This is a genomic window from Nitrospina sp. P1_D6 (assembly GCF_052156615.1).
Taxonomy (GTDB): Bacteria; Nitrospinota; Nitrospinia; order Nitrospinales; family Nitrospinaceae; genus Nitrospina.
The window spans coordinates 230,687-288,357 of record NZ_JBQKUN010000003.1; the positions used below are offsets into that span (position 1 = coordinate 230,687).

36 protein-coding genes and 1 tRNA gene (2 of these 37 running past the window's edge) are annotated in these 57,671 nt (G+C 55.4%); 13 read left to right on the forward strand and 24 right to left on the reverse strand.

All coding sequences use genetic code 11. The features are described 5' to 3' along the window. Together ACTRXA_RS07290 and ACTRXA_RS07295 are read left to right on the forward strand one after the other, a co-directional pair. Positions 1-902 carry the 3' portion of a tetratricopeptide repeat protein gene (locus tag ACTRXA_RS07290; protein WP_442426546.1) on the forward strand. The gene continues 205 nt to the left of window position 1, outside the view, so 902 of the gene's 1,107 nt are visible here — the last part of the coding sequence; its start codon lies off the left edge, out of view; it ends in the stop codon at positions 900-902. A gap of 23 nt (positions 903-925) precedes the next feature. Continuing rightward, complete coding sequence (locus tag ACTRXA_RS07295; protein ID WP_442426547.1) at positions 926-2,311, forward strand: hypothetical protein; 1,386 nt, start codon at positions 926-928, stop codon at positions 2,309-2,311. Positions 2,312-2,402: 91 nt separating this feature from the next. Here ACTRXA_RS07295 and ACTRXA_RS07300 read toward each other — a convergent pair whose 3' ends face one another. The 7 genes from ACTRXA_RS07300 to ACTRXA_RS07330 all read right to left on the reverse strand — a co-directional run bounded on the left by ACTRXA_RS07300 (position 2,403) and on the right by ACTRXA_RS07330 (position 10,403). Continuing rightward, the gene (locus ACTRXA_RS07300) at positions 2,403-3,944 is read right to left on the reverse strand and encodes a hypothetical protein (protein WP_442426548.1); all 1,542 of its coding nucleotides are present in this window, start codon (positions 3,942-3,944) and stop codon (positions 2,403-2,405) included. A gap of 129 nt (positions 3,945-4,073) precedes the next feature. Beyond that, positions 4,074-5,744, reverse strand: coding sequence for an ethylbenzene dehydrogenase-related protein (locus ACTRXA_RS07305; RefSeq protein ID WP_442426549.1), 1,671 nt, complete (start codon positions 5,742-5,744; stop codon positions 4,074-4,076). Continuing rightward, on the reverse strand, positions 5,698-6,201 hold the full coding sequence (locus ACTRXA_RS07310; RefSeq protein WP_442426550.1) for a hypothetical protein: 504 nt from the start codon (positions 6,199-6,201) through the stop codon (positions 5,698-5,700). The genes ACTRXA_RS07305 and ACTRXA_RS07310 overlap by 47 nt, the downstream gene beginning before the upstream one ends. A gap of 147 nt (positions 6,202-6,348) precedes the next feature. Further along, complete coding sequence (gene glgP / locus ACTRXA_RS07315) at positions 6,349-8,097, reverse strand: alpha-glucan family phosphorylase (protein ID WP_442426551.1); 1,749 nt, start codon at positions 8,095-8,097, stop codon at positions 6,349-6,351. A 102-nt stretch (positions 8,098-8,199) separates the two neighbouring features. Next, positions 8,200-8,946 carry a phosphonate ABC transporter ATP-binding protein gene (gene phnC, locus ACTRXA_RS07320; protein ID WP_442426552.1) on the reverse strand — a complete coding sequence of 249 codons (747 nt, stop codon included), beginning with the start codon at positions 8,944-8,946 and terminating at the stop codon, positions 8,200-8,202. A gap of 9 nt (positions 8,947-8,955) precedes the next feature. After that, entirely contained in the window at positions 8,956-9,840 is an 885-nt protein-coding gene (locus tag ACTRXA_RS07325; RefSeq protein WP_442426553.1) for a phosphate/phosphite/phosphonate ABC transporter substrate-binding protein, read from the reverse strand. Positions 9,841-9,968: 128 nt separating this feature from the next. Next, a complete protein-coding gene (locus ACTRXA_RS07330) occupies positions 9,969-10,403 on the reverse strand; it encodes a c-type cytochrome (protein WP_442426554.1) in 435 nt (144 codons plus the stop codon). Between the two features lie 331 nt (positions 10,404-10,734). Between ACTRXA_RS07330 and ACTRXA_RS07335 the strand changes: the two genes are divergently transcribed. Then, positions 10,735-12,633, forward strand: coding sequence for an ArnT family glycosyltransferase (locus ACTRXA_RS07335; RefSeq protein WP_442426555.1), 1,899 nt, complete (start codon positions 10,735-10,737; stop codon positions 12,631-12,633). Between the two features lie 63 nt (positions 12,634-12,696). Further along, positions 12,697-13,302, forward strand: a complete 606-nt coding sequence (locus ACTRXA_RS07340; protein ID WP_442426556.1) for a DJ-1/PfpI family protein — start codon at positions 12,697-12,699, stop codon at positions 13,300-13,302. A gap of 71 nt (positions 13,303-13,373) precedes the next feature. On the opposite strand, the gene ACTRXA_RS07345 is transcribed toward ACTRXA_RS07340, so the two are convergent. From ACTRXA_RS07345 to ACTRXA_RS07355, 3 genes are read right to left on the reverse strand one after another with little or no spacing between them, the layout of a single operon-like run. Next, on the reverse strand, positions 13,374-13,736 hold the full coding sequence (locus ACTRXA_RS07345) for an STAS-like domain-containing protein (RefSeq protein WP_442426557.1): 363 nt from the start codon (positions 13,734-13,736) through the stop codon (positions 13,374-13,376). Between the two features lie 8 nt (positions 13,737-13,744). Further along, positions 13,745-14,233, reverse strand: coding sequence for a peptidylprolyl isomerase (locus tag ACTRXA_RS07350; protein ID WP_442426558.1), 489 nt, complete (start codon positions 14,231-14,233; stop codon positions 13,745-13,747). Positions 14,234-14,283: 50 nt separating this feature from the next. Continuing rightward, positions 14,284-14,796 carry a peptidylprolyl isomerase gene (locus ACTRXA_RS07355; protein WP_442426692.1) on the reverse strand — a complete coding sequence of 171 codons (513 nt, stop codon included), beginning with the start codon at positions 14,794-14,796 and terminating at the stop codon, positions 14,284-14,286. A gap of 188 nt (positions 14,797-14,984) precedes the next feature. Here ACTRXA_RS07355 and ACTRXA_RS07360 point away from each other — a divergent pair, with 188 nt between their 5' ends. The 5 genes from ACTRXA_RS07360 to ACTRXA_RS07380 all read left to right on the forward strand — a co-directional run bounded on the left by ACTRXA_RS07360 (position 14,985) and on the right by ACTRXA_RS07380 (position 19,706). Beyond that, positions 14,985-17,057 carry a transglutaminase TgpA family protein gene (locus ACTRXA_RS07360; protein WP_442426559.1) on the forward strand — a complete coding sequence of 691 codons (2,073 nt, stop codon included), beginning with the start codon at positions 14,985-14,987 and terminating at the stop codon, positions 17,055-17,057. Between the two features lie 88 nt (positions 17,058-17,145). After that, positions 17,146-17,778 carry an outer membrane protein gene (locus ACTRXA_RS07365; RefSeq protein WP_442426560.1) on the forward strand — a complete coding sequence of 211 codons (633 nt, stop codon included), beginning with the start codon at positions 17,146-17,148 and terminating at the stop codon, positions 17,776-17,778. Between the two features lie 94 nt (positions 17,779-17,872). Continuing rightward, the gene (locus tag ACTRXA_RS07370; protein WP_442426561.1) at positions 17,873-18,502 is read left to right on the forward strand and encodes an outer membrane protein; all 630 of its coding nucleotides are present in this window, start codon (positions 17,873-17,875) and stop codon (positions 18,500-18,502) included. 283 nt (positions 18,503-18,785) lie between these two features. After that, positions 18,786-19,073 carry a hypothetical protein gene (locus tag ACTRXA_RS07375; RefSeq protein ID WP_442426562.1) on the forward strand — a complete coding sequence of 96 codons (288 nt, stop codon included), beginning with the start codon at positions 18,786-18,788 and terminating at the stop codon, positions 19,071-19,073. A gap of 12 nt (positions 19,074-19,085) precedes the next feature. Then, the gene (locus tag ACTRXA_RS07380) at positions 19,086-19,706 is read left to right on the forward strand and encodes an outer membrane protein (RefSeq protein ID WP_442426563.1); all 621 of its coding nucleotides are present in this window, start codon (positions 19,086-19,088) and stop codon (positions 19,704-19,706) included. Positions 19,707-19,778: 72 nt separating this feature from the next. On the opposite strand, the gene ACTRXA_RS07385 is transcribed toward ACTRXA_RS07380, so the two are convergent. The 3 genes from ACTRXA_RS07385 to ACTRXA_RS07395 form a co-directional block, all read right to left on the reverse strand. Further along, positions 19,779-20,471, reverse strand: a complete 693-nt coding sequence (locus ACTRXA_RS07385; RefSeq protein WP_442426564.1) for an MlaC/ttg2D family ABC transporter substrate-binding protein — start codon at positions 20,469-20,471, stop codon at positions 19,779-19,781. A 381-nt stretch (positions 20,472-20,852) separates the two neighbouring features. Beyond that, complete coding sequence (locus tag ACTRXA_RS07390; RefSeq protein ID WP_442426565.1) at positions 20,853-21,743, reverse strand: transglutaminase family protein; 891 nt, start codon at positions 21,741-21,743, stop codon at positions 20,853-20,855. A 79-nt stretch (positions 21,744-21,822) separates the two neighbouring features. Beyond that, positions 21,823-22,458 carry a peroxiredoxin gene (locus ACTRXA_RS07395; protein ID WP_442426566.1) on the reverse strand — a complete coding sequence of 212 codons (636 nt, stop codon included), beginning with the start codon at positions 22,456-22,458 and terminating at the stop codon, positions 21,823-21,825. A gap of 252 nt (positions 22,459-22,710) precedes the next feature. On the opposite strand from ACTRXA_RS07395, the gene ACTRXA_RS07400 reads away from it, so the two are divergent. From ACTRXA_RS07400 to ACTRXA_RS07415, 4 genes are all read left to right on the forward strand, one after another. Beyond that, positions 22,711-23,055: a hypothetical protein gene (locus ACTRXA_RS07400; RefSeq protein ID WP_442426567.1), complete on the forward strand. Its 345-nt coding sequence runs from the start codon at positions 22,711-22,713 to the stop codon at positions 23,053-23,055. A gap of 227 nt (positions 23,056-23,282) precedes the next feature. Further along, positions 23,283-23,358, forward strand: a tRNA-Lys gene (locus ACTRXA_RS07405). A gap of 266 nt (positions 23,359-23,624) precedes the next feature. After that, a complete protein-coding gene (locus ACTRXA_RS07410) occupies positions 23,625-24,932 on the forward strand; it encodes a S1 family peptidase (protein ID WP_442426568.1) in 1,308 nt (435 codons plus the stop codon). Continuing rightward, entirely contained in the window at positions 24,920-25,879 is a 960-nt protein-coding gene (locus tag ACTRXA_RS07415) for an FHA domain-containing protein (protein ID WP_442426569.1), read from the forward strand. The genes ACTRXA_RS07410 and ACTRXA_RS07415 overlap by 13 nt, the downstream gene beginning before the upstream one ends. A 45-nt stretch (positions 25,880-25,924) precedes the next feature. On the opposite strand, the gene ACTRXA_RS07420 is transcribed toward ACTRXA_RS07415, so the two are convergent. The 11 genes from ACTRXA_RS07420 to ACTRXA_RS07470 all read right to left on the reverse strand — a co-directional run. After that, positions 25,925-26,500, reverse strand: a complete 576-nt coding sequence (locus ACTRXA_RS07420; protein ID WP_442426570.1) for a superoxide dismutase family protein — start codon at positions 26,498-26,500, stop codon at positions 25,925-25,927. Positions 26,501-26,537: 37 nt separating this feature from the next. Further along, positions 26,538-27,833: a GAF domain-containing sensor histidine kinase gene (locus tag ACTRXA_RS07425; RefSeq protein ID WP_442426571.1), complete on the reverse strand. Its 1,296-nt coding sequence runs from the start codon at positions 27,831-27,833 to the stop codon at positions 26,538-26,540. 94 nt (positions 27,834-27,927) lie between these two features. Continuing rightward, positions 27,928-29,115 carry an ATP-binding protein gene (locus tag ACTRXA_RS07430; RefSeq protein WP_442426572.1) on the reverse strand — a complete coding sequence of 396 codons (1,188 nt, stop codon included), beginning with the start codon at positions 29,113-29,115 and terminating at the stop codon, positions 27,928-27,930. A gap of 57 nt (positions 29,116-29,172) precedes the next feature. Beyond that, positions 29,173-29,568 (reverse strand): response regulator, encoded by a 396-nt coding sequence (locus ACTRXA_RS07435; RefSeq protein WP_442426573.1) that lies wholly within the window; start codon positions 29,566-29,568, stop codon positions 29,173-29,175. Between the two features lie 276 nt (positions 29,569-29,844). Beyond that, positions 29,845-30,486 carry a response regulator gene (locus ACTRXA_RS07440; protein ID WP_442426574.1) on the reverse strand — a complete coding sequence of 214 codons (642 nt, stop codon included), beginning with the start codon at positions 30,484-30,486 and terminating at the stop codon, positions 29,845-29,847. A gap of 11 nt (positions 30,487-30,497) precedes the next feature. Beyond that, a complete protein-coding gene (locus tag ACTRXA_RS07445; RefSeq protein ID WP_442426575.1) occupies positions 30,498-32,162 on the reverse strand; it encodes a PAS domain-containing protein in 1,665 nt (554 codons plus the stop codon). A gap of 439 nt (positions 32,163-32,601) precedes the next feature. After that, positions 32,602-33,342: an efflux RND transporter periplasmic adaptor subunit gene (locus ACTRXA_RS07450; RefSeq protein ID WP_442426576.1), complete on the reverse strand. Its 741-nt coding sequence runs from the start codon at positions 33,340-33,342 to the stop codon at positions 32,602-32,604. An 84-nt stretch (positions 33,343-33,426) separates the two neighbouring features. Next, a complete protein-coding gene (locus ACTRXA_RS07455) occupies positions 33,427-35,409 on the reverse strand; it encodes a preprotein translocase subunit SecA (protein ID WP_442426577.1) in 1,983 nt (660 codons plus the stop codon). After that, positions 35,410-37,560, reverse strand: coding sequence for a hypothetical protein (locus ACTRXA_RS07460; protein WP_442426578.1), 2,151 nt, complete (start codon positions 37,558-37,560; stop codon positions 35,410-35,412). 27 nt (positions 37,561-37,587) lie between these two features. After that, a complete protein-coding gene (locus ACTRXA_RS07465) occupies positions 37,588-39,459 on the reverse strand; it encodes an efflux RND transporter periplasmic adaptor subunit (RefSeq protein ID WP_442426579.1) in 1,872 nt (623 codons plus the stop codon). A gap of 178 nt (positions 39,460-39,637) precedes the next feature. Continuing rightward, a protein-coding gene (locus ACTRXA_RS07470) for an LEPR-XLL domain-containing protein (RefSeq protein WP_442426580.1) crosses the window boundary here: on the reverse strand, positions 39,638-57,671 show its 3' portion. 38 nt of this gene lie beyond the right edge of the window; 18,034 of the gene's 18,072 nt are visible here — the last part of the coding sequence; its start codon lies beyond the right edge, outside the window — the gene reads right to left on this strand; the stop codon is at positions 39,638-39,640.

Below are 57,671 nucleotides of genomic sequence, written 5' to 3' on the forward strand. Positions count from 1 at the left end.
CGGACAACCTCGAAAAAAAGACGGAGCTGGCCACACTGTTCATCGACGGCGGCAACTACGAAGAAGCGATCAAGGAACTGAGGGCGGTCATCAACAAGGACCCGAAGTTCGGCCGGGCCTACAAGGTACTGGGTACCGCCTATGCCCTGTCCGAGCAGGAAGATGAAGCCATCCGCGAATTGAACCGCGCCGCGGAGCTGGAACCCGACGATCCGGAAGTGTTCTTCAATCTGGGCGGCGCCTACATGTTGAAGGACTATTTCGAAAACGCAGTACGCGCTTTCCAGCGTTGCATCGAGCTGGACCCGACGGATACCACCTCCTACGCCAACCTGGCTGCGGGTTTGAACATGTTGAAGGACCACCTGAACGAAATCCGTACGCTCAAAAAGGTATTGATGTTCGACCCGGAAAACAAGGAACTGCGCGCGGCGCTGGGCAATGCGTACTTTGCCAACGGCGACTTCGACGAATCGCTCACCACCCACCAGTGTGTCGTGGATCTCGATGAAAAAGACCCGCAGGCCTGGTGCAACCTTGGCAGCGCCTTCTCCGCCAAAAACATGGTGGATGAAGCCATCGATGCGTTCAAAACAGCGATGGAGCTGGACCCGGAGTTTTCCCTGCCGCACACCAACCTGGGAAGCCTCTATGCTTCGGTCAACCGTGTCGAAAGCGCCATCAAGGAATTCAAGACAGCCGTCAGCCTGAACGAAGGCGACGCCACCGCATGGCTCAACCTTTACCAGTGCTTCAAGGAAATCGGCCGTCACGAAGAGGCCACGAAAGCTCACGACAAGTACCAGGAACTCATCCGGCCGCAGGGCTCCGGTGGCACCGAAATGTCCGGTATTCCCGGTGGCGTGGCCACCACAGGGAAAACCGCCGCGGAAAAACAATAGCCTTTCACCGGGTCTGACTGAGGATGAATTCCGGCCATTCCGAGCTGGCCTCACTCGGCGATTTCCAGCCCGCCGATGTGTGGCAGGTGCACGTCAACCATATCTTCTACGGGACCAAAGGTCCCGGAATCCACCACCATTTCCAGACCTACGTCAGCCGGGATCATCGTCTGGCCTACGCCCTGGCCGACCATTTCTTTAAACACTGCAAAACCCTTCCCACAGAGGTGCCTCTGCTCGTGCAGGAATGGGGAGTCGGCAACGGCAACCTCGCGGCCCGCCTGCTCGACCGGTTGAAGGACATCGACCCGGAAGGCCGCGTGTACCCGCGACTTTCGTACACACTCTGTGACTATTCACAGGAAATTTTAAACGGGGTCGAGGCCAACCCGGATTTGCAGGCGCATGCAGGGCGCTATGCCACCGCGCTCATCGACGCGCGCGATCCGGAGGGCGCGGAACCGGGCTCGCTCACCTGGGTGCTGTCGAATGAAATCTGGGACGACCTCGCCACGCGCGTCCTGGTCAAAAGCCAGGGCACGCTGTTCGAGGAATACCTGCAACCGTTGATCGACCCCGCTGTCATCGAAGGCGACTTCGACGCGTTCGTCCAGCAATTCCAGAACGCGGACCTCGACGCACTGAAATCCCATCCCCCGTTTCTCGACCAGATCGTCTGGGAACGTGCCTTCCAGCGCACGGACGTCAGCGACTGGCCGTTCGGTGACGTGGTCCACAAACACATGAAAGCCATCGACGACGACATCCCGACTCCCGTCAACGTGGGTGCGTTCGGCACGCTGGAGAAAGCGCGCCGGCTTCTGCATTCCCAGCATTCGGCGGGCTACACCGGGTTCGATTACGGCATGCTGTCCACAGCGCATCTCAACCGGGTGGGGCGGCCGTACTTCAAGCTTTACGGCGGGCAGTACACGTCGATGGTCAACTTCCCCCTGCTCGCCGAGGTCGGCCAGGCCGCGGGCTTTTCACACATCGAACTGGAACCGCAGCATGCATACGTGAGCCGCAGCCTGGAAGAACCGCTGATCAGTCTGCTGGAACTGGTGCAGAACCATCCGAAAGTGGCGGAGATGGCTCCCTGGGACGTGGATGTGCTGATGCTGGAAACCCTTCAGGCGCTCAACACGCACTACCGCAGCCCTTATGCCAGCAAGATGGATTACCCGACGCTTCCCGGTACGCCCAAGAAACAGCGCAAGCTCATCGCCCAACTGGTGAAAAACCTGAGTGCGCGTGGCGTGCCGGATACGGTAGCGTACGTGACGGAAAGCGAGGTGCGCGCCGTGGAAAAACCCCTGCGCAAACTGGGCTACCGGGAAAAAGACATTCAGCGGAGTTTTTCCCTGAACGATGCACCCATTCAGTTCTGCCGCCTGACCCTGCGCTGAGACCGCCGCACCCGTATCCCGCTCAACGAAAAAAACCCCCTCGCCCGGACGGGCAAGGGGGTTTTTGGATTGCGTGTCTGGAAAGATACCGTTATGCCGTCTCTTCTTCCAGTTCTTCCGGCGGCATTTCGTCTTCCTCGAAAAAGTCCTCGTCCTCACCCATGAGCAGTTCCGGGTCCTCGACCTCGGCGTGCAATTGGTCCTCGTCCTCTTCGGGAATTTCCACTTCGGGAATCGGCAACTCTTCCCAGATCACCACCCGCGCATTGCCGCGATCGCAGATGTAAAGGCGGCCCGAATCGTCCTCGTCCTCGGGATCCTCTTCCAGGAACAGGCCGTAGGGGTCGTTCAGGGTACAGTGCGAGGGATCGCTGTTCCGGTTGAACTTGTTTTCGTAAAACGATTTCTGCCCGATAACAAAGTCGGCCGGCTGGCCGTTTTCCGTGGGCAGTTCCTTCCAGCCCAGCACACGGTTATTGCCGGAATCGGAGACGAACAGGCCTTTTCGTCCGTACACCACGTCGGTGGGGAAATACATGCCCACCGCGTCACAGCGGTAACCGCCCTGCCCCGCGTTCACATCGCGGCTGTAAAAATTCGGCTGCCCCAGCACCAGGTCTGCCGGAACGCCATTGTGCGACGGCATTTTGTTCCAGATCAGGACACGGTTGTTGCCCTGGTCCACAACAAAAATCATTCCCGTTTCCGCGTGGTAAAACACGCCGGTGGGAAAGCTCATCGAATCCGGGGTGACGTTATCGAAATCGCCTCGATTGGGTTCGCGTTCGTCCATATCCGACTGGCCGAGGCAGATATCCGCGTTCCAGCCGTTGTTGAAGGGAATCTTTTTCCAGATAAGGACGCGGTGGTTGTCCTTGTCGGCCACGAACACATGCTGATCGTCGCCCGAACGCACCCCGAACGGAAAAAACAACGAACCGGAACCGACCAGACCGCGCCGGTTGGCCTCTCCGCATTCCAGGTTGTCCTGCCCCAGCACCAGGCCCGGCGCCTCGCCATCGTCCGAGGGCAGCCCGTTCCACCGCAGGACGCGATGGTTGCCGCTGTCGGCAACGTACAGCTTGCCGTCGATCACTTCCATGCCCGCAGGCTGGGACAGCGTATCTTCTTCCGGTTTGCTGATGGTGAATCCGTCCAGGCTTTCATCGCCCAGCCCGGAGGTCATTTCGTCCAGGGTGGTGGTGATACCGCGGTTTTCAAGGCAGTCGGAAAAGTCTTCCTGCCCCAGCACGAAGCTGGCAGGCTCGCCGTTTTCTTCCGGAAACGTGTTCCAGCCCAGCACGCGATGATTGCCACGGTCCGCCACGAAAAGCATTTCGCCAAACTTCATGACGAATTGCGGTTCGGACAGGGTGTTGTCGCTGGGGTCGTCCGCGCCCCGGTTGGATTGACCTTCTTCAAACCCGCTCTGGCCCAGGACCATGATCGCGCCGACTTCCTTCTGGCCTGTATCGACCTCCTCGACCTCATCCACCTCGTCCAGTTCGTCTTCGGTCAGGACGTCTTCATCGATTTCCTCTTCTTCAATCTCATCGACATCGGATTCCGCCACATCCAGAGATTCTTCTTTCTCCCGGGCTTCTTCCTCTTTTCTGGTCTGGTCGTCAGACATGGAACCACCTCCCAAAATTCAAACGATCTCCGTAGGATCCCCGGCGCCGGATTGCCCTCCGGCAGCGCATCTCAAACGGTTCAATTATCAGGCTTTTTCTTAAATACATATCCTATACCAACCCATTGTTCAAGGCAAAACCAACCTCTGCCACATGGAAACCGTTTTACGGCCGTTGCGGTCCTTGTGCAGGCCGTCCCACACCGCAAAACCAATGAGAATGGGTTGTTTTTTATTGAACTGGATATCCCATTTGTTGAGGGATTCGATATCCCGAATAAACACCACGGTCCATTTGCCGTCTTTCCACAACCCCTTGCCACGAATATTCTGCTTGGTTTTCGGCTGGGGTGTGAGCGTGCCGAAGCCCTCTGCATTCATCTCCTCTATGGGAACCTCACGAAACGGGTTCAGCGATTCCACGGGGTTGACCTCGCCACCGAAGATCATCACGTCCATATCCATGCCCTGACCTTCTGTGGCCTGTTCGAGTTCTTCCTTGGTCTCGATCTCTTTCTGCCAGTCAGCGCGCCATTGCCAGATATTCACCGGCTTTTCACGGTTGCCCATTCCAAAAAAGGGTTCGTTGTGCCCGTGCGTGTGCAGGAGCACATCGCCCAGCGCAAACTCCAGCGCCACCGCGTCCTTGAAATCCTGGTGGCGGCTGGATGACCGGTTCGGAACGGGGTCTTCCCACTGCACGCGGAAGGCAATCTGCTTGCCGTTGGTCACGGACTGGAACTGCACGCGGGTAATGGGATCGCGGCGTGCATTCAGCACGATCAAATGCACGTTGGTGGCAGGGACCGGGTCCCATAATTCGCTGAACGGGTCGATGCCGATGTCGCCTTCCACCTTTTCGGATTTCAGCGTGACCTCATATTTGGCTTTGCGGTAGCGGTCTTCCTGGATCCGGGAATGCACGAACGACGCCAGGTCCCACCGCTCTTTCGAAGTGAGGTGGTTGTAGGCCTTCATCGGGGTGCCGTCGATCCCCGTGCTGAGAGTCATGAATATGTCTTCTTTATCGAAACCGAACTTGAACGTGTTGGGATTGGTCAGGTCATAAACGAACACACGGTGGTCCCATATGTCATACAGGCTGTCGGCGATGGGCCCGTCTCCCTTGAGATCCGTCCCGTGACAACGCGCACATCGCATTTCCTGAAAAATCTGGTGGCCTGCTTCGATACTCTCCCTGGTGGAGGGCGGTACCGGCCCGGGTGTGACGGGTTTTTGCGGGGTTTCGTTTTTGAACCGGTTTGAAAAGGTTTTGAGGTATTCCACCACCGACCAGGTTTCATCTTCCGTCAACGCGTTTTCCCAGGCCGGCATGGCCGTACCCGGAATGCCCTTGGTGATGGTATCGAAGATGTCCTTGTCGAGAGGCAACGACCCGGTGGGCGTGGAACGGTGTTTGAACACGCCCTTTCGGAAATCGCGCGGCCACGGGTAAAGGTACGCCATCGCTTTGCCGCCGCCGTTGCCGTCTTCACCGTGACAGAAAATGCACATGTGCTTGTATACCGTCGCGCCGACGGTCACACTGCGCCCCGGGCCATGCGAATGGGAATGACCGCTTTCAGCGGAGCCGGAATGGGAATGCCCGGACTGGCCCTGCTTCATCTCCTTGGGCATCGCCTTCGGTTTTTCATTGTGCGTTTCGCCACCGTGGGCGAGGACGGAGGTGGGTTCGCCGTGCCAGCCGAGAAGCGTCACCGCGAGAATCAGACCCAGCGCGAAGATGGATTTACTAGCGGAACAGGGGTTTGGGATCGGATAACGTGTATTTGGTTTCATTGCCGTTCAAACCGTCCTCGGCGATATCGACCCAGATGTTGAGACAATTTTTGCGGAAGTCCACGCCCAGGCAGTAAAACAGGGGATACTTCGAGGTGAAGTAAATGACCGGGTAGGAAACATAAACGCTCAAATTATCGATCCGGGCGTTCTGGATGGCTTCTTTAATGGTTAATTCTTCACTCGCCGCTTTGCGAATGATTTTCCGGATGACCTGGTAGTCCAGCGTGCCATCCAGGTCCAGGTCGTAATAAGTGGCGATGAGACCGGGCACGCTGAGCAGTTCCCAACCACGGTACGTTGGGTCCTTCCACCCCGGTTCAACCGGGATGGGATTGTCCACCGTGGGGCGGAATCCCGGATTCTCAAACGTTTGCGCCCGTGCCGACGAGGTGACCACCAGCAATACAGGGATCAGGGCCGCTCCCGCCATCCAGATTTTGGCTCGATGCCACATGCACACTCCTTTGCAGGAGCCCCCTTGCCTGTCTTGCACCCTGCACCTTTGGAAATTTTATTCCAAATTAAGGTATCACAATTCCCTAACCAATGAAACTCAAGGATAGACGGGTCAGGAACCGCCTGATTGGGCGCGAATGGGGACTCAGCGGCAGGAAAAATAGGCCTTCGTGACGTACTGCTCCATCTGCCGGTGGGTGTTGAACAAAGACCCGTTGATGGCGATGGCCTGGCACTGCATATTGGCCCAGCCTGTGCGGTCTTCATAGTATTTCGGGATCACCTTCGACTCCAGCGTGTCGTGAAGGTTTTTGCAGTCGAGGTCGTCGCGGTCGTCGGGAGACAGGTCGAGACGGGGGTCGAGGTCGCCGATCGCCCAGCCGGTGACGCCTTCGATGCAACCCTCCACCCACCAGCCGTCAAGGATGCTCAGGTTGAGCACTCCGTTGAGTGCCGCCTTCATGCCGCTGGTGCCGGAGGCCTCGTGGGGGCGGATCGGGGTGTTCACCCACACGTCCACCCCGCCGGTGATGTAGTATCCCAGATCCATGTTGTAGTTGGGTATGTACACCAGCTTGAGTCTTTTGGTGCGTTGTTCGATTTTCTTCTGAAACTCGTGAATTTCCCGGATCAGGCGTTTGCCCGCTTCGTCTTTCGGGTGCGACTTGCCGGCATAGACGATCTGCAAACCGGGGCTGTTCTCGGCGATTTCGATCAGCCGGTCGAGGTGGCGAAACATCAGCGACGCCCGTTTGTAGGCCGCCGCGCGGCGGGCGAATCCCAGGGTCAGGATATTCGGGTCGAAGGTTTCGCCCATCATTTTGGAGACGCGGTCGAACAGTTCGTTCTTGCATTCCAGATGCGCCTGCCACACTTCGTCGCGTGGAATGGACATCGCTTCCCGCAGGTACTTGGGATCGTTCTTCCACAAACGGGCGTGACGGTTGAACAGTTTGCGAAACGATTCGTGCACCCAGGTGTAGGTGTGAATGCCGTTTGTGATGAAATCAATCTGGTGATGGGGGAACATGCCGCTGGACACGTCGCCGTGCTGATACGCAACGCCGTTGGCGAAGCGGCTCAGGTTGAGTCCAAGCGTCGTCATGTTGAGGCAGTCTTCTCCACTGAGCCTGCGGATCACGTTCATCGAAATACCGGTCTTAAGCACGCGCTCGACCAGGTCGAAGCCGAAACGGTCGTGCCCCGCCGACACGGGGGTGTGCGTGGTGAACACGCACAGACTCTTCACCTTTTCCACGTCCCACACGGTTTCCTCGTCCCACGTTTCGAACACGGTGCGCTGGTGCTCACGCAATAGTTCCAGGGTGAGCAGAGACGAGTGCCCCTCGTTCATGTGGTAGGTGTGGATGCGGTTGAACCCGAGTTCCCGCAGGTACTTGACGCCGCCGATGCCGAGCAGGATCTCCTGCTTGAGGCGAAACTCCGAGTCACCGGCATAAAGGGAATCGGTCAGGCGGCGGTCGGGTTCCTCATTCTCCTCCAGGTCCGTGTCGAGAAACAAAATGGGAACCGGTTTGCCGGTGGTGCCGGTGTAAATATACAGCCACGCCTGCGCCAGGATCGACCGGCCTTCAATCTCATCCAGTATGATCTTGCCGGGCAATTTTTGCAGGTGGTCTTCCGGCCGCCAGTCGACGGGGTGCTCCTTCTGCTCACCCTGTCCGGTGATTTCCTGCCGAAAGTAGCCCTTGCGGTACAGGAGGGTGATGCCGACCACCGGCAGACCCAGGTCGGCGCACGACTTCAGCGTGTCGCCCGCCAGAACACCCAGTCCTCCACTGTAGGTCGGGATGTCCGAGGCGATGCCGATTTCCATGCTGAAGTAAGCGATGGTGGGTTCGGTGTCGATGCCGCCGCGCAGGTAACTGTTCATGAATTCCTTGAGTGAAAATACATCGGAGAGATTCGCTTCAACTCGAAAAGGTTGGCCGACTCCTATTATGTATTACTGAACCGGGGTAGAAACAAGAAAATTCTACGAGGAAACAGACATGTCGTAAAGCACGTCGATCTGGGCCGCTTCGAGGGCGTCCGGAGGTGTGTCGAACACCAGGTCGCCGGCCTTCATCCCGAGAATCCGTCTGCCGAAACGTCGCGCCAGTTCCGGGACGTGCAGATTGCACAAAATGGTGACGCCGTCTTTCCGGTTGATATCCAGCAGGGTTTCCAGGATGGATTCCACGGTGGCGGGGTCGAGGCTGGCCACCGGCTCATCGGCCAGAATGACTCTGGGCCGCTGCATGAGGGCCCGGGCGATGCCGACGCGCTGCTGTTGACCGCCGCTCAGGCTGTCGGCCCGGCGATGCGCCTTGTCAGCAATGCCCAGCCGCGAAAGTGTGGCGTGCGCCTCCTCCACATCCTGCGGGGAAAAGTGATTGAGAAGGGCGTAGGACGGCGGTGTGTAACCCAGTCGTCCCGCCAGGACGTTGGTCAGCACACTGTTTCTTCCCACCAGGTTGTAATTCTGGAAAATCATGCCAATCCGGCGGCGAAGGGTCCGCAACCGGTCCGGCGGCGCGCCGGTGATGTCCTCGCCGTCCAGTGCGATGTGTCCCGCCGTCGGCTCCACCAGCCGGTTGATGCAACGGAGAAGCGTCGATTTGCCCGCCCCGCTCTGTCCCAGCACCACCGCAAACTCTCCGGCCTGAAGCTCGAACGAAACCTCCCTCACCGCCTCGGTGCCGTCTGCATAGGTTTTGGATACGCGGTCGAGGACCAGCATGGCGACGCCTCACTTCCCTTCCAGCCGGGTGGGGTCGATATTGAGCAGGCGCCCGGCTTCGCGTACCGGATCGTACAATCCGTCGAAATCCAGGAAACCGCTCACGCCATAAGTGCGCTTCAGAACCTTCGAGCCTTCCGGCGTTTTGGTGAGGTGGGTCAACCCTTCCTTGATGCGCTCCCTGATTTCAGCTGGGAGTTCCCTGCGCACGGAGACGGTGTCATTGGGAATATCCTTGGTGTGGGCGATGACGCGGATTTTCTCGAATATGTCGGGGAACGATTTGACCAGTTCGGCGCGGGCGTCGTCGTACGTGGCCCCGGCGTCCACCTCGCCCTTGAGTACGGACAGGACCACGGCATTGTGCGACCCGGCAAACACCGTTTTTCCCAAATGGTTTTCCGGGGAAAGACCGTGGGATTTGAGCAACGTCTTGATGAAGAGGTGACCCGAGGTGCTGGCGGGATCGACGAAGGCGAAGCGTTTCCCTTTCAGGTCTTCGAGCGCTCGGATGCCGCTGTCGGTGCGGGTGACGATCTGGCCCCGGTAAAAGGGACTGCCGAAACGCTGGACGATGAGCAGAAGCTCCACCCCGTAACGCTCTTTCGCAAGCACATAGGCGAAGGGAGTGAGCCAGCCGATGTCCACCTTGCCCGCGCCCATGGCCTCGACCACGGCGGCGTAGCTGGTGGCGATGGACGCTTTGAAGTGAAGGCCGGTGACGGCCGTGAGGCGGCGTGCGATCTCCTCACCGCCTTTCAGGATCACCTGCGCTTCACCGGAGGGCACGAACATCATGGTGAGGGGCCGGTCGGCGCTTCCCAACTGCCCTGCCTGGGCGACACCGGCCCCAAAAAAAGAACTGAGGATCAAAATGGAAACCGCTCGGAACATGGTCGGGCCCTTCCTCGAAAGTCAAGTCAACATACCATACCGGGGCGAAAAGGCGGTTTGGGAAATAAAAAAAGGGCAGGACGCCGGTGGCGCCCTGCCCTCTTAAAGCTGTAACCGAAAGAACCGGTTTACTTCATCAGTTCTTCGCGGATGTACTTGACGACGTTCCAGATGTCCTTGTCGCTCAGCGTTTTTCCAAACGGAGCCATACCGGTTCCCGGAGAACCGTTCTTGATGATATGGAACATCTGACCGGGGGTCACGTCTTTCATGGTCTTGGCACAGGTGAAGTTGCGCGGAGCGGGTTTCAACGCTTTACCCAGCTGACCGTCACCAGCGCCCTTGGCGCCATGGCACATCTGGCAGGCCATCGGCTTGGCTTTCTTGGTGTAAAGGTCTTTGCCTTTTTTTGCATCCGCTTTTGCGGTCTTATCTTTGGAATAAACCGAACCCGGCGCTTTTTTGGTTTTGCGTTTCTGCGGGCAGTCACCACCTGCGAAAGCCGCGTTTGCCACAAACATGGTCAATACGGCTACGACCAATGCAATCAGTGATTTTTTCATTGAAATGATCCTTTCTGAAGGGAATTTAACAGGCATCCAAATGAATAATAAGACGGCAAACAAGTTACCGGGAAAAATCTGTTATAGTACCAATGCTTGGCGGCCCCACGGGTATCTTGATCATTGGCAAAAATGAGGACCAAATTATATTCCATCTTGGTTCAGTGTCAATAAAAAATTACCCTTTCGGGGAGCGCCCTGCGTGGCCACCGTTTTCCCGCCCGGGGCTCGGTAAACCCAGTAAACCGTTTTACAATCAAAAACTTAAAATAGCAGGCTTTAAAGTGAACCGGGGGCGTTCTACGGCCTCCGGTTCTGCACTGGTGGTTGCATGGCCCTCATTCTCACCATCCTGACGGTAATTGCATGGGGCCTGGCCGGCACCCGGATCGCTACCATTTTTGGCGTTCGATGGGCGTCCCCGCAAGAAGCGGCGGCCGTCTCCGTTACGGTCGGGATGACCCTCACCGCCTGGTTGATGATGGCCCTTGCCTTTCTCGGGGCTCTCCATCCGGTCACCGGCTGGGCGATGCTGGTTTTCCTTCTTGTCCTGGCACGGAGCCAGGTTCTTCCTTTACTCGCCGTCTTGTGGAAAATTTTGCGGAACCCTTCCATGTGGCCGTTCTGGAGAAACCGGCCCTGGATGGAAACCTTTGCCATTTTGGTGCTGGGAGGACTGGCCGCATTTGCTGTCACCCTGGCCTGGGCCCCGCCCGTCCGCACCGACGCGCTGGTCTACCACCTCGCCATTCCCCAGGCCTACCTGGAACACCACGGGGTGGTGAACCTGCCCAACAACATGTATTCCTTCTTTCCTCTGCTGTTCGAGATGGTGTACCTGTTCGGGCTGACGTTCGGGGTGGAAGGACTGCCCGCGCTTCTGGGTGTGGGGCAGGCGGCGGCGCTGGCGGTGGGACTGGTGGCTTACTACCGCCGCTACCTGGGGAACCGCTACGGCTGGCTCGTGCCCGCCGTCTTCTTTTCGGTGCCGACCTTCACGGAAATCGCCGGTTCCGCCTATGTGGATCTGCCTCTGGCGGGCTTTGTTTTCTTCGCGTTTTATTCCTGGGAACGCTGGCGAGAGACGGGGCACGGATTCTGGTTCGCGCTCCTGTGCCTGTTTGCCGGCTCCGCCTTCGCCACCAAGCTGACAGGATTCATCGTCCTGCCGCTGGCGGCGTTGGGGATTGTGTGGGCCCGGCGCAATAATGCCTCCGGCGTGCGAGTCCTGGGGAAACTGTTCGTCTTTGCGGGGGTGGTCTTTCTTTGCATGGCCCCCTGGTGGGGCCGCAATTTTATTTATTCGGGCAATCCGTTTGTGCCGCTGTTCATGCAGGTTCTGGGTGGACAGGACCGGATCAACTGGGACCCCACCCGCGCGCTCATGATGGACCAGTACGTCCGGATGTTCGGCATGGGGCGGGGATTTGTTGATTTTTTGATGCTGCCCTACAACCTCACGTTCCACAGCGAACCCCACTCGCTGCGGTTCGACGGCCGAATGGGTATCGCTTACCTGATCATTCTGCCGGCGGTGATCGGGATGTGGTGGTATCGACGGCCACGGCTGGGCCCGCTGGTCGTGGCCTTCGCAGTCCTCATTCTGTTCTGGTTTGTTTACTTTCAGTACATCCGCTTTCTTGCCCCCGCCCTGGTTTTCCTGTCGCTTCTTTTGGTGTACGGACTGGAGGCGTGGCAAGCACAAACACCGCGGGAAGATTTTGGATTTTGGCTTCACCGCGCGTGGACGGGACTGATCGCGCTTGGGCTGGTTTTCAACGTCCTGCTTGCGCTTGAGGCATGGAACAAGAAGGATCCGCTCGCGTACCTTGCGGGTGAAGAGTCAAGGGAAGCGTACCTGTCGCGAAACGTAAGCGTGTTTCCCATATACCAGGCGATGAACACACGGGTGCCGCCGGACGGGCGCGTGTTGTTCGTTTACATGCGCAACCTGGGGTACCTGGCGCACCGCGATTTCATCAGTGACAGCGTGTTCGAGGCGCACACTCTGCAAAAAATTCTTCAGTCCACAGAAAGCGAAAAAGAGGTTTTTCAGCGGTTGCAATCGTTGGGCGCAACCCATATCATGTTCGACTCAAATTATGTTTGGGGTCAGGATTCCGCATTCCCCCGCGAGCATCAGGAGCGGTTTCACCGGTTCCTGTTGAACCGGACGAGGCAAGTGGCCCGGCAGAGCCATTATTACCTGCACCGCATTGTGATAAACTGAGCATCCTCATTGACCAGTGACCGCCGGAAGCATACCCCGGCCGGGAGGAAGGAGCGAAAGATCATGGGACGTCTCGAAGGTCTGAAGAAAAACATCCTGATGATCATTCCCAAGGATTACTACAACGAGAAACAGTTGGAAATTCCGCGCGAGATATTTCTGAAAGAAGGCGCGGACGTTCGCGTGGCCTCATGCAAATTCAAGGAAGCCGTGGGTGACAACGGCGGCCGCGTCATGCCCGATGTGCTGATCGTGGATTCCATTGAAGGCATCACCGGCGACAGTTACGTCACCGACGGCAAGGGAACGCGCCAGATCAAGGGGGTGTTTCACGGCGTCGTGGTGGTGGGAGGAAAAGGTGCGCGCAAATATTTGTGGAAAGACAATTTGCTGCGAATTCTGCTGATCGATCGATATAAAAGCAATATGGTTGTGGGGGCCCTGGGCAACGCGGTACCCTGCCTGGCGGAGGCGCAGTTGATCAACAATCTGGAACTGGCCGCGGCACAGGACAAACACACCCTGCCGGAACTGGACCGCGTAGGCGCGATGGTTGCGGAAGAAAAGCTCACCGTAAACGACCGCATCGTCACCGCCGCCGATGGTGACGTGGCGGAAGAGTTTGCCTACGCCATGATCGACCTGATTGAAAAAACGAAAATCAAGTAAAGGCACCCAACCCCTCACCCCGCAAAGGGGGGAGACGGCCCGGTCCTCCTGAAAACCCACTGCCCTTCCTTTTAAAACCCCAGCCCGTCCCCCGATTCTCTTTCCTTCTTGGAAGCAATGATCTTCAGGCGTAATTTGAAGGCCTGGTTCATTTCCTTCACAAATGCCTCCTTCGCATCTGGAAAATAAATTTTCTCGTTGAACTCCTCGAGGGTTTTGTCTTCCAGAAGCTTGGCGAACGCCTCGTCATAAAACGTGCGGGTGATCTTGACGATGGACTCCAGAGAAATGGAAATTTTCTCGTATTTATCCCAGTTTTCAAGGATGTAATGACGGAGGGATTCAGCCGATGGGGACCCGTCCGGCGTGGTTCGCCCCACAAGCATGTCCTCCCCAATAAACTGGTACATGTTTATAAACAGTTCATCTTCCATGAAAACCTTCAACCTTCCTTGATGGTGATGGATTTGATCTCCATACGGTTGTGTGGATTGTCATTCTGGTCGCGTGCCTCGTTGACAATTTTATCCGCCACGTCCATGCCGGAAGTGACGCGGCCGAATGCGGTGTATTGACGGTCCAGAAAGGTGGAGTCATTGACCACGATGAAAAACTGCGAACCGGCGCTGTTGGGATCCTGGGAACGTGCCATGGAAAGGGTGCCCCGCTTGTGGCTGACGTCGTTGAATTCGGCATCGATGGTGTAACCCGGTCCGCCGGTGCCGTGCTTGGACCGGTTTTCATCACGGCTGTTGGGGTCGCCGCCCTGGATCATGAAACCGGGAATCACCCGGTGAAAGGTCGTGCCGTCGTAAAACCCCTTTTGAGCGAGGTCCTTGAAGTTCTTGACGTGCCCGGGAGCCTTGTCCTCGAAAAATTCCAGCTCTATGGTCCCGTGAACGGTTTCAATCACCGCGGTTGCGTTTGCCATGATAATTTCCTTCCTTTATATGAAAGACGTGTCTTCCGTTTCAGTTTGGGTTATTTGTCCTTAATGATGACTTTCATCGCAATGGGGTCGAACGGGTTGTCGTTGTGGTCACGGCGCTGACTGACAATCTTGTCCGCGACCTCCATTCCTTCGGTCACCCGGCCGAACACCGTGTATTTTCTATCCAGAAAATGCGCGTCCTTGACCACGATAAAAAACTGCGAGCCCGCACTGTCGGGGTCCTGGGCGCGTGCCATGGACACGATGCCGCGGTCGTGCGGGATATCGCTGAACTCCGCATCGATGGTATAACCGGGACCGCCCATACCGTGCATCTCGCGTGACTGGTTCCTGGTATTGGGATCGCCGCCCTGGATCATGAAACCGGGAATCACCCGGTGGAACAGGGTCCCGTCATAAAATCCTTTTTTGGCGAGATCCTTGAAATTCTTCACATGGCCCGGGGCCTGGTCTTCAAAAAATTCGATTTTCATATTGCCGAATTTGGTTTGGATGACCGCAACCTCTCCCGCCCAGGCCGTGGCGCTGATCCCCCACGCCATGAAAATGGTTATAAAAACAACTCTTATCAAGTTATGCATTTTGTCTCCCGGATTTTCAATTAAACTATAGGGGAAAACCGCATTGTCCGGAAAGCGGGACGCCACCGGTACGGGTATGCGTTTTGGTTGGAACGCCCGCCATTGTAGCCAAACGGGTTGGAAATTGTCAATTTGCTAGGGTCTTGTCCATGCGCGTGAGAACCTGTTTCATTTCCTTGAATTACCTCCTGGCCTTTCTTGCCGTTTCCTGCCTTCTTCTGGGAGAAGTGATTCCGCTTTCTTTCGGCATCCTGGTTCTCACCATGCTGGGAACGTTTTGGATACTGGAATGGAACAAGAAGATCCCCGTGATGCCACATCGCCTGTTCTCCCTGTGGAAAATCGGACTCATTGCCCTGCCCGCCATTTATGTACTGTTCCAGCCAAAAATGCTCGACCTGGTAACGGGTTTCCTCCTGTTCGTTCTTCTCTCGCGATTTTTGTTTAAAACCGAGTTGAACGACTACCTGTATGGATATCTGGTATCCATCGTCTGTCTTTTGATCGGCGCCATTTTCACCCAGGACCTGGTATTCGCTTTCATGTTTCTTGCGTTTTACCTGATCCTCAGCTGGGCTTTGATGTTTTATCACATGATGGTAGAAAAGGTAGGAAGCCGCGCGGCCCCGCAGGCTTTCCGGTTTATCGGGGAAGCCGACACCGCCCGCGGCTCCCTGTTCGGGCTGTCTTCGTTGATGATCCTGGTCAGCCTGGTGATCACCGCCACCATCTTCTTCAGTTTTCCGCGTTTCGGGCTGGGATTTCTGGAACTGGCCACCAGCAGTTCCCCGGTCACCGGATTTTCCGACCAAGTGCGGCTGGGAGAGGTGGGTGAGATCAAGAAAAACCAGAGCGTGGTCATGCGCGTCGAATTCACACGCGACGGCAAACCCTACCGGCCGAAGTCGAAAGTGCTCTGGAGAGGGGTGGCGCTGGACCACTATGACGGCCAAACGTGGAGGTCCACCATGCCCATGGTGTGGCGGTCCCGCCATCGGCCCGGAACCAATACGGTCCTTTTCCACGTCCCCAACCCGACCACCGTGGTGGAGCAGGAAGTTTACATGGAATCCTTTGACTCCCCTGTGATTTTCACCCACGGGGTGCCGATGAAGATAGACGGTACATTCGAACGCATCCAGATGGATAACGGCCAGGTGTTCAAAACCACGGACAACCGCATGGGTCCACGCCGGTTTTCCATGATCTCCGACCTGGGAGCGGACTACCATGCGTTCCGCCTGCCGATCCAACCTGACCTGAGTTTTTTGCAAAAAGGCACGCACCCTCACCTGCAACTGCCTCAACTCAGCGACCGGCTGAAACAGTTCGCCCCCACGCTGGTAAATGATTCGGACCCCGCGGAGCTGAAGGCATCGAAAATCATGAACCACCTCCAGTACTTCGATTATTCCATGGACATGAAACGCGAAACCAGGCTTTCCGCCATCGACGAGTTTCTATTTGTGCGGAAGACTGGTCATTGCGAATACTTTGCGTCGGCCATGGTGCTTTTGCTCCGGATCAACGGCATCCCTGCGCGAATGGTGAATGGATTCATGGGAACGGAGTGGAACGAAATGGGCAATTACATGATCGTTCGTCAGGCCAATGCACACTCGTGGGTGGAAGCCTACATTCCCGGCAAAGGATGGAAAACGTACGACCCAACTCCCCCCGACCCCAACGCGGGTTTCAACCAGCTCAACGCACTGACCCGCACCTACGACATGATGCGCCTTTACTGGCAGAGATACATCGTCAAATACTCCGCAAAGGACCAGGTGCGGGTGGTCGAGTTCTTCAACCGCCGGGCCCACGATTTCACCGCCCAGATCAAGAAAATCCGTTCCTTGACGTTTGACGACCTATTGAAAGCTTTGGGGAACCGGCCGGAAATCTGGGTGGGCATTGCCGTGGTGACGGCGCTTCTGTTATTGTTCCCGCGAACCCGGTTCTGGAAAGGATGGTTCTGGATACCCACCCCACCCTATGCGGCCCAACTGTACCAGAAAATGCTTCGCAAACTGGAGAAACGGGGCATCCACAAACCCGCTTCCTCCACTCACCTGGAGTTCATGGAACACCTGTCCGGTCTTCCCGAGGAGAAACTGGATTGTGTCCGCAAGATCACCGGGTTTTACGAGCAACACCGGTTCGGGAAAGGGTTCGCCTCCAAACACCAGATTGAGCACATGGAAAAACTGGTGCGCCAGTTGTGAGCTACTTGACAGAACGCTGTCGTGCGGTGTCACCTGCCGCCGACGGTCTATATGAAACCGTTACTTTTGAAAAGGAGAACGCAACCCCATGCAACGTTTTTTGATTGTGACCCTGACTGCTCTCATCTTCGCCATCCCCGGCCCGGTGGACGCGGCGAATAAGAAATATTTCAGCCTGATGATCGGGCCTTCTTTCCGCACCGATGCGGATTCCTCCTTCTCCGGCTCACGGGTTGCGGGCAACCCGCGCGGCGAACAGGATGTGGACCTGGGCGGAGTGGGCGGTGCGGCCGCGGGAATGTACCTGCCGGACAACTTTCGCGTCGAGGGTGAAGTCGCTTTCCGCAACAATGGAGTGGACGAACCCCTGCCTGCATTTCGTGACTGGAACGTGGGCGCAGCCACACTGATGGTCAACGGGTATTACGACATCCCCGTCCGGCACCAGATTCAGCCGTTCGTCGGCCTCGGGATGGGTCTCGGCCTGGCAACGTCTTCACTGGAAGACAACTTCGGTTTTTCCGACACGGATACCGATGCGGTGTTCGCATACCAGTTTATCGGCGGTTTGCAGTACCGCCACAACAACCGTCTTTCCTTCTTCACCTCCTACCGCTATTTTGCGACCACCGACCCGGATTTCCAGTTCGGCGGGGTGCGTGCGCAAACGGATCTTGACAGCCACGACCTGGTTCTGGGCGTCCGTTTCGATTTTGAGTAAGGTTCGCCCAGGTATTACGACTCTCCCCAACGGCTATTGACAATCGTGCGCCTTCGGCTATGATTTAAATCTTTTTGCTCGTTTGGGGAGAGTCATGAAGCGACTTGCAGGTTGGGCGGCAGTATGGTTACTGGTTTTCGGAGCCAATGCAGCGTGGGCGGGAAATCCTTATGTTTCTGCCAAGCTCGGCGGCACCGGCAAATTCGACAACACGCTGGGCGCGGCCACGCTTCAATTCGATACGGGAATCAGTTTTCTGGGCGCGGCCGGTTACCGGTTTGACAAACCGTACCGCGTGGAACTCGAACTGGGTTACAACTACAACTCCTTCGATGGCATGAACCCCCAGACCAGCGTCTCGTCCACCGGAAGCTTCTCCGCGTTCACCACGATGGTCAACGGGTATTTCGACGTCCCCCTGAGGATCGGCGACCACAAACTGCCGATGGCCCCTTACATTGGAGCGGGTGTCGGTCTGGGCGTCGTCCGGGTGCAAACCAAATCGGCAAACTTTGTCGGCAACCTTCCTGATTCCACCAGCGACATGGTCGGTGCCTGGCAATTGATGCTGGGCTTTCAAACCGACCTCAATCCGCAGTGGGTTTTGACCGGAGAGTTCCGCCTGCAATACCTGCAGGACCCCAACCTGACCCTGGGCGGCCGCGACCTCGACACCTCCTATGAAACACAGCAGGTCCTCTTCGGTGTGCGCTACCGGTTCTGAAACCGGCACTCCTCTTTCGATCCCTTTTCAATTCTTCGAACACCTAAAAAGGTGTGAGATCCCCCCCATTTGAAAACACCCCTTTCAGGGTTCACTTGATTGCCCCGCCACCCAATTATCCGGTGGAAATGTGTCCATTTTTCCTTCACCATAGGCAAAGGATATTCCGCCTGCCAAAATGGGCCACATAACTGGCAAGTGGAAAAGTCTCATCCTGCTTCCACAACAACTCACCCAACACACAGAGAGGAATTTTTCAAAATTCTTCAAGGGGAGGTTGCGAATGAATCAGATAATTCCTGTTATTTTGTTCCTTCAAGTTTGCCTTGTTCCCTCCACAGTCCTCGCCGAAAAATTTTACATTTCCGGTAAAACCGGTTTGCATCTTGCCCCGGACACACATTTTGGAGCGGCAGACATCGATCCTTCGCCGGGTATCAGTTTGCTTGGCATCCTGGGTTACCAATCCGATCATCCCTTCCGGCTGGAAGATGAAACCGGGGGTAGGGACTCCAATAAAAGAGGGTTCTCAACGCCACCGGAAACGTTTTTTGAGATACCGTTCCTTTAAAAAGGAGGTGTGATGAAACGAATTGTTTCATTGGCTTTGGTCTCCGTTTTTTTTCTTTCCTCGCCGGCGATCGGGGCTCCTCAAAACTATTTCGTTGCCAAAGTGGGACTCAATCATACGCCAAACACCCAAATTGGCACTGAGCGGATCGATGTCTTTCCCGGCTACACTCTCCTGGGCGGATTCGGCGTCCAATTCGATCTGCCGATACGTTTTGAAGCTGAATTCAGCTACATGCACCATAATTTCAATTTTGAAAGGCGTTCCCCAGGTAATACCTATTTGGACGGATCCTACAAGGCGTTCAATTCGATGGGAAACGTCCTTTTCGACTTGAATGGAAAAGGGACTTTGAATCCCTACATTGGGGCCGGGGTCGGATTGAGCCTGGTCGAAATGTCTCTGGAAAAATCAAACAAGCCGGACGACGATGATTACGACCTCGAACCTGCAGCCCAGGGCATTGCGGGTTTGGAGTTGAAATCCGGAAACAGGAAATCCGCATTGATTCTTGAGTACCGTTATTTTGTTGTGGACGGGCCGGATCATCAATTTTCAGGATTCGGGGGCGGGACAGAACTCAAATCACACCAGGTATTCCTAGGGTTCCGTTACACCCTCGACCTAAGATAAAGAAACCTTGTGAAAAGGTTGCAAGGGCGACCTTAAAAACGAGTTGGGACTATTGAGGGCTGGCGTGATTTGTCAGGCGGTCTGGTCTTCGAGGCGGTCGAGGAGGTTCTGGAAGGATTCGCGTTTCAAAATTTTCTGGAACTGCGCCCGGTAGTTGCGGGCGATGCTGACACCGTCGATATAAAAATCGAACACCCGCCATTCTCCGTTTTCCAGAATCATGCGGTAATCGATGGAAACCGTGTCGGCGGGGGTGATGACGCGGGTCTTCACCAGCGCAAAATCGCCTTTCACGCTTTCCTGCAAATAATGCAGGGTGCCTTCCTGATAGTTCTCAATGAATTGCAGAAAGGACTGCTCAAGGAGTTTCTGCAACAGGCCGACAAAACGCTGCTTCTCTGCAAACGTGCGGGCCTTCCAGTGTCCCTGAAGGGTGGATTGTGCAAACCGATTGAAATTCAGCCGATCGTGAATGACCTGGCGCAATACCACGCGGCGTTGTTCCGCATCCTTCTTCAAACCTTCTTCCGTCACCACCTCCAACACACGGTGGATGGTTTCCTTCAACGTGCGGGCGGGCTGGGAAAACGCGAAGCCGCTCACCAGAATGCTGGACAGTTCTTTCGATGTACTCAAGGATGCAGGCGAAACGTGAACCGGTTTGTCGTGATTGCGGATGCTGGAAAACGCAAAGTGTGGGAACGACCACAGCAAAGCCAAAACCAGTGCGACCTTGGCCTTCCAGGAAATAGAACGCGGAATCATGACTCAGCCCTCCCCAGTTTGGCGATGCGTTTCTTAAAATAGAGATTCAAAAACGCATCCGAGCCTGGGTAAAAACCCTGCATATTCCTTGGTGGATTTCCGACTACCCTCATCGTTTATCGCCCCTCTGAAACCAGGCTGTTCCCAAGCCTGGGCCCTCTTTGGATGGGATTGAATGGTGATACAATTGTAACATAAAACTAAAATCTGTAAATACAATACCTTAACCGGCCCACACCCCGAATTGGCCCGGCATCAGGCCCTAGAGACTTGAATTACCTTGAAAAACCGAGTATTCCATTAAATTACCCCCTACCATTAGTTTTCAGGAAACCGAATGATTTCTTCCCCGGGTGGGTGCCGGGCTCGGAAATTACGGGGTCATTTCCTCTGCATGAGGATGCGGCTGTATTCGGTGAGCTGTTCCGCTTTGTCGGTGTCGTTGGTCCGGTTGTAAATCATGATCAGGTTGTGGAGCATCCGGATCAGGATCTCGCGGCTGGTGACGGGCAAAAGGAAATTTTCTTCAAACTGGATGCCAAAACCCTTCACCATCTCTTCACAGCCCGCAGGGGTGACGATCCGGCCCTCGTTGAAGGGATCGAAGAACACCGGGTCCTTGTCCGAATCGCAGCGGACGACAAAATGGCCCGGCAGCCCGACGCCGGAGATCGGCAGGTCCAGCCGTTGCCCGATCAGAATGCAAAGGACGGAGAGGGTGATGGGGATACCCGTCTTCGCCGAGAGCACGGTGTCGAAGTAGCTGTTGCCGGGGTTGAAGTAATCGGTCTTGTTGCCGTGAAACCCTTTTTCGTGGAAGAGAAAGTCGGTGAGGGCCCGCACCAGTTCCGACGCACGCGCCTGGACACGGATGCGAGGCGCCAGGTCCGCAGCCAGGTTGTCCAGCGTTTCTTCCACCTGCATTGGGTCCGCATCCGGGTGACCGTAGCGCATGATGAGGCACACCCCCCGCTCCAGGTCGAGATCCTCGCTGACGGGTATTTGGGCAAGGGCTTGAAACTCCTGTTCGATCAGACGCGGTTCGATGCGCTTTAGAACCTGGGCGATTTCCGCACGCAAGGCCAGGTCCTCCACGCTCCGCGCCTTTTCAAGAAACGGGAGGGCCTCCCCGCCCAATTCTATCAGCCGTGCCTGCACGCGCTCGCGGACAAAGGCGTCGCGGTCGTCCAGCAGGCGGATGAGGGAATCGATTTCCGCGTTGCCGGATTCGGGCGCGGTTTTGGGGTTGTTCGACGAGGGGGAATTCTTCATAACACTTTCATTAGAGGGTGAGAGAAATCTCGGCCTGGATGGAGGTTGCGCTCCATCCAGGCCGGATTGTGCTTTGGCATTACAGGTTCGGTTGCGGGGTCATCCGCAGGTACGGTTTGATTTCCTTGAAGCCTTTCGGAAACTTTGCGGGAATGTCTTCCGTTTTGATGGCCGGAACCACCACGCAGTCCTCGCCGTTTTTCCAGTCGGCGGGGGTGGCCACGCTGTAGTTGGCGGTCAGTTGCAGGGAATCGATGACGCGCAACAGCTCATCGAAATTGCGGCCCGTGGACGCCGGGTACGTGAGAGTCAGTTTCACTTTCTTGTCCGGGCCGATGATGAACACGGAACGGACCGTCATGTTGTCCAGCGCGTTGGGATGGATCATGTCGTACATCTGCGCGACCTTGCGGTCCGGGTCGGCAACAATCGGGTAGTTCATCGAGCAGTTCTGCGTTTCGTTGATATCGTTGATCCAACCCTTGTGGCTGTCGAGAGGATCGACGCTGAGCGCGATGACCTTCACGTTGCGCTTCTCGAATTCCTTCTTCAAGTTGGCCACCCGTCCCAGTTCCGTTGTGCAGACCGGGGTGTAGTCCTTGGGATGCGAAAAAAAGATGCCCCAGCTATCCCCCAGCCACTCGTGAAAATTGATATTGCCTTCCGTGGTTTCCGCCGAGAAATCCGGCGCAGTGTCTCCCAGTCGAATAGCCATAACAAATCCTTTCAAAATAAGGGTTTACCTGAAACCTTGAGCAGGGCCAACCAATCCGTCTTATCCCGTGGGCAAGAAAAATTTGTCGTTGGAATGGCCGGATTATACCATATATTTCAAGAAAAACGGTGTCCCGTTCGGACCTCCTGAAGGGGCCGGGAGGACGGGCGGCGGTTCCAGCCTGTTTATCGATTCGATGCCGGATTCCCGCGAAAGGTTTTATTGAAATCGTCCCCCCGGAACCAGGAAACCATGGCCGACAACGAACCCAGCATCCAGAAAATCGACGAGACCCTGACCCTGCTCAAGAAGATCTGGGTGGTGTTCCTCATCGCGCTCTACGCGGCCTGCATCTACAACGAATTCCGGTTCCCGGGTTTCCGCGAGGAACCGCTGAAAGGCGAGGAGAATCTGTGGAACATCCAGCGGGTGCTCTACTTCGGCTTGCTCGGGCTGGGGCTTTTGACCGACATCGTGCAGACGCGCATCGACCGCGACAAGGCGTTCATGTACCTGTTCGCGTCGCTTCTTCTGGGCGGCCTGTCCACCCTGGTCGGCGCAACACAGTTCAAAGTGTTCAACTTCATATTGGGGTGAGGGAGATTCCGGCAGGACTATCAAGCGGAATCCGCGCGGCAAAACGATGGAGGCTACAAGGAATACCGGCCACCGAAGAAACGGTCCAGGGCGGGCACTCCGGTTTCTTCCGGATATTTCAGAACCGCAAAAACCGGTGCGCGTGCAAATCTTGTTATTTGAATGCAACCGTGCTAATTTACCGGCACGCGGATTCGATACGGATATCTATACATTTATATAAAGGTGGGCCGTTAGCTCAACTGGCAGAGCAACTGACTCTTAATCAGTAGGTTGAAGGTTCGATTCCTTCACGGCTCACCAAAAAACTTTAGGACTTGCGGGTAATCACCTGCAGGTCCTTTTTTTTGGGGTAACGGGTGGGGTAACGATTTACCTGGCCCTGAGGATGAGATCTATGAAGAGGTTTATTTCGGCCATTTGGTCCAACTCGTTTTGCACTTATTGCAGTACTTTCCGGCTTTATTTCATTGCCTCTCCGGTGGCCTTCCCTTACCTTTAATATAAGGGTGTATTCCGAAAATAAAATCATTTTTTACCGTCAACCTTTTATAAGGGCCGGTTCGAAAATGATCCACTTCTTTAAATCCTCGCGCCTTTCTTTTTTTCTCCTCACATTTTTTTTATCGATTGTGTTCAGCTGGTCGTTCACGGAACCGGTACGCGCGCTCACCGGAACGGCGCAGAAAGTGTTCCAGCGCAACAGCCAAGTGGTGTACCAGATCCGCGTCATCGACATCCACTCGCGCGAAAAGTACGTGATCGGCTCCGGCTTCCGCATTTCCAGAGACGGCCTGTTCGCTTCCAACTTCCACGTCATCTCGGACGTGGTCGATAAACCGGACCAGTACCGCATCGAGTACTTCCGCAAAGGACGCAAGGTGGGCAGCCTGAAAGTGGAGGCCATCGACGTGGCGCACGACCTGGCTATCCTTCGCGGCGAACCGTCGCGTAAAAAGCCGGTCCGCCTGGGCTCGTCCAAACAAAAACAGGGGACGGGGGTGTACCCGATGGGCAACCCGCTGGATGTCGGCATGGTGGTCCTGGAGGGGACGTACAACGGACTCGTTGGCGACCATCCCTATCAGCACATCCTGTTGTCCGCGGCGCTGAACCCGGGCATGAGCGGCGGTCCCGCTTTCGATGCCTCGGGCAAGGTGGTGGGAGTGAACGTCGCCATCGAGGGCAACGATCTCAGTTACCTGGTCCCAGTGGAATACCTGATCGAATTGAAGGAAAGCGTCAAGACCGGACGCGGCTCCAAAAACTGGCCGGAGGTCATTCAGGAACAGGTTCTCGCGCGCTACGAGCACATCATCGACAAGGCAGTGAAATCCGATTGGCTGTTCGAAAACCTGGGAGCATTGAAGGTCCCACAAAGCATCCTGCCTGGTGTGGTTAAGTGCTGGGGTCGAAGCCGATCGGAGGATCCTTCCCAAAACGCGTTCGTCTTTTACGGCGACAAGCGGTGCCAGAGCGATCGCAATATTTTTCTTTCTTCCAATCTTTCGACCGGCACCATTGGCTATTCCTTTTTCTGGCTGGAAAGCCAGAGCCTGAGTTCTCTCGAATTCTACAAACGCTTTTCCGCCCAATACGCACAGGGAAACTTTTATCCTTATGCGACCAGCGGCGAAGTCACCAAATTCTCCTGCCACAACAGTTTTGTCGCGCTTGCTTCCCGAAACTGGAAGGCGGCGTATTGCGTGCGGCGTTACATCAAGTATCCCAAACTACATGACGTGTTTGTGAGCTTTGCCATACTGGGGGACTCACCCCGCAAATACATCATTCAGGTAGGGATGGCCGGCCTGACTGAACCGCTGGCCCGAATTTTTTTACAGAAATTTATGGGAAGCATCCAATGGACCGAATAATCATCGAAATGCTGGCACCTCAGGGTCAGGCGGTGGAGTTGCGCCATGTGTTCAACCGCGATCGAATCCATATCGGGCGTGCCTACTCCAGCGATGTCATCGTCGACGATTTGTTTGTTTCCCCGGAACACCTGCTGGTTCAGTTGAAAGAGGGTAAAGTTTACCTGAAAGACCTTTCCAGCAAAAACGGAACGCAGGTGAACGGCACTCCTAATTTCAAGGATAAAATTGTCTCCGTGAACTCCGGAGATGTTATCGGCATCGGGCGTACGCGCTTTCGGCTTTTGCTCCCGCACCACCCTGTGGAAAGCACAAAAAAGATGGACCGTTTCATGGCTTTCCGGGATTTCATCGATCGTCCCTGGGTGCCTTTTGTGTTTTCCCTTGCAGTCATCGGGGTGGGCGCCTGGATGGGAAGAATGGTAGACCCCAGCGACTCCTTTTGGAAGAAGGAGTTTTACAGCATCGTTATCGGATTCGCAGCCAGTATTCTAAGCTTCGCGGGCATCCTCAGCCTTTACACTTTTTTTAAATACCGGAAATCTTATTTTATTCGAAACCTTGTAATCGCGGACATCGGACTGTTTCTGGGGCTTATCCTGGAAGGAATCGATCCATTCCTCTATTTCTGGGTACTGAATGAAACATGGGTTTACGTTATTGATTACGCAATAAACTTTATAATCACCCTCGGCATGTTTTGGGCGAGCGTTCGGCTGGCAAAGGATTCCCTCACGTGGGGGGAGACGTTTGGACTGATTTGGGTGCCCTTGATCCTGGTTTTCATTGCGGGTTACGGAGAAAGCTCCCGCCAAATGGGGTTTCAAAACGATCCCATTTATCACAGTAAGCTGGCTCCTGGAATGGGGCCCCTGTTCCAGCCCCAAACCCTGGATGAATTTTTAAATGACGGAGCGCAAGAATTTAAAACCTTGAACGAGGAATAACCGGAACCCATCATTATAACTTTTCATCACATTTCCATAGTTTTCCTATCGCATTTTAATAATCCCACAAGCATCACGTGACCCACCCGCACATCCTTTACTCATCTCTGATTCATCATCACAATATTTATCTTCGTACGTATGAATAATAAAGGCAGCACCATCTGAATCGAAAATACTCAGGCGCCCTTCAGAAAGAGTGACCCGATTTGTGGTTGTCTGCATAACCCCGACGCCATCCTTTACCTCCATATTAACGAGATCCCCCATATGAAAGGGATGATTGAAATCAGGTGCGTCCGGTTTCGTATTGCTGTTAGGACCAGGATCATGATGGCCCTTAGCGGCGCTACAGGGCTTGCAGGAACCGGATTCATGAATATGCACCGCGTGCTTCCCATCTTTCAACCCCTTAATAATCAGGGACACATCAACTGACTTGATACCCTCTTCGGATTCTCTTTCAATAAGAACACCCGTTCCCGAAATCTCATTGTCTGCGCAACCACTAATTTCCGCTTCAGCAATCATGTCAGCAGAATAAGAAACACCCGTATTGAAGCCAAATAAAAACAATATTGTCAAAATTGGGATTTTTAAGACTTTTTGGTATATTTTCATGGTTTTTTCCTTTTTTAAGATAAACCCTAAGATTTTTTTATTCATTTTTTAAAAAGGGTATAACGAAGAAAAAGCATGCCCCCTTACCTAACTCACTATTAACGCCGACTTTCCCTGAATGAAGACTTACCAGTTTTTTTGTTATGGCCAGGCCCAACCCGGTGGTTTTTTCACCTCCAGTAGGCTTGGCGCTCAGGGTTTGGAATTCCTTAAATAATAATTTTTGATCTTCCTCAGATAGACCAGGCCCTTCATCCTTAACGGAAAACTCAATATTTTGGTCTTTGTTCTTTGTGGAAACCGTAATTATGGAATTGACAGGGGAAAATTTAATCGCATTGCCAATAAAATTCATTATGGCTTGGGTAATTGCATTTTCATCAAACAGGAAGGGATCATTACTTTCTAAGTTACTTATGATCGCAATATTTTTCTTATCTGCCAGCATTTGAGCCATTTCTACTTGTTGCTTAACAACTAAATTTAAATCATGGCTCTTCTTATTCAATTTAATCTGCCCGCTTTCAATTTTTGAAATGTCCAACAAATTATCCAGAAGACCTCGCATGAAATTGCTTGATTTATAAACTTTCTCCAAAAGCTCCTTTTGCTTGGGGTTAATGGTTCCAACCGTACCGTTTTTTAAAACCTCACTAAAGGTTTGAATTACGTAAATCGGATTCCTAAGATCATGGGAAGCAATGCCGAGGAATTGATTTTTCAGTTCATTTAGCCTTTTTAGTTTTTGATTACTTTCAACAATTTCTTCTTCCCTCCTGCAGGAAACAATGGCATCGGCTATAAGCCCGCCGATTGACATAAGAATCTCTTTGCTCCGAACGTACCAGGGCGGATTGGGATCTGTGTATAAAAAAAGTACACCTATGATCCGCCCCTTATTTTTCAACGGAACAATGTAGTGCCCATGATCGGTCATATCCTGAAATTTGTTTTCATGCCTTGAATCCGTAAAACAACTATCACTAACGATCATCTCACCTGACTCGGCAACCCTGCCACACAGACATTGACCAAGGGGAATCTCTTTTTCCTTGTTTAAAAATTCCTCAGAAAAGGTTCCTATAGTGCAATATAACTCCATTTTTTGTTCTTCTTCATTTACAAGAAAGATTCCCGCCTTATTCTCAACCTCCAACTCTTCAAAACGCGTTAGAACTGTAATTGTATCAATAAGCATGCTCTTCATATCCGTTGAGGAATGAAGAGTTTTAGCCACTTCATGGAGGACCCGGTACTCCTGGGTCCTTTGTCTAATTTCATTTTCTGCAGAGTTCTGTTTTTTATTTTCTAGATTCTTTTTGCCCGTCTCCATATTAGGGCCTCATTTATTAATTTTTTACTTCAATTTTTCGGGGTTTCATTCACTTTTTCAATATACCCTTAAGGTCATTTTTAAAACTATTTGTCTAATCAAAAGACTCTTCACCCTTTTCAATGGGCCAAATAATTTGCACCGTGGTCCCTTTGTTTTTCTGGGAAGCGATACTGATATTTCCTTCTGTTTTTTTTACTAATTGATAAACCGCTGTCAAACCCAACCCCGTACCTTTCCCTGGCGCCTTTGTCGTAAAAAAGGGGTCAAATACCCTATTAATAAATTCTTCTGGCATACCTTCGCCTGTATCTTGAATTGATACCAAAATTGTTTTGTCCCTACACTCTGAAATTATTTTAAGCTTACCTCCACCTCTCATAGCTTCTAAGGAATTGGAGATAATATTAAAAAATATTTGTTGTATATCATCACCCCTTGACTTTATTAAGGGCAGGGAACAATAGTCCTTTTCGACTTGTACGTTTTCGCTTTCATGGGTTAAAAGGGCAACTTCCAATGCAGCATCCATTCGTTCGTTTAAATTAATTACTGGATGTCCTTCCGCAGTGGGGGATGATATATAACTGTTCAGCTTTTCAATTATTTTAACCAGAGCCTGTGCCTTTTCTTTTATCCTCTTTGCATGAATATCAATTGCTTCTTTTTCTTTTTCTTTCAAAATCATTTCCGAAAACCCTATCATGCTGTAAAGAGGATTGTTGAATTCATGAGCTATTCCCGCACCCAACGTTCCCAGCCCTGACATTCTCTCGGCCAGAATGAATTGCTCATTAAATACCGTTTCGGGACTGACTTCACAAAACCGCACTAATGAAATATTCTTTTTATTTTCTTTTTCATTAACTTCAAACCGGTCATAAATATAATTCCGTCTTTTAATTGTAATTGTTCGTGAATTGCGGATAACTCCAAGTGGCTTTTTCGGTATTAAAGGATCCCTAATTCTCTCCCTAATTTCTTCTTTTACCTTCTCTTTATTTCTGTCCTTTATTATTGGACTTGCTTGCATCTTGAAAATCGACATAAGGACAGTTGCTTCCTGTTTATTTTCAAAATGTTTTTCTTGAATTTTCATACCTTTTATTTTTTCAAATGAAACGTCCAACATCGTTTCACATGCTTGATTCATGTATGCCACATTATATTCAGAATCAATCCCCAGAATTGGATCTGGAATTTTCCATAAAATGTCTTTTTCCGTATTTTCCAGCATATGGGTTTGGACCATTCCATTGCATTCGTTTTCGAATGGCTTCATTTATTCTTTTAATTTAAAAACCCGGGAGGTTTTAAGAACACCTCCCGGGTTTTTAAATTAAAGTTCAATCTCTTTACCAACTGATACCCATTTATCCACCGTAGCTACCAACTTTTCCTGTTCCACCGGTTTAACCAGATAATCCTTAACTCCTTCTTTCAGCAAATCCACGGCCATTTTTGTATCAGGAAATCCTGTTATGACAACAATGGGAATTCCCGGTGCATTTTCACGAATATAGTGAATGCATTCAATTCCGTTAACCTTAGGCATCCGTATATCGCACAAAATCACACCCACATTGCTCATGTTGTCCTCGGAATTAAGCAGGTCAATTCCCTCCTGGCCATTTTCCGCTTCAATAACCTGGTAATGTCCTTCACTCAGGTGAAACTTCAAAACATCCCGGACATCTTTTTCATCATCTACAATCAAGACTTTTCCTTTAGGCATAACAGTTCTCCTTTTTTCTTAATTTTTGTTCTGCTCTTGTGTTTTTCCAACCCGGATTTTCCCCTGCCGTTAATTTTGAAAAACCAAATCGCAATTTTTTCACCGTTTTTCAGCGATTATTTTTCCCCTCATTTAACAAAGTAACTCTGGGGTGATTTTAATTAAAGCGCAGGACTTGTGTTTTTGTTGAGGTTGTTTCCGAAAAGGGCTGTAGTGTTATCACTACAATTGGGCGGGAGCCCAGGAGGGGGGATAAAGAAACCAATGAAATTGGGCTTATTTAATCAATGAATTATCAATTGCATACCTCACAATTTCCGAATTGCTATCCATTCCCATTTTTTCAAGGATTCGGGCTCGATATGTACTTATTGTATTAATACTTAGGTTCAATTCATCGGCTATTTCCTTTATTTTCCTGCCCAAAGCTATCAAATGAAAAACCTGGAATTCCCGGTCAGTCAGTTTTTCATGAGGGGCTTCTTTATTGCTTTTATTGAGTTCGCCAATCAATCTATCCGTCATTTCCGGTGACACAAATTTACCACCTTGTGCTACTTTTCTTACGGCTTCAACCAGTTGTACCGATACGCTGGCTTTCCCAAGGTAACCTGAAGCTCCTGCCTTTAAAAACCTAAGGCCATAATGTTTTTCCGGAAAAATACTCAGGATCAGGACGGGTATTTGGGGTTTAATGGCTTTAATTTCAATTAAAATTTCCAAACCACTTTTTCTTGGCATATCGAAATCAAGAAGCACAACATCAATTTCCATTTCCTTGATTTTTTTTAATACCTCCACCCCGTCTCTGGCCTCTCCAACCACACGGAGGTCTGAGGTTGTTGCGAGAATGGTTTTTATTCCCTGACGGACCACTTCATGGTCATCGGCAACCAGAACCTTAATTAAACCATTCATTGGACATTTCCCTAATTATTAACTGGAATCTCCACTCTTACCTTTGTCCCTTTTCCGGGTTTTCCTTTAAATATCACGTTTCCGTTCCACAAATGAACCCGCTCCTGGATACCCACCAATCCAAGTGAATTTATGTTTTCCAGACTTTCCTTCTTAATTCCCTTCCCGTTATCAGCTACCTCCAAAACAAGATTATTTCCTTCCCCCTTCAGGGCAACTTGAACACGACTTGCATTCGCATGACGGACAATATTTGTTAAAGTCTCTTGAAATATACGAAACAATGTAGTTTGAAGACTTTCTTCTATTTTTATTTCTCTATCCATGCCCTTTAGGTCAAAATGCAGTCCAAATTTACTACTATATTCATCTGCCTGCCATGCTATAGCTTCAGATAGTCCAAACGCGTCCAATATAGGAGGCCGCAGTTCTGTTGCAATCTTTTGTACGGATCTGATGGTAGAATCGATCATATTTGTCATCGCTTCATAACGTTCCAATATCTCCATTCTATCTAATGGGTTATTCTCTTTAAGATATAAGACGTTCATTTTTAGGGCGGTCAGCGATTGCCCCAATTCATCATGGACTTCTCTTGATATACGGGTTTTCTCTTCTTCCCTTATGGACTGTAATTTATTACCCAAATTTCGTAATCTCTGATGGGATAAATTCAATTCTTCTTCCATCATATAACGCTTGGTTTCATCTGTAATAAACCCTTCCAAAGCTGTTAACTCCCCCGCTTCGGAATAAATTCCTCTTCCCTGATCCCGCACAATTTTTTCATTTCCTGACAAAGTATTGATTCTATAAATTAAAGTATAGGGCTCTTTATCTTTTATAGCCTTTTTGATAGTTTGATAAACCCTTAACTGGTCAACTGGATGTATCAGTTGCTGAAATTTTATTTTTTTTCCCAAAAATTCTGAAGCATTTTCACCTGTAATAGCCGAGCACCCATCACTTATAAATAACATTGTACGCTGACTATCGTTCAGGGACCGGTAAACCATTCCTGGCAGGTTAGAAATTAATGTATTTAAAATCCGACGACTTTCCATCAGGTCATGCGTTCGTTCTTCAATTTGGACTTCCAATTTTTCTTTAAGTGTAATTAATTCATTTTCAATTTTCTTTCTCTCAATAGTATGTGCAACCAAACCACCTATGGATAATAAAACGGCCTGACTGTGTTGATACCATCGGGGTTGTATTTCAGTATAAAGAAACATAATACCCACAAGCCGGCCTTCGCTGGTTTTTAAAGGAATTATGTAATGACCGTGGGCTGTCATATCGGTGTAAGTCCGTTCGTGACGCGGATCTGTGAAACAACTTTCGCTCATCAAAAGTTCTTTTGATTCTGCAGCCCGACCGCATAAACAATTTCCAAATGGAACTTCCTTTTCCTTCTGCAGAAATTCCTCCGAAAAATCGCCCTGTGTTGTGAATAACCGCAATACCCTTTTAGCTTCATCCGCCAAAAAAATTCCAGACTTTGGTTTTACTTTTAGTTTTTTGAACCCCGTGATTTCCTGGAGAACTTGATTCAACAGGCTTTTTAGGTCCCTGTTTTCTTCTAAAACCTGGGCGACTCTATGGAGGATTCGGTATTCTTCCGTTATTTCATTTGGAGGGGGGGTGGCTGCGGGATCATTTGGAAGGGAGGCCATAGTCAAATTATAAGTTTATGGTTTTGAACGCATGCGACCTATAATTAACTTAAAATGCTAATTTGGGGACTGGTTATTGTTATGATTCAAAGTTAATCACTTCAAAGCACGACCCCTTGAAATTGAAATTTTTTGGTTAAACCTTTAAATGGCTATTTACATTATAACCACCCCTTCATTATAGTCGTTAATGTCACACCCATCCCAATTGAGAAGCTATTTATTTCCCCCACCCAAAAGAACATCCCTATTAAATTGTTTTTTTTGAACTTACTGACAATATTCGAAAGGGAATTTTCTGAAATTTGGAACGCACCAGACTTTCCTTTACTATTCAGACATCCTTTTTTTGATTTTGTCAGGTTTTCAAACCATTGGAGAAATGGTTGTTCGTTGCTTTTTTGATGGGCATCTGAATCCGGCAAGCAAACACCGCCGATCACTTTAGAGGAAATTTAACGCCGCATTTGAGACCTGCAACAACCTTATGCTTGGGGTTGGGTAATTCCAGACGGATGCCGAACGTGCCGCTGGCGGCATCGACCACCGAATCCACGATCTTTACCTCCGCCTTGTATTTTCCTCCTACAGGCTTTTCCGGAAACACCGTCGCCTTCATCCCTGTTTTGATTTTTCCAAGGTAGGCAATCGGCGCGATAACCTCAACATTCAACGGATCGATCTGCGCCAACTTAACCACGGGTTGTTCTTCCACAAACTCACCCGGCGATTTCAACCGTTCCACAACGACACCGTTGATAGGGCTCACGATGCTACGCAGGTCCAGCACCTCCTCCGCGCGCTCCAACTCCAGCCCTGCAATCTTGTGTCCCTCCTCTGCACGCAGGACTTCCAATTCCGCCAGGATTTTTTCCGTTTCCGCCTCATCCTGTTCATTCTTGGGAACCATGTTTTTCTCATAAAGCTCATTAACCCGCTGGAGTTTCCTCTGGCTCAATGCAAAACGCTCTTTACTGATCTGTATTTGCGTTTTCGATTGCGCCTGTGCCTTTGCCAGTTCCACTCCCGCTTTTTCGACTCCGGATCGCAAACGCGCCACCACCTGGCCTTTTTTCACCAGGTCCCCGCGTTTGACCGACACATCTTCCAAAGTCCCACGAATGGAGGTGCTCAACTCCACTGTCATGAAAGGTTCGATGACACAGTCGAAGTCACTCATTCCCTTTTGAGCCAACCCAGTGCCTCCGGGAAGGATCCAGAACCATAATGCTGCCCAAACAAAAAACGATAAAAAATTTTTCATTTATTCCGAACGACCTGAAAAAGCCAGCATTTTGCTGGTTTGTTTATCCATATCCTTCAATTTTGCGCGCGCCGCCGCATGATGCCGGCCTACCCCCCATTGCGTCAAAATCCATAATGAACGGGCAATCCAATTCCCCAAAAAACCTAGTCGCCTTGCAACATGGACAACCCATTCAGGTGCAAACACCTGAACCAAATCGTCCTCCAGGGAAATAAAGTAATCGGGTCCGCCTTGTTCATTCCCCGCTCCACAACGCTGGATCAGTTGCCGGTCATGCCGGCGGGTTTCGCTACATTCGGCAAGAATACCATGTGGCCCGGCAAAAGTTCCTTGTTGGCCAAAGGCCGTCCCGCCCATTCCCCTGGCCACCGAATACAACAAAATGGTGATGGAACCCGGACGCGCCTTCTCATTCAATCGAAATGCCTCATTTTCATTGTGATTGTCCGTGAGAACATGGCAGGAAAGACCGCGTTTGGCAAGTATGGATGCCAGCAACTCACCCATGGGAAGGGATCGTACTGCAATGAAAACAGACTTTCCAGAGCGGTGCAATGCTTCGGCACGCTCCGCAACAGCTTCCCATTTCCTTTCGGCGTCGGGGTAAAAGTGAAAAGATGCCGCTTTTCTTTTAAAACCGTTTCCCATCGGAACCCGCATTACTTTAAATGGATACAATAATTCGAGTTCCCTTCGGGATTCCATCAGAGTATGGGACACCCCGCCCAAATACAGGTAGCGCTGGAATAATTCCTGGTATGAAATTTTGGCCAGCGTTTCCCGGTCTCCGGTACTGGGAAGACCCTCCTTCAATTCCAGCAACTGCAAAAGGCCTCTCTGCCAGGAAGTCTCCATACGCAATGCACGCAATACCCGTTCTTCCATATGAATCTTTTCATTATCCACTCGGTAATGTAGGTCCCGAATAAGCAGGTGAGTTGCAGTGAGGGCCTGTGTTATTAAATCCTGGCTTCGCTCTATCCCCGACCACATTCCTCCAAGATGCTCCGTGACTTGCGCGATACGAATGCGTCCATTTGCGTTCAGGTGCACACGAGGCTGGACTTCGTCAATGTCGAAATCCATCCCGATGTGAAGCAATGCTGAAAGCTCCAGGGCCTTTTCGTAAACCTTTCCTACTCCAGGTAGATCCGTATTTCTGGAAATCAGCAACGGAGCCCGGGCATCATCAATCAACACTGTGTCCAGTTCATCAATAATGGCAAAACACAATCCGCGGAGAACCAGTGTTTGCCCGCGTCCCTCTTTTTCACTCAGGCGATCGAGGTGCAACTGGAGCCGGCCTCGCCGCCCCTCAGAAGCCAGGTGATCCCGCAGATAATCGAATGCAACCTGTTTGTGGGTTGTGAATGCGATGTCCGCACGGTACTGCTCCTGACGGGAGGGAATGTCCATTCCCGCCACCACTTCACCAGTTGAAACGCCCAATTCTTTGCAGATCCGGGAAAGACGTGAGGATAAGCGCCGAACCAGGTGATCCGTTGCGGTGATGACATGTACCGGAAAGCCTGCAAGCGCCGCGGTGAGGGAGGACAGTGCAACTGAAACGGCGTTGTCATCAGTTTCACAGGACTCAACAGCCCGCTGGTGAAGGATGCCCCAACCCGCTAAAATTTCACCCGAACCCGGACGCACATTTTCATTGCGCACGAACCACTCCGTCACCAGTGCAAAACTTCTGGCTACGAAATAAGGCTGGAATCCTTGACGATGCAGGGAGGACCGGATCGCCAGGGCTTCATTTCGTATTTCTTTATCTGAAAGCTCCCGGAATTCATTTGCAAGGCGGTTCACCTGATCCAGAAAATTGTGTGCTTCCGGCGGGGGAGCAATGGCCTCCGGACCACGTAACTGCGTTAGGCGGCGCCATGTTGTATCCAGCCACCCCGGTTGTTCCTTTTGTTTTTCCGGATAGAGGCCCGAGGCAACGCCGGGTCTGGTCCAGTTCCCAATAAACATTTAAACACCGAACCTCTTGAGCAAAAGCTGACGAACCATGCGGTACCACTGCTCCGCCAACGGGACCTTCCCGTGGTCAAACCGGACGAAGACCCTCTCTCCTATACTTTTCAATCCCGCCTGGGGCGGCAATTCCAGATCGAGTTGAAAAACCGATTTGAATGCTTTCGTGCCCGCCTCGTCGCTGGGATCCACCGCCACTTCACCCCCTCCAGGCAAACCCAGGGCCATGCTGGGCAATTTTTCGGTCGCCGCAGGAACCTCGCGTTTCACCATGGCCGTATACACTTCAGAGATACGTTCGGCCATGCGAACCTGGACGGCACGGGTTTGTTCTTTCACCAACCCGATGCGATCTTGAGGTACAACCACCCTCACGGTCCTCAACGGGTAGTCAACAACATAACCTAAAAGCTGGCCTTTCTTTACAAAACGATCTTTCAAGTCATCTGAATTCGGAAGTATGAGGGTACCATCCAGCGGACTGCGAATCACCAGATGAGACTCTTTCTCCTCCATGCGTTCCAACTGGGCCCGCACTGCGAGCATTTCCTCCTTCTTGATTTCCGCCTGCGTCCTGTTCTCAAAACGCAGTGCCATATACCGTACTTCCAGTTCCTTCAATTCCTTTTGCAGGACTTTTTTCTCCGCGATCAGCAGGGGATCTTCACTGACCATGATCGCATCGTCCCGATTGACAAACTGGTTTGTATTGATCTTCACCTCCTGGATGAAACCATGTGTTTGTGCCCGCAGGATCGATTTTTCCGGAGGCCAAGTCACACCCTCCGCCCGGGTTGCATAAGGAAAGGGAACTTTAAAAATAAACCAGCCAAGCGACACAACCAGCACCGCACTCATGACCACGGCTCGTACGCGTTTTCCGGAGATCACCGGACTCCGGGTGAGGAAATCGAGTTTTTTGTAAATGGGAATAACGAGCATGGTCATGAGGGCCCACATGGCCAGCACCACACCAACGATGAAAAACTTTCCGGCCACAAACAGCACGATCACGCCCATGATAAACAGCCGGTAAAAAAACGACGCAATACCGTAAAACAATAGCCAGGACCGTTCGCCCCAACTGTTTGCGGGTGACTTCACATGTTTAGCCCCAAACAGGTAGCGCTGGAACAGGTAACCCAAATATTGCGTGGACCGTGTCCCCAGATTGGGAATTTCAATTGCGTCGGAAAGAAAATAATAGCCGTCAAACCGCAACAGGGGATTTCCGTTAAACAAAAGGGTGGACACACTGCCGATCAGAATCACGTTGTAAGCGATGGTGTGGACCAGACCGTGTTCCACGTTGACCCAAACGAACATGGCCAGCGCGGCAAGAAACAGTTCCACCATGATTCCCGCCGCATCTACGATCATGCGCTTGGACTTCTCGCTGAAAGCCGACGCACTGGACGCCTCTACATAAGGCACGGGGATGAACACAAGAAGCATGATTCCCATTTCATGCACCTCGCCACCCCATACTTTCGTTGCAAACGCATGGCCGAACTCATGGACCAACTTCACCAGAGGGTAAACCAGCCACAGCACAAACAGGTTTTCCGGGGTCATCACACGGTCAGCCAGGTTTTGTGTCAATCCGCCCCAATGCACCCCCGCAAGGAATACCGCATAGCCCACGACCGCAATCCACAGGGTGAAACCAAACCAGTTGAAAACATAACGCACAGTTGATTGCCAGCGGGCGAGAAACCGTTCTGGATTGAGGAGGGGGAAGCGAATGGAAAGGGGACTCCAGAACCATTGCTTTAATTTCATTTTTTCGTGGAGCTGGTGACGACCGAACAATTCCAATGTGTCCGGGGGAACATCGCACAGCAGGGTGTCGCTGGTGTGAAGCTGCCCCGCCAGACGGATCATTTCATCCTGGGTCGGCGCATCATCACCGAGGAAATCCACCGCACGATCCCAGATTTCCTGAAACGTGCGCTTGCCGTCCATTTGTGCGACAAGGTAATACGCGGCAGGGCTCAGGCGGTGGTAGCGCCCTGAAGAATGATCCTGCAAAACGTACCAGAGGCGCCCTCGATAATGATGCCGGTGGACTTCCGCATGGTTCCGCAGGCGTGGTTTCAGGTGCGCCACACGGTACCACACCGGGCTGTACATCGAATCCAGGGACATAAAGGTTTCCTGATTCAGGGAAAGGGCTTAAGGCCACCACGTCCAGATTTGAAGACGCATCCAGTCCATCATCTCACGCGTGAGCACCCAGATGAGTTTGCGTTCTCCAATTTCAATTTTTCCCACACCCTCCATTCCGGGACGCAAAAATGCCGGAGTGGCACCCAAACTCGCCTCGACACGGAAAAAATTACCACCTTCTTTCGTTTCTGTTACGGGCGTGATTTTATTCACTTCAAACGGAAGCTGCTGTTCCACGGCGCCCGACAACACGATCCTGCCCTTCTGCCCAAGCTTGATGTGGTTGATGTTGCGTTCATCCACATGCAGCAGAACGCGGTAGGCATCCAGAGGCGCCAGTTCGAACATCACCTCTCCGCGCTCCACCGGCGCACCCAGCGACTGGCTCAGATCGCCGGACACCACCACGCCATGAAAGGGAGACTTGACTTTTGTCCGGGCCAATTGCTTTTCAGCCAGCTCCAGCTTGGCCTGGGCCTGCTCGATCTGGGCTTTGAGGATGCGGATTTCACTGCGGTCGAACTTTGCCAGCACATCACGGTACTGGCGCCGGTATTTTTCAAGCTCACTTTTCCATTTAAGGCGTTCCAGGACCAGGTCCTTGTCGTCCAGCGTGAACAGCAACTGCCCTTCTTCCACAATGTCCCCCGGACGGACAAGCGCTTCCGAAACATACCCATCCAGGGGAGATACCATGACCCGCTGCACTGCTCCCTGCAGGGTCGCATCAGCCGAAACGCGGAACTGCGTGGTAGCGAAAGTGAAAAACAGAATCGCGCCAGCAAGCAGGATTGAAAACAGCTTCCATCCCAGATTTCGCGGACCAAACAGGCTCGTCAACCCACTCCAGAAAGAAATTGCGACCTTGGCGACAATATTACGGTCATCGCGTCGTTTGGTGTACAGGATGGGCCCGACCATCTGGCCGATAGCCTCGCATACTTCTGTCTGTTCCGGGGTGAACCGTTTGCCACCGGACAACTCATACATCAACGCACCAATGATACGGTCATGCATCACCAAAGGGACCGTACAGATCCCGGATTTACCGTGTTGTTTGGAAAACTCGCCATGCACCCGGTTGATGAAAGGATAAGAAGCATCAGGCGAAGGGTAAAGGATGGTCGCGGCCTGATCGAGACATTCCTCCATGGCCCGGCAAATATTGCGGATGAGATTGGTCTTCCTGTTGAACTTGGCGCTGTGGGACAACGCCACCACCTTCATACCAGTGCCTTTAACGAATCCGAGACTCACCCGTTCGCACCCCAGCTTCACCGCCATGTCTGTCACCACTGCGTTGGCCGCGTCGTGAAACCGTTCCTTTTCCAGACCGCTCGCCACCAATTCCAGAATGGTGGCGAGGTGTTTGTTACCGGAAGGGGTTTTGTCTTTCTCTCGGCGGTAAAACCGCTCCACCCACGCACCGCCCCATTGCAACTGCCGCATGAGGGTTCGCAGTGAGTTCGGGTTGCTGGTCGCGACTTCCACCGCAACCGTTCCATACAGATCGTCACCTATAAGAAACGGATGGGCCAGGTAAGATAATCGGGATGAATCCTTTTTTCCGTTGGCCTGCCCGGGATTGCGCATCACTCCCTTGCGCTGTTGCATCGCCATTTCTACAGCGCCGGTCAGATGGAGATTGATGCCTTTTTTTTCAGGCCAGAATGCAGCAGGGGCGTATTCGCGTGTCTTGGGATCGCCCAGAACCATCACTCCACGGGTGATTCCGGGAATATGACCGCATTGCAGGGAGAGCCAGGCATCCGCAAATTCCTGGGGGGTGGCGGCGTCGATCAACCGCTTCCATTGAGCGGGATCGACGAAAGCGCGGCGCGGATCGCCTCTGGTTTCAGACCCGGTTTCTGGACGCATTGCAGAAATCCTTACACAGGAAGACAAGGTTTTCCAAACACACCTGCACGCACCTCAAGCTTCGTGCGCTCAAGGGACACAGGGCAATCCCATTGATTCCTTGTCGGTTGTGGTCTGAAACAGTGTAACGCAAAAACGGCACCCGGTCATCTCGATTGTTCCGATACCGGGTCGGGAATTAAAGAGCGTTCCAGTCGATCAACACCTGGGTGTGGTCGCCATCGTCATCGATGGCGCCGACGGTCGAAATGAACAGCAGGTATTCCTCCTCGGTCATGTCGAACACATTATAGGTGGCTCCCTCCGGATTGGTGATGGTCGAGCCATCCAGAACCCAGCCCTCATCCGTGGTGGCCATCTCCTGGAAGGATCCGGATCCGTCGTCGAACACCAGCGTCTGGCTTTCGGTAGTCGTCGGTTCGGGTTCCGTAGAGGCGGTGGTTTCGACATTATTGTCATGACCGTTTTTCTTGCCCTTCTGCATTTCATTGCTGGAAGCGGTCGTGTTGTTCGGTTCCGCCGTGCGCGGTCCGTTGTGATCCGATTTTTTCTTGCCGTTACCCGCCTGTGGGTCATCCGGCGCACCATGCTGGTCACCCCAATCCGGATCCTGTTGAGTGACGAGGCCCAGTTCCCCATGCGGCTCCCCGTTCCGTTCCGGATCGCTTCCCGTATCCGCGGCGCGGGTCATATCGACGCCATCGGCTTCTGACAAGTCATACAGGAACTGGATCATGCCCGGCTCCAAACCGCGCGTCGCGGTGCCCGGTCCGAACGGCGAATGCGGAGTGATGAAACTGTTGAACTCACCCAGGTAATCGACCTGCCGGTCGCCCGCCGTGTTGGCGATCAGCACATCGCGTCCCGCGCCGCCGAAGGAGATGTCCTCGTAACTGTATTCCGGACCATCGACTTCGTCGTTGGCTTCCGGATCGGCGGTGCCCGCGGTCGAGTTGTGGTTGTCGTCGTTGTTCAACAGGTCGTTGCCGTACCCGCCGTAAGTGTGGTCGCGGCCCGTTCCGCCGACGATCCAGTCGTTGCCCAGGTCGCCGAAAATGCGGTCGTTGCCATCCGTCGGCAGGATGCTGCCTTCCGCGATCGGGCCTTCCGTCTCGTCGAAGTTGAGGAAGAACTCCCAGCCGTTGATCATGATCTTGCGTCGCGGATCGTTTTCATCGTAAGACGCGAATTCCTCCGCAACCAGCGCCTCAAAACTCAACACATTGCCCGGATTGAACGGGGTGAAGTAACCGGTGACGATGCTGACGCCGTCGGTGCGGTTCGGGTCGATGGTCCCGGTGTCCGGGTACACCGTCGCAGCCGAGGTGGCCAGCGCTTCCGCGCCGGAGATGGCATCGTCGCCGGAACCGCCGTGCAGGAAGTCGTCGCCCAAACCGCCGTAAATGATATCGTCCGCATAAAGAGCCCGGTAATGCGGGCTCTGTGCGGCGGTGTTCGGGTCCACATTAAACGGTGTCAGGTTGACCGTTTTCTTGAGCTCGCCCTCGGCATGAATGGTCGCGTTGAACCATGGGCTGCTGGAAGATATTTCCTGGTCCGTTTCCACCGTCTCAATCCCGTACAGCGGTTCCGCAAACTGGCCTTCGGTGGTGGAAGTGTTCCGGCTGGTGTAGATGCGCCCGTCGTCGCCCAGCACGCCGTCACTGCCCGTGCCGCCGGAAATCCAGTCGTGGCCCCAGCCGCCGATGATGTCGTCGTCCTGACCTTCGCCGTACAGCACATCGTTGCCGACCATGCCGTAAATGAAGTCATCGCCGGACTCGCCGTGGATCTCATCGTTGTCGCCGATATCACCCAGGGTCGCCGCATCCACGCCCATGATGTCCGGGCCGCCCTGCGTGTAATCGAGGAACTCGACCGGCCGCGGGACGATGCTCAGGGTGGCCGAATAAATGTCGTAGTTGAACGATTCGAACTGCGTCGGATCGGCCGACTGCAACAGCCGGAAGATGTTCGCGTTGTCACCGGCGATGGCGTCCGAATCCAGCGCATGACCTTCCGCGAGAGTATCGTCGCCCATGTCGTTGCGCGCCAGGTCCGTGCCCGCGCCGCCGAACAGGAGATCCATGCCGTCCGGCCGCTGTTCCGCCGTGACCAGGCTGAACAGGTTGGAACTGCCGCCGATGATGTCGTCCTGGCCCAGGTTTCCGAAGATGACATCGGTGCCGCCATTGCCTTCGATATAGTCGTCGCCGTCGGTGAGCGCGTTTTCGACCGACGGGTTGCCCATCAGCATGTTGAGGGTCGTGCGGTAAGCGGTGACGTCGGTGGCAAGATCAATGCTACCATCACCCTGCATGGTGTCGTCGCCCAGCATGCCGAACATCTGGTCGTCGTCCGCGCCGCCCGCCATGTAGTCGTCGCCGAAGTTGTTGAGAGCCAGCGCTTCATCCGTGGCCGAATGGTCGAGAAGGGTGATGTCGAAGTCCGCCCACACCGCCGAACCCGTCGGGTCCACATAATGCGTGGAAGCCACCAGCACCTCGCCATCGTCCACGCCCGGCGTCTCGCCGTACATGCGGTCGCCGGTCAGAGTGCGGAAGCGCGGGTTGGTGTAATCGGTGAACAGCACGCCCAGCCGGTCGAGTTCGACGTTGTCGCCGAACAGCAGGTCGCGGCCTTCGCCGCCGTCCAGCCGGTCGGAGTTGGCGCCGCCAACCACCACGTCCTCGTGCTCGTCGCCCCAGATCGTGTCCGCGCCGCCTTCGGTGCGGTCGATGGTGACCACGTACCGCACGATGTTATTGATCAACTCCGCGTAACCGAAGTCGCCGAAGATGATGTCGTTCTCGGTGCCGCCATGGATCTGGTCGTCGCCGGTGCCGCCGAAGATCAGGTCGTCGTCGCCGAACCCAAAGATGTGGTCTTCGCCACCCAGATGCGTGTCGGTGGTCCTGACGGTGTCGAGCGTGGTCAGGTCGCCGTCCACGGTGAAGTCCAGTTCACCGTTGTCACCCAGGATCACGTCCTTGCTGTCGTTGCCGTGGATCACATCGACGCTGCCGTTGACGCCGGCGAGAACGATGTCGTCGTCCGCGTTGCCGAAGATGGTGTCGGCGCCGCCGGTGGCGTCGGTCGTGTCCGTGGTTTTGATTTTGGCGTACATGCCGTCTTCAAGTTCGATGACGCCGTTGTCGCCGAAGATGACATCGATCGTGTCATCGGTGCCGGAGGATTCCGTCGCGTCGTCGCCGTACAGCGTGTCGCCGCTGTTGCCGCCGAAGATTTCATCGCCGCCCGCGCGTCCGGATATAGTGTCCGATCCGCCAAGATCGCGATGCAGGCTGAACATCAGGCTGGGCGGCAAGATGTCGCTGGAGACGCGGTCGCCGCGCCCGCCGAAGCCGTGAACCGCCACCACGCCGCCCAGGGCGTTGGTGTAGATGACGCGACCGAAGTCGCCGAAGATGATGTCGTCGGCACTGCCGCTTAATATCGTGTCGTTGCCGATACCGCCGAAGATGGTCAGCGGCAGGGTCGAGTTGGAGGCATCGACCTCGTCGTCATCCGTTTCCGTTCCATCCAGCAGATCGGGGTTGGCCGACTCCACACCGCCCATGGTGTTGAGCACGAAGAACCCGTCCTCGCCGTCATCCAGATCCACGGTGACATTGTCGTTGCCGAGACCCGTGTTGAGCGTGGTCGTGGTGCGCTCGCCGTTGACCAGGTGTGAGCCGTCGATGGAGAGGGTGTCCGCACCGGACCCGGTCCAGTAAGTGATCCCATCATAGAAGTTGCCGTCGGTGCCGTAAGCGATGCCCGCCGGGGACAGGCCCTGAATCCAGATGTCCGCGGTGGCAGACAGACCATTCAACACCGCAGGCAACGTGTCGGTGATGCTCACGTCGCCGTCGCCCACGGTCGCGCCCTCGTCGGAAACCATCAGACGGTGGCGTCCACTGCCCGTGTCGAGATTGAGCGCGCCTTCAATGGCATCCAGGTCACCCGTGAGGAACTGGAAGGCGTCGGCGGAACCGAAATCGAGGTCGGCGTTGGAGGCAACGAAAATCTGCTCGTTGCCCGCGCCGAGATCGATGTTGGTCACCGCGATGCCGCCCGCCGCGGCGAAGCCGTTGCTGCCGGGGCTGGTGCCTTGCACGTTCAGGATGTCGTTGTTGGAACCGAGGCTGAGATTCAGCGTCTCGAAACCGTAATAATTGATACCGTCCATGCGCGTGGCCACATCGGCCTCGCCGCCGGTCAGGCCGGAACCGTTCACAACCAGCAGTTCCACGCCCGGCCGACCGTTCAGCTCGTTCAGCTTGCCCTGGAACCCGATGAGGTAGGTACGACCGAACTTGTCCACGGTGACGTCGGTTTTGAATTCTTCGGTGTCGTCATCGGCAACCAGCACCTGCAGGGCCTTGCGCACCACTTCCGCGCTGGCGTCGTAGGCAATGGGATCGGTTGTGCGGCCGAGGAGCGACAGCGTGTAGGTGCCGCCGGTGGCGTTGACCGTGAGTTGCTGCATGTCGTTGACCGCGTTCGCCGCGTCGCCGTCCACCCGCGTGTGCACCGAAGCGTCGCCCGCAACGGTTTCGAACGTATCCGGATAGGTTTCGGTGGTGATCTCCAGATTGTTCAGGCTGACGGCGATCTCAGCAACGTTGGTGTTGGTCAAGTCGCCCTGGAAACGGATGACGTACACATCGTCGTTCTGCGTGACGGCGACGTTGCCGTCGCCGATGCCCGCCAGGTCCTCCAGAGCCTGTTCCAGATCAGCGGCGCTGATGGTGTGCGCGAGGTCTTCCGTTTCGGCTCCTTCATAACTCAGGCGGAAGGTGCCCGCCGTCGCATCGACCACCAGCGTCTGGATTTCGTTGGTCTGCGCGGTGCTGAGACCGGTCAGCGTGGTCTGCGTGAGAAGCGCCACGCTCGGGTCGGCATAACCGCTGTCGTCGATGTTCAGGATGTCGTGCGTGCCGAGGCCGTTGGTCAGATTGAAATCGTTGACCGCCAGCAGGTCCACCGCCTGGCCGCCCATCGCATTCTGGAAGGCGATGCGGTAGAAGCTGCCCGCTTTCGTGACCGCCACGTTGCCCGCGCCGATGGTAGACAGACTTTCCAGTGCGGTCTGCACATCCACCTCGCTGGCGTCGTGCGCCAGGGCCACGGTTGTCTCACCGCCCAGGGACAGCGTGAAGGTGCCGCCCGTGGCGTCGATGTTCAGATGCTGAATCGCATCCACTGCCGGGACCGATCCCTGAGCCGGAGAACCGTTGGCGAAGTGCACCGTTTCCGCCTGCGGGATGTCGCCGCTCAGGGTGAGCAGACCCAGAAGGTCTTCCAGAGTCTGGCCGTCGTTGGTGACGTTGACCGTGTCGCTGTCCTCGCCGGTGTTGACGAAGGTGTGGCCGTTGATGCTCTTGACATTCACCACGTCCGCTCCGTCGCCGGTCTTGAGCGTCGTCGCGCCCGCGTGCGTGTCCTCGATGGTGAACTGGTTGTTGCCGGAACCGAGGACGATCTCCACTTCTTCCAGCTGCTGGAAGGTGACGCCGCCCGGCTGAAGAGCGCCACCGATGTTGCGGTCTCCGCCCATGCCGAGGCCGGTGATGCGGTGGCCGGCAAAATCGAAGCTGTCGTCGAAGAACAACTGGCCACTGGCGAACGCCGATTCCTGGAAGTTCGTCGGGTTGTCGGTGTCCTTGAAGAACAACAGGTCGGTCTGCGTCGCTTCGTCCACCAGGAAATTCGGGTTGGTGTCGGAGATGGTGAACTCACTGGCCGGCGTCGGCACACCCGGCTCCGAGAACGGAATGTCCCAAGCCTTGTTGAGCGTGAGCACCACATTTCCGTCGAGGTCGAACTCCGCGGCCTCGATAATGCGGATCTTGTTCTTGCCTTCGCCGCGCGTGATCTCCACCGTCAGTTCGAGGAAATCATCCGCCGTCACCGTCTCCGCCGTGCGGCCGAGGAAATCGAGCACCTCCGGATCGGTCGGGTCGATCGTCAGCGTCGCCGGGTTGAACTCGTCGGCTTCCGTCGCGGCGAGGACATCGCCCATCGATTCCTTGAAGTTGGTCTCGCCCGGGAGCATGATCGGCTCGCGCTCGAACAGGCCGGAGCGGTCTTCGCCGAATCCGCCGACAATGAACAGCGGTCCCTTGATGTTGTTGGCGAGATCGAGGATCGGTGCGAACACCTTGGAGTCGCCGCCATCCACGCGGCTGTCGTCCACCGCACGGACGAATACGGTTTGTTCCACATCCCAGGGATTGTCGTCGTCGAATACCACGTCCACGCTTTCCGCCCAGGTGATCCCGTCGAGCGACACTTCGACCTCGACTTCAAACGCGCGGACGCTGTCCGGATGCGGTGTGGTGCCGGTGCGCGAGGTGCGCGTGGGCTGGGCCGTGACCGCCACCGTGACCACCTCGCCTACGGCCAATTCCTTGGTCAGTACGACAGTGTAGCTGTCGGTGCCCTGGCCGTCGAACGCCGCGTCGTCGCCGCCTTCCACCACGTCGGTGGAACCGTTGGTCTGCTTGACCAGCACGCCCGCGAATTCGTTGTCGCCAATGTCCGCCACCAGCGTGTGTTCAATGCCGTTGAAATCGGAGCCGGCCTGATTGCTCGCCGCCGTCAGCGTGAGGTCGGAGCGGTGGAAGCCTTCCGTCACACCGTCATCGACCGCCAGTACCTTGAACTCCTTCACCGTTGCCGGCCCGCCGCTGTTGAACGTGAGCGAGGTGATGACCGCATCGGTCACCGCGTCGCGGAACTCCAACTGACCGTGGCCGTCGAGGTTGACCGTGACGATTTCGCCTACCGCCAACGACTGGCTGAGCGCCACCTGAATGATGTCCCATCCGCTGGACGCGCCTTCGGAAACGATCGTCTCGCGTTGCGTTTCCGTGACCACGAGGCTCGCCACATCCGAATCCGATATGGCCACTTCCACCGTCGGGATGACGAGCCCGCTGAACTGGCTGATTTCATACCGCGCCTGGTCGGACGGCAGGGAATCCCACGCCTGGTCGAGGGTCAGCTCGGTGGTGGTGTTGGACAGAATGAGCCGCGTCTGCCCGACCGCATCCGGGTTGGCCGGATCGTCGATGATGGTCACGAATGCGCCGCGCAGGCCGTCCGGCCGCGTGGGATCGGTCGCCGCCGTCGGGAACCCGCCTTCGAGATCGGTCAAAGTCGGCGTCGCCGGAACCGGATCGGACTTGAGTCCGGTCGCCGATTCGATGACGCCGGTGAAGGCGTCGCTCTCTGCCGTCTCGACGTTCTCCGTACCCACCTGCACCAGCTCGGTGCCGACGGAGACGTTGTTGAAATGAGAGAACTGGGTCTCGAATCCAACGAAGAAACTGATCGTGCCGATGAACGGCAGGTGGATTTGCTTGAAGATGGGCACATCAACGAACACCGGCACCGGTACGAAAATTTCCTGTTCCTCGAACACCGGACCGGTGCTGACACCGATGGTGGAAACCTTGTGCTGGATGGCGGCGGTGTGATTGCCTTCCGCATTACCGTCGGCGATGGCCTTGAAGCGCACTTCCTGCTCGACGTTCCAGTTGGTCTCGTCGAAGATCAACTCCGCGCCGATGGGCGCACCGGTGGTCTCGTTACGCAGTTCGGTGCCGAACTCATCCACGAACACCAGGCCTTCCGGCGGCAGGGCCGTGACCTTGATCTTGGTTGCCGGACGCGGCGGCCGCGACAGGATGACGGTATAGGTATCGGCTCCACCGCCTTCCACCACCTGCGACTGGCCATCCGACTGGTTGATGATGATCGCGGGTTCGTCGTTGTCGGCCACATTCGAGGACACGCCCACCACCTTGGCGCCGTCGTAATCCGAGCCAGGCAGGGTGCTTTCCACGCTGTGGGTGATGATGCCGCTGTGCCCCTTGAGATCGTTGCTGATGACGCCGTTGGCCGGGGTCTCGCCGTTGATAAAAAACGTGTCGCTGCCGCGGTCGCCGACGATGCTGGTGGTGAAGTTTTCGCCCGTGCTCTGCACGAAAAAGCGGTCGTCGCCTTCCGCACCGTTGACTTCCAGTTTTTCCACGTTGGTGAAGTTGACGTTGAGACCCGCTCCAAACACGCCGTTTTCGGTGATGACGAAATCGTCACCGAACTCCGTACCCACCACGATGACCGTGTCGAAACCGTCGCCGCCGTCGATATTGACCGGCGCGTTCACCGCGTAGGCAATGAAGTCGGCATCCGCGCCGCCGCTGACATCGGTGCGCTCGCGTTTGTCTTCCTGCGAACCCACCAGCGCAAAGGCCTGCACGAGGATGGTGTCATCGCCCGCATCGCCGTTGACGGTGAGCACCGCCAGGTTGTGGAACACGATGATCTCGTCCTCGTTGTCCCCGGCGTTGATTGTCATGTCATTGCTGATGCCGTTGCTGAGGAAACCGCGCGTCGTCTCGATGGTGGCGAACACGTCCTCCTGCGCCACACCCGCGAGTTCCGGCGTGCGCCGGGACTTGTAAAGCTGTCCCACCTGGAAGAAGTCGTTGTCCGCGCCGGAATTGATGGTGATGGCGGCGCGGGTGTCGTCGATGTAAAACTCGTCCTCGCCCGCGAGGCTGTCGATGGTAATGACTTCCAGGTTGGTGTTGTAATTGATACGCTCGACATTCGGATCGGTGTTCATCAGTGCGATGAAGGCCAGACCGCTTTCCGCCGCCGCCGCACGGAGCAGGAACCGGTCCGGGTTCTCCGTGCCCGTCACCTCGAGTACGTCGGTACCCGCGAGGCCGGAATCGAACACGTGGATCAACGAATCGGTCGCGCCGCCAATGAGTCCGAGCTGATACGTATCGCTGTTCTCGCCGCCGTCCAGCGTGATCTCGGACTGGACCCCATTGGAAGCAAGCGGAGCCAGCGTGGTGGCGTCCACGTTCAGCTTCACCAGGTCGTCGCCGGTGCCGCCCTGAAAGTACATGCGCTCGGTGAGCGACTGCACGAACAACTGGTCGCCGTTGCCGTTGCCGAACACGGTGAAGGGAATCACCTTCGCTTCCAACTGGTCCACGTCGGTGTTGGCCAGGTCGTTGACAAACTCAACGACGAAATCGCTTCCATCCTTGGTCACATCGACGTTTCCGGTGCCGATGATGAACAGGTCCTCCAGCGCTTCCTGCACTTCCGCCGCCGTGGCGTTGAGGGCGATCGGCGCGGTTTCCATGAAGCGGAACTTCAGGGTGAAGTAACCGATACTGGCACCGACGTTGATCCGCTGAACCTCGTTGGACGCACCGCCCGGGGTGGTGGTCGTGGCGCTGATGATGCCGAGCGCCGCGTTCAACGCATCGCGGTCGATGTCGTTGGTCGCCTCGATACGGAACTTGTCGCCGCCGGAGTTGCCGGAGATGCTGACGATGCCTTCGATCAGATTCGTGAACTCGCCCACGTTGCCCTGGCGAATGAGTGTCAACTCGTCTAACACCTCGTCGCCGCCGACGCGGAAATCGTCCGCACCGCCGCCCAACCGCACATCCACCGCCTCGAATCCCTCGAACTCGACGCGTCCGGTCAGGCCGCCCGCATCCGAATCCAGCGTCATGCCAAGGCCGGAGAGCACGCCCACTTCCACCTGCTGGTTGCCGGCGCGGTTTTCGATGAAGGATGTCAGGTTGCCGAATTCGTTGTCAGCGTCATTGGAGTCGTCGAACACCACCGTATCGTGTCCGCCCTCACCCACCAGCATGAGCGGCCCCAGTCCGAACGGCACGTTGAGACCCGGCCGCAGGAGCGCGCCGATGTTGTCCAGCGTGCCGCTGTCGCCGACGGTGACGGTGTCGTCGCCTTCGCCGGAGAACACCGTGACGGGCACCGTGTCTGCGGTACTCTTGACGTTGATGCTGTCGCGTCCGGCACGACTCTTTAGCTTGATCTGCAAAATGTTTTCGGTGGCCGGAGGCGCAACGTAGGTGATGAGCTGGTCGACCCCGAGCGAGATGGTGGCGTTTGTCAGCGAAATCGTGTCGTCGCCGGTGGTGCCGCGCGCCTCGATGATGTTGCCGTTGTCCCATGCATTGCCCTGGTCGTTGACCAGCGCGTCGATGGGATCGCCGTCCTCGGCGTAAAAAATGTACTTGTCATTTTTCTGCTGACCATCCAGGAGTGTGGTGACTCCGTCATCGCGGGTTTCGTAAACATGGAACGTGTCGTCACTGCGGCCGCCGAGGATGGTGGAAATCTCATCCAGGCTGGCGGTCATGGTGTTGCCTTCCCACGAGGCCACCACCTGACCGTTGCGAAGGGTGAAGTTGACCCGGTCGCGCACGTCGCTGAAGTCGAGGGTGTTGAATCCAGTGCCGGTGGCGATGGTGTTCGCGCCGCCCACCAGCAGACCCAGGTACACATCGTCGTCGGCACCGCCGTCCAGGCTGTCCGTACCCGTGCCGGCGTCCAGCGTGTCGTTGCCGCCGTTGCCAAACAGGTTGTCGTTGCCCGCGCCGCCTTTCAGCGTGTCCTCATCTTCCGTACCGCCGAAGATGGAATTGATGGAACGGCCTTCGATGGTGAGGCCGATCGCCTGGAAATCGCCGTAGAGATTGTCGTTGCCCGCGCCGCCATCGACGAGGTCCTTTCCGCCCATGCCGAGGATCGTGTCGTTGCCCTCATCGCCGTACAAATCGTCGTCGCCCTTGCTGCCGACGATCACGTCGTTGCCGACGCCGCCGTGAACGATGACCTCGTAACCGGAGTTGAGCCCGCTCAGGTCGATTTCGTCATTCCCCTGGCCGCCGTCGGCGATGATGGTGTTGACGCCGGAGAACCTCTGCGCCAGGCCTTCGCCGACGAAGAACTGATCCGACCACACCAGCACGTCACCGCCGTCGGATTTCACATGAATCTTCTCGGAAATGTCGCTGACGTTTCCGTTCAGCCGGTTCTCGGAGTTGGAGCCGATGGACAGGGTCAGCACGTCGCCGTCCTGCGTGGCCAGAATACCCGGCCGGTTGAACGGGATTTCGAACGAAAACAGCTCGACGCGCGCAAACTCGAAGGTCTTGCGGATCTTCTTGACCAGCAGGTTGATCTCGATGAACGCCCGCAGGAAGAATTCCGCCACGCCGCTGGTGTCGAACACCGACAGCGGATTGAAGCTGTTGGCGGCGAGGTTCGCGGCCATCTCGTCGAAGCGGATCTTGCCGTCGTGGTCGAGGTCGGCCAGGTTGAAGAAAATATTGATGTCGACGCCGCCCTCGACGCCCGCCGAGGCGATGAGGAAATCCAACTGCGCGCTGGCGACGATGGTCGCGGTGAGCGTCGCTTCCGGCCGGTCCTCGCCGGTGATCGGATCCAGGTCGTTCAGGAAGAACCCGTTGATGAGCGTCGCCGGGTTGAACGAACCGATGAACTGCTGCAGACCACGGGTGTCGTAACCGAAGCCAAGGTCGATGGTGCCGCCGATACCGCCACCCAGACTGGCCACCAGAGGACCGAAGATCGGGAACTTCTGCTTGTAGAAGAAATTGAACCCGAATTCCGGCAACTCCGCGGTGAACAGGGTGACGTCATCCTGTCCCATGATGAGGGAGAAGATGGTTGCCGGATCGAACAGGTTGAACTGGAACGAACCGCCGCTCGTGACACCCGACTGGAAGCGCGTGACCGCCTGGCCGCCGCCGCTTCCCTCCTGGCTCGGCGAGTTGAGCGACATGTTCTTGAAGTTGACGTTTTTGAACGAATTCTTGTTGAGGTTCGGCAGACTCAGGTCGATGCGGTCGCCGGTGAGGTATCCACTCACCGCACCGACATCGAAGAAACTGGTCGGATCGGTGAGCACCAGGTCGCCGAAATTGAAATTGAGCGATCCCGTGGTGGCCAACGCCGCCTCGGCATCGCCGATCAGGTCGACCAGGAAGAACAGCTCCGCGATGGCATCGAGGAACGGACCGATCTTCGCCGTGGGGTCGAACGTCTCGATCAGGTCGCGGCCGGTGATGGTCTTGCCCGCCAGATCCGACAACAGCGGAATGCGTTTGTTCAGGAACCCGTCGGGACCGATCAGGAAATCGAGAGGCTCGATGATATCGGCGATGTTGCCGAGAACGGGTCCTGCAAAATCCGAGATGAACGAACCGAGGTCGAGGCTGACGTCCGCCAGCACGATGGACGGATCGTCCACCACGAGACCCGTGTTGGGAGTGGCCGACAGGCCCCAGTGAACGATGATCCCGGTGCTGATCGACGGGAGAACGCGCGCCAAATCGGCGCTTCCCAGCGTGGTGAAGTCCACTTCCGCCTGCATCAGGATATCGGCTGAGCCGGTGAGCGACGGCTGGAAGATGTCGCCGATGCTTCCGGAGATCAATTCGCCGATGGTCAACCGCCCGTCGTCGTTGGGGTCGGCCACATTGATCGCGCCGGTCAGGTTCAGGCCGGAGAACTCCAGGTTGCCGTCGTCATCGAGGTCGATGCCGTCGGTGATGCCCAGCGCCAGGAACAACAACTGGCCGCGGGCAAACGCGGGCATGCCCTGCGTGGAGCCCAGATCCAGATCGATGCTGAGGGTCAGTTCATCCGGATCGCTGGTGACGAAATAGAATCCCTTGGTTTCATCCAGGCCGAACCCGAAATCCAGGTTCCAGTCGAGAGTGATGGTCGGCGTGAAGTCCGCTTCCAGTCCCAGCCCGGGAATGCCGAAATCAAACGCAATGTCCAGAGCCTGGGTGAAGGAGTCGCCGAGCTTGAAATCGAACTGGATGAAGTCCTCGCTCAGGTTCGACAGGCTGGCGCCGGAATGCACGATGTCGTCCGCACTGAGGCCGCCGACGCCGTCGCTGTCCTTCAAAATACCCAGACCGTTGAACGTGTTGAAGATCGAGTCCTGGATGAGACTGATGAGTCCGTCGAGATTGACGTTGTTGGCGCGCAGCGTGTTGGCCAGCGGGTTGAGAAAATCGTCGCGGAAGTCCTCGATGAAATTGGAAACCGGGTTGTCCTTGAGCGCGTCGGCGACAAACGGCAGTTCGAAACCGAAGATCTGACCTTCCAGCGCTTCCTGAATCTGAAGCAGGACGGCATCCAGACCATCGACCACCACCGACGGGTCGGCGAGCAGTTCAAAAATGCCGGGCGGGTTGGAGAACAGGTCGAGGTTCGGCAGGGTGACGTTGAACGCCCCCGGCACGCCGCCGATGAGGTCGTCCAGATCGGCACTCAGTATGATTTCATTGTCGGTCCCGATGGGAATCGGGTTGTCCACACTGCCCACGAACAAAGGCAGGGTGGCGTCGGCCGTACCGGTGATGTCGATATTGAGGTCGCCCAGGGAAGGCAGGCTGATGCCGCCGCCGCTTCCCAGCGTGATCAGGTCGAGACGCCCGTCGCCATCGTCATTGAGCGTGACGTCGATGCCCGCACCCAGGCTGCCGCTTCCGCCATCCACCAGTACCTGGAAGGGACCGAGTCCCGCGCGGAACGACAGGTTGTTGCCAGTGGCCGAAGCGTTGGCGGCCAACCGCGTCCCGTTGGCTCCTGTAAACAGGAAGAGGCCCTTGTCCGCGCCGGTGAGATCGAGACCGAGAGCCAGTTCCACATCGACGCCCGCACTCACACCCAGGTTGCCGCCCGCTTCCAGGCTGACAAGGTCGGTCAGAAACTCCGGCGCGCCGGCCGAGGCCAGCACGTCCGCCAGGTTCAGCGAGAACGGCCGCGTCAAAGAAGCCGCCGCATCGAATCCCAGGTTGATACCGAGCACGGACGTGGTCGGGTTGAACGACAGGATGTTGCTCGCCGCGGCGGGCAGATCGAAAATATCCACCAAAAGATCGTTCAACGCCTGCACGGAACCGGAAGGATCGGCGGAGAGCGCATCCAGCCGGTCGGCCAGTTCGTCGGCGATCTGCACGAGGTCCGCCACACTGCGGTTGACGAGCGGCAGGTCGTAGTCCAGGGCATCGGCGATGGCGGAACCGCCGGGGCTGGTGCCGTCCAGGCCCTGCAGGAACTCGACGAAGAAACTCAGGCCGTCGATGATGTCCTGAAAACTGAGGTCCTTGAACTCGCTGATGATGGCGTCGAAGTCCGGCCCGGTGAAACTGAGGTTCACTTCCGGCAGGCTGGTGAGCCAGTTCGGGCTGGTGCCGTCGATGGACAACGTCGCGTCGAAATTGCTGATCGGGTTGTTGGCGCCGTCGAACAGCCCCGCGGTCGGGTCGATGTCGAGGCTGAACGTGAGGCCGCCGCCGATGGCAACGTCCAGGAATCCGGTGTTCAGGTTGTCCAGCGTGCCGCCGAAAGCGGGCGGATCCTCATACAAAAACTTGCCCTGCGAAACAGCGGCGATGAGCGTCTCGCCGTTGACCCGCGTGCCGCCGTCGAGCGGATTGATGACACTCAGGTTGGCGTTGGCGCTGATGCTGCCGCTGCCGTCCGCTTCCACTTCCAGGAACCCGACGTTGGCCACGAGGTTGAGCGTGGTGGCGTCAATGCTGGCCATTGCGTCCAGAGTGACATTGTCGATGAAAAACTCGGCGGATGCGCCCGCGAACGGATCGCCTTCACCCGATTCGAATCCCAGTTCGGTGATCGCGCCGTTGGCATTGCCCGCATTGGGCCCGGTGGTCAACGAATCCGGCACATCGATCGACAGACGGTCCACATTCGTGTGATCGCCGGTGATGCCCAGCCGGTTGCCTTCCGGATCGACGCGGAACGCATCGACCAGTCCCGTAGCCAGGCCGGCATTGGTCAAACCGGTATCGACCGCGGTGTTGAGTTGGGTGAGCAGGTCGTCGATGCTGGTGTTGCCCGCGGTGCTGGCGGCGGACAGGAAAACATCCACCGTGGTGCCGTCCACATCCAGTGAAAATTCGATATCGTCGTCGAGCACCCCGTCGAAGGGCGTCGGCGAACTGAGGAGTCCCATTTCCTGGAACGCCGGGTCGTTGTAATCGGCATTGACCTCGATGCGGCTGGTGGTGCCGACACTCGGGTTGAACACTTCCGCCGACAGGTTGCCGGTGGCCGTGGACAGGGCAATGCGTCCGCCGCCGGCGTCCACCGTGACCGGCGATTTGAAGACCACCTCCACCGTGTCGCCGCCCGGGGCGGTGACATCCACTTGCAGTTTGTCGTCGGGAGCGGTGGTGACCGCCACGTTGTAAGAACCACTGAGACCCGCGGAGTCCAATACATCGAAGATGGCCGCTTCCAGAGGCGTGTCCAGATGGCTGTTCGTCAGCGTGGCGTTCAATTCGTCCAACTCCAGCACGTCGTCGTTGGCGCCGCCGTTGAGTCCGTCGAGAACATCGACGGCGCGCAGACTGCCGCTGTATTCGTCGGTGCCGTTGATGATGACCGTGAACTCGACATCCTCGTGCAGGGTCTGGAAGGGCGTGCCCGAGGCGGTGACCGTACCGCCGTTGCCCAAAGCTCCCGTCGACAGTTCGCCACCGCTCAGGAAACCAAGAGTCAGACCCTGGTTGACCAGCTGGGTGTTGACCTCCGTCTGCACATCGACCTTGAGATCGTCGATGCTGGCGTTGGCCGTGTCGCGGTTGACGGTGACGGTGATGGAGCCCAGCTCCGTCTCCGGCACCGTGTATTCCGAAGGCGTGCCCGCAAGCAGGGTGACGGCCTTGCTGAACAGGGTGATGTCGAACGTGGCGGTGGAAGACAGCACGCCGTCCGCCGCGCCTTTCAGCGTGTTGTCCCCATCGTCCAGAGGTGGCAGAAGGAGTCCGCTGGGATTGAACGACTTGTCGGTGTTGGTGGCATCCTTGAACACCACCGTGTACACGCTGTCGTTGCCCTCGACCGTCCTGGTCACTTCAACCCGCCAATCAAGCGCGTTGGCGATAGCCATACTGTTGAGTGCCGAGGCCACCAAATTGTCAGGGTCGTTGTACTCAATAGGCCCGGTCTCAAACGCGCCCGTCGGGTCGGCCAGCTTGTAACTGCCCAGGGTCGCGTTGTCCACGCGCACCACCTGCACCGAGAAGTCCGACGCCGACGCCCCGTCCTGCGGAGAAATACTGAGTTCCGCCACGTTGTCGGGAGAGAACGGCGAGGGCAGGAGTTCGATGTCTTCACTCGACGCCAGCCCGATGCCGAAGTCCAGGTTGAAATCGAAACTGGTGCTGAGGTCGAATTGGCTGGTGGTGCTGATGCCTGCGAGGTCCCCGAGGCTCGCCCCGAAGGAAATGGGGGAGGTGCCGATGTTCAGCAGGGAGCTGAAATTCAGGTTGAACGACAATTCACGGCTGGTCGGATTGAACCGCGCCAAAAGCGCACCCACGGGCAGACCCAGCACCGGGGCCAGTTGATCGACCAGGTCCTGGATGCTGTCGAAATCGAAATCCGGGATGCCGTCGTCGTCGAAATCCGGAATGGTGGCGTCGCCGCTGACAAACAGCGGATCGAGAATGTCCTGCTTGAACGCTTCGCCGAAATCCAGGAGATCCCCCACCTTGACGCCGGTCAGGGGTATCGTGATGTCCAGCAGGTCGCTGTTGGACAACGCCGACAGCGTGTCCACCAGGTCGCTCAGCATGCCCGCCACATCCGACGGGGTGATGTTGCTGAAATCGAACAGGTCGATGGAGCCGCTGGTCAGGCTGATGCTCGGCAGGACACCGTTGTAAAAATCGGTGAACGTCGGGAACACAATGTTCAAAATGCCGCTGGTCAGCGGGATGTCTCCCGGCAGGTTGATGCCGGACTGGACGGTGACATCGAGATCCCCGGTGGTGAAGCCGGTGCCTGTGGGCGTGACCGAAACCAGGGACGCCAGGTCGAAGCCGAGATCGGTGACCTCCGAGAGCGCGATCTTTTTGTCCACCGGATCGCTGACCGCAACCAGCAGGCCGCCGGAATAGGAAATTTCATTCCCCGCCCCTCCATCGACGGTGACATCGAGGAAACCCAGGTCGAGGGCGGCGCTGTCAAGGTTGCCATCCACGTCGACCGTGAAGTCGAGTTCGGCCCCGGCCAGGAACGCCGTGGGCGTGCCGACGGTGGTGACGCCGATGCCGACACTGCCGGCGAACGTGGCGTCGACGGACAGCTGGGCGTCGATGTTGAAATTCAGGAACGCGCCTTCGGTGCCGAGGTCGATGTCGATCAGCTGGTTCAGGATGGATTTGGAAATGCCCGCGTCCACCACGATCTCGAGATTGTTGGACGCATCGCCCTGGTATCCCGGAGACAAGTCCACGGCACTGCCCACACCCGGCAGGTTGGTGATGGCGTCGGTGACATCCGACAGGTTGACGCCCGAGCCCAGGCCGTCGATCTGTTCGCGCAATTCCTGGAACATGTCGGCCAGACCGAACAGGGCCGAGAACGATCCCGTATCCGGATTCAGCATGGGCAGGGCGGAACTCAACTCCGAAACCGATGAGGTGAGTCGCGTGACCAGGTCCTTGGCAGCGTTGATGCCGATTTCCAGTGAATCCTGGATGTCGCTGGTGATGGCGATGTCAAGTTCTTCGGCGGCGGTGTCGAGATTCGTCAGGGTGTGGGCGCCGCTGGAAATTCTTTTGTTCAGGGCTTCGTTGACCTGAAGCGTACCGGTGGTGGCGGTGAAATCAAGACGGTCCGTGCCCTCGCCCGCCGCTTCATTCAACTGGTCCACGCCCCAGTTGTCTGCGAATTCATAGACATCGTTGCCGAGACCGCCGATGAGCGTGTCGTTGCCGGTGCCGCCGATCAGACGATCAGCCCCGCCCAAACCACTCAGCGTGACGTCGCCGGTGAACGCGGACGCATCCAGCGTGTTCTCGCCTGCGCCGCCGGTCAATTCGGCTTTTTCGAACCCGGACAGGGTGAACGTTTGCCCGCCTGCATCGAGGCTGGTGTTGGTGAGGGTCTGGTTGGAATTCTTGGTGGACTTCAGCGTGTCGTCGCCGGTCCCCAGGAAGTTGATGGTCTTGCCGCTGCCGAGCGTCCCCAGGTCGAGACCCAACGAATCCGCACCGGCGGTACCCGTGATGTTAATGGTGTTGGTGGGATCGGCCGTGTCGAAGGACACAACCGTATCCGTGTCGTCAACCAGTTGATACTGGTTCAGGCCGGCATCGAATTTAAGAGTGAGATCGTTGAATGCGCCGTAGGTGAGATCGGCGGAAAGCAGCAGGCGGGGTTCCAGAGTTTCAAAAACGGGGCGTTCACGACTGGAACGGCGAAGCGACGTCGGCACGCGGGTGTGGCGCCGGCCCCAGCGTTTGCGGCCAAGCCTTGAGGATGGGTTGTATTCTTCTACAGAC

Coding starts and splice junctions, on each gene's coding strand:
- ACTRXA_RS07295 (WP_442426547.1), top strand. CDS start 926: ATGAATTCCGGCCATTCCGAGCTGGCCTCACTCGGCGATTTCCAGCCC.
- ACTRXA_RS07410 (WP_442426568.1), top strand. CDS start 23,625: ATGATCCACTTCTTTAAATCCTCGCGCCTTTCTTTTTTTCTCCTCACA.
- ACTRXA_RS07370 (WP_442426561.1), top strand. CDS start 17,873: ATGAAGCGACTTGCAGGTTGGGCGGCAGTATGGTTACTGGTTTTCGGA.
- phnC (WP_442426552.1), bottom strand. CDS start 8,946: ATGCTGGTCCTCGACCGCGTATCCAAAACCTATGCAGACGGCACCGAG.
- ACTRXA_RS07305 (WP_442426549.1), bottom strand. CDS start 5,744: ATGAAACCAAATACACGTTATCCGATCCCAAACCCCTGTTCCGCTAGT.
- ACTRXA_RS07465 (WP_442426579.1), bottom strand. CDS start 39,459: ATGCGTCCAGAAACCGGGTCTGAAACCAGAGGCGATCCGCGCCGCGCT.
- ACTRXA_RS07395 (WP_442426566.1), bottom strand. CDS start 22,458: ATGGCTATTCGACTGGGAGACACTGCGCCGGATTTCTCGGCGGAAACC.
- ACTRXA_RS07375 (WP_442426562.1), top strand. CDS start 18,786: ATGAATCAGATAATTCCTGTTATTTTGTTCCTTCAAGTTTGCCTTGTT.
- ACTRXA_RS07460 (WP_442426578.1), bottom strand. CDS start 37,560: ATGTCCCTGGATTCGATGTACAGCCCGGTGTGGTACCGTGTGGCGCAC.
- ACTRXA_RS07425 (WP_442426571.1), bottom strand. CDS start 27,833: ATGGAGACGGGCAAAAAGAATCTAGAAAATAAAAAACAGAACTCTGCA.
- ACTRXA_RS07340 (WP_442426556.1), top strand. CDS start 12,697: ATGGGACGTCTCGAAGGTCTGAAGAAAAACATCCTGATGATCATTCCC.
- ACTRXA_RS07325 (WP_442426553.1), bottom strand. CDS start 9,840: ATGTTCCGAGCGGTTTCCATTTTGATCCTCAGTTCTTTTTTTGGGGCC.
- ACTRXA_RS07300 (WP_442426548.1), bottom strand. CDS start 3,944: ATGTCTGACGACCAGACCAGAAAAGAGGAAGAAGCCCGGGAGAAAGAA.
- ACTRXA_RS07400 (WP_442426567.1), top strand. CDS start 22,711: ATGGCCGACAACGAACCCAGCATCCAGAAAATCGACGAGACCCTGACC.
- glgP (WP_442426551.1), bottom strand. CDS start 8,097: ATGAACAGTTACCTGCGCGGCGGCATCGACACCGAACCCACCATCGCT.
- ACTRXA_RS07450 (WP_442426576.1), bottom strand. CDS start 33,342: ATGAGTGACTTCGACTGTGTCATCGAACCTTTCATGACAGTGGAGTTG.
- ACTRXA_RS07430 (WP_442426572.1), bottom strand. CDS start 29,115: ATGAAGCCATTCGAAAACGAATGCAATGGAATGGTCCAAACCCATATG.
- ACTRXA_RS07355 (WP_442426692.1), bottom strand. CDS start 14,796: ATGGCGTGGGGGATCAGCGCCACGGCCTGGGCGGGAGAGGTTGCGGTC.
- ACTRXA_RS07390 (WP_442426565.1), bottom strand. CDS start 21,743: ATGAAGAATTCCCCCTCGTCGAACAACCCCAAAACCGCGCCCGAATCC.
- ACTRXA_RS07350 (WP_442426558.1), bottom strand. CDS start 14,233: ATGGCAAACGCAACCGCGGTGATTGAAACCGTTCACGGGACCATAGAG.
- ACTRXA_RS07445 (WP_442426575.1), bottom strand. CDS start 32,162: ATGGCCTCCCTTCCAAATGATCCCGCAGCCACCCCCCCTCCAAATGAA.
- ACTRXA_RS07360 (WP_442426559.1), top strand. CDS start 14,985: ATGCGCGTGAGAACCTGTTTCATTTCCTTGAATTACCTCCTGGCCTTT.
- ACTRXA_RS07385 (WP_442426564.1), bottom strand. CDS start 20,471: ATGATTCCGCGTTCTATTTCCTGGAAGGCCAAGGTCGCACTGGTTTTG.
- ACTRXA_RS07365 (WP_442426560.1), top strand. CDS start 17,146: ATGCAACGTTTTTTGATTGTGACCCTGACTGCTCTCATCTTCGCCATC.
- ACTRXA_RS07420 (WP_442426570.1), bottom strand. CDS start 26,500: ATGAAAATATACCAAAAAGTCTTAAAAATCCCAATTTTGACAATATTG.
- ACTRXA_RS07455 (WP_442426577.1), bottom strand. CDS start 35,409: ATGTTTATTGGGAACTGGACCAGACCCGGCGTTGCCTCGGGCCTCTAT.
- ACTRXA_RS07380 (WP_442426563.1), top strand. CDS start 19,086: ATGAAACGAATTGTTTCATTGGCTTTGGTCTCCGTTTTTTTTCTTTCC.
- ACTRXA_RS07415 (WP_442426569.1), top strand. CDS start 24,920: ATGGACCGAATAATCATCGAAATGCTGGCACCTCAGGGTCAGGCGGTG.
- ACTRXA_RS07345 (WP_442426557.1), bottom strand. CDS start 13,736: ATGGAAGATGAACTGTTTATAAACATGTACCAGTTTATTGGGGAGGAC.
- ACTRXA_RS07440 (WP_442426574.1), bottom strand. CDS start 30,486: ATGAATGGTTTAATTAAGGTTCTGGTTGCCGATGACCATGAAGTGGTC.
- ACTRXA_RS07310 (WP_442426550.1), bottom strand. CDS start 6,201: ATGTGGCATCGAGCCAAAATCTGGATGGCGGGAGCGGCCCTGATCCCT.
- ACTRXA_RS07335 (WP_442426555.1), top strand. CDS start 10,735: ATGGCCCTCATTCTCACCATCCTGACGGTAATTGCATGGGGCCTGGCC.
- ACTRXA_RS07330 (WP_442426554.1), bottom strand. CDS start 10,403: ATGAAAAAATCACTGATTGCATTGGTCGTAGCCGTATTGACCATGTTT.
- ACTRXA_RS07435 (WP_442426573.1), bottom strand. CDS start 29,568: ATGCCTAAAGGAAAAGTCTTGATTGTAGATGATGAAAAAGATGTCCGG.